A 57,671-nucleotide genomic window follows, 5' to 3' on the forward strand; every position below is an offset into this window, starting at 1 on the left:
AGGTGACCGAGCACTTCCGGCGACTGGTCGAGCGCGCCCATGGCCTTGATGACGCCGAGAACGGCGGCGACGATGCCCAGTGCCGGCAGGCCGTCGGCCATGTCCTGGAGCGCGTGCTTGGGCTTGAGCCGGTCCGAGGAGATCGTCTGGATCTCTTCTTCCATCAGCGCCTCGATCTCGTGCGGACGAGCGTTGCCGATGATGATGAGGCGGCAATAGTCGCAGATGAAGTGGACGAGCGACTCGTCCTTCATCAGCTCCGGATAGGCCTGGAAGATCGGCGACTCCTTCGGCTCGTCGATATGCGCCTCGACCTCGCCGCGCGACTTGGAGCGCATCTCGCGCATCAGCTGATGCAGGAGTGCCAGCACCTTCAGATAGTCGTTCTGCGTGGGCACCTTGTTGGCGAAGGCTTCCTTGACCGCCTTGCCGGTGTCCTTGACCACCTTGGTGGGGTTGGCGACCAGGAAGGTTCCGATCGAAGACCCGAGAATGATGACGTACTCGAACGGCTGCACGAGAACGCCGAGATGGCCACCCATGGCGACGAAGCCGCCGAGAAGGCAGCTCAAGGTGACGATCAGTCCGACTACAATGCCCATGCGGCCCCCGAATGCGAATGTTGCAGACCACCGGTAGGAAGTACCGCTTGTGCGAGCCTTGCCCCCGCAGCAATCCGGCGGCGCTGGCGGCCGGATCGGGCTTGAGCGGCGCGTGGCGACAGGCTGGCGCAAGGGTGAGCCCGGATTTTCACGGCATACATTCTTCTACCGGAGGCCCGTATGTCGGCCGCAACCAACCGATCGACCCTCAAGCGCCGCGATATGGCCGGTGCCATCGTCCGCATGGCCGGACGGGCCCGCATCGAGCGCGTTCTTGACCGGTCGGCCCTGTCCGCCGGTTCGGCCGCCACTTCCGGTCTCCTCCAAGACAGTCGGGATATCTGACGATGGAAACTGCTCTTCCAGTCGCCCTGTCGGCGCAGCTCGCCATGTCGAAGCGCCTCGACACCATTGCCCACAACGTCGCCAATTCGCGCACGACGGGCTTTCGCGCCGAGGAGATCAAGTTCGAGGAGCTGATCTCGCTCAGCGCGCCCGAGCCGGTCTCCTTCGCCTCCGAGGGCACCACCTATTTCTCCACCCGCTCCGGCGAGATGACCCAGACGGGCAACCCGCTGGACATGGCCGTGGACGGCGACGCCTTCTTCGCCTTCCAGGGGCCGAACGGGCCGGTCTACACCCGCGACGGCCGCATGCGGATCAATGCCCAGGGCATGGTCGAGACGATCAGCGGCTATCCGCTCGTCGATGTCGGCGGCGCGCCGCTGCAGGTCGATCCGAATGCCGGCCCGGTGACCATCACCCGCGACGGCATGATCACCCAGAACGGCGCCCAGGCTGGCGCCGTCGGCCTGTTCCAGCTGCCGGCCGGCGCCAAGCTGACGCGCTTCGAGAATTCCGGCCTGATCCCGGATCGCGCCGCCGTGCCGATCGTCGAATTCGCCGATGTCGGCGTGATTCAGGGCTTCCAGGAAGGCTCGAACGTCAATCCGATGCTCGAGATCAGCCGGCTGATCTCCCTGCAGCGCGCCTTCGAGAACGCGTCCAACCTCGTGCAGAGCTCGGAGCGCACGCTGGATGACGCGGTCAAGACGCTCGGGACGAACTCGTGACGGCTGCGCCGACCTCCGGTTCCGGCCAGACCCGGCTCGACGATCATTGCCTGTCGATCACCGGCCATATCATCGATGTCTCGCCACAGGCGTTTCGCGTCGCGGGCCTCTCGCCCTTCGTGCGGCTGGGCGACCGCATTGCCTGTCCGGGCGATGATGGCGACGCCATCGGCGAAGTGGTGCGCATCGAGCAGGGCAGCCTGACCGTCAAACCCTTCGCCAACCGCTTCGTGCGCGGCGTCAAGGCGCCGGCCCGTCAGATCGGGCCCTTCATGGTCTCCCCCTCGCGCAGCTGGAAAGGCCGCGTTCTCGACGCCTTCGGCCGACCGACCGACGGCAAGGGACCGGTAACCGAAGGCGACGATCCGCGCCGCGCCGACGCGCCGCCGCTTCCCGCCATGCAGCGTGGCCGCACCGGCAAGCCCGTCGCCACCGGCGTGCGCGCCCTCGACATCTTCACGCCGCTCGTCCGCGGCCAGCGCATCGGCATCTTCGCCGGTTCCGGCGTCGGCAAGTCGACGCTGATGAGCATGCTGGCGCGCGCCAAGGGCTTCGACACGGTGGTGGTCGCCCTGGTCGGCGAGCGTGGCCGCGAAGTGCGCGAATTCCTCGAAGAGACCATGGCCGGCAATCTGTCCAAGGTCGTCACCATCGTCGCCACCGGCGACGAGAGCCCGATGATGCGGCGCCTGGCGCCGCGCACCGCCACCAGCGTCGCCGAGTATTTCCGCGACCGGGGCGACAGCGTCCTCTTGATCGTCGACAGCGTCACCCGCCTCGCCCATGCCGCCCGCGACGTCGCCCTTGCCGCCGGCGAGCCGCCGGTTGCGCGCGGCTATCCGCCGAGCGTCTTCTCCGAACTGCCGCAGCTCCTGGAGCGCGCCGGACCGGGGCTCGAAGGCTCCGGCTCGATCACCGGCATCTTCTCGGTGCTGGTCGACGGCGACGATCACAACGATCCCATCGCCGACGCCATCCGCGGTACTCTGGACGGCCATATCGTGCTGGACCGCGCGATTGCCGAACAGGGCCGTTTCCCGGCGGTGGACGTCCTGAAATCGATCTCGCGCCTCGCCGACCGGGCCTGGAACCCGCAGGAGCGCGAGCTCGTCAGCCGCCTGCGCAGCATGATCTCGCGCTACGAGGACACGCGGGATCTGCGTCTTCTCGGCGGCTATCAGCGGGGCAGCGACCAGACGCTCGACCAGGCCGTCGATCTGGTGCCGCATGTCTACGAGCATCTCGTCCAGCATCCGGAGGAAGGGCCCTGCAAGCAGCCCTTCGAGGATCTGAGCGCGCGGCTGAAGAAGAGCTTCCAGCCGCCCGCTCCGGTCGTGCCCGCAGGGCCGGGCAAGCCCGCCGCCGGCTGATCGGCCCCTTTGTGTGACATTCAGCCATAGCTGAACGATTTGTCTTCGTTCAGTCTTGATTGAACGACCCGGCGCACGTATCTGCGCCGGATGAACATCGTCCTCGATCACCAGTCCGTCCCGGCCGGCGACGGCAGCGCCGTGCGCGCGCATTTCGTCGACCGCATGGGCCACCATCTTGAAGTGGAAGGGCTGCCGCGGATTGCGGGCCGTCTGTTTGGCTATCTGATCCTCGCGCCCGAACCGGTGAGCTTCGGCGCGCTGGCCGAGACGCTCGGCGTCAGCCGCGGTTCGATCTCGACCAATGCCCGGCTCCTCGAAAGCAAGGGGCTGATCGAGCGGATGGCCGTTCCGGGTGAGCGCCAGGACTTCTTCCGCCTCGCCGAGCGCCCTTATGCGAACATGATGCGCGGCATCATCGCGCGGATGCAGGACATGCTCGCCACCCTTGCCGAGACCGCCGATGCCCTGCCCGGCGACGCTGCCGTCGAGCGCGCCCGGCTCGACGAGGCACGCCAGTTCTTCGAAACGTCGGTCTCCGCCTTTGCCGACATCGCCGCGCGCCTCGCCGATCAGCCTGTGCCCGCGCAAACCCCGGACGACCGATGACCAGCACCGACGAAAACCGGACGCAGACACCGGCCGCCGACACCGCGCCCCCCGCCAGGGAACCAAGGTCCTATGCCGGCTGGCTGGCGACCCTCTTCGTTCTCGCCCTCGTGGCGTGGATGGGCTCGGGCTATCTCTACCCTGCCGAAGACACCGCCCCGGCCCCGCAGGCGCGCCAGCAGCAGCCCTTCACCGTCGAGGCCTTCGCCTCGACCGCCAAGGCGGTGACCCAGTTCGTCGCCGCCGAGGGTCAGGTCTCGCCCGACCGCATCACTCCGGTGCGAGCCAAGGTCGGCGGCACGGTGGAAGAGGTGCTCGTCGCCAAGGGCGATTTCCTCGAGGAAGGCACGCTGATCGCACGGATCGCGCTCGACGACCGCAGCGCCCAGGTCGCGCAGGCCGAGGCCGAGCTGTCGCGCCGCCAGGGCGAGTACGACCGGGTTTCGGGCCTGGCCGATCGCGGCTATTCGACCGCCGCCGAAGTCGAGGCCGCCCAAGCCGAACTCGCCAGCGCCAAGGCGGCACTGGCGGCGATCCGGCAGACCACCGGCGACACCGAGATCCGCGCGCCGATCACCGGCGTTCTCGACGCCTTCGACCTCGATCTCGGCGAATTCGTCGCCGCCAGCGCCGAGATCGGCCAGCAGATTGACATCGATCCCCTGACCGTCGACGTACAGATCGCCCAGCAGAATGTCGGCAAGGTCCGGGTCGGCCAGCCGGCCGCCGTCACCTTCATCACCGGCGAGGCGCGCGAAGGCACCGTGCGCTACATCGCGGCCAATGCCGATACCGCCACCCGGACCTTCCCGGTGGAGGTCGTGGTCAAAAATCCCGACCGCGACATCCCGGCCGGCATTTCGGCGCAGGTCCGCATCCCCACCGGCGAGACGCCGGCGCATTTCATCTCGGCGGCCCTTCTGGCGCTCGGCCCGGACGGCACGCTTGGCGTGAAGGCCGTCGGCGAAGACGACGTCGTCAGCTTCCACCCGATCGAACTGGTGCGCGCCGAGACCGACGGCATCTGGGTGAGCGGACTGCCCGAAGAGCTGCGCATCATTTCGGTGGGCCAGGGCTTCGTCGCGGCCGGCGAGACCGTGCGCGTGGTTGCGCCCGAACCGGGTAAGCCGGGCGAGCCGGAGACGGCAACGGATCCGCAGGTCGAGCTTCCCGAGCCGGCCCCCGACATCGTCGGCGAGACGGCCAGCGAACAGGAACAGGGCGACGGCGGGATCGTGGCGCAGGGCGATATCGACGCCGACATGCCGGAGGCCGCGACCACCGAAGAGAGCACGGAGACCGCTTCGATCGCCCCGCAGACCGCCGCCGAGATCGAAGCGTCGCTGGAGGCCCTGCCAGTGCGGGCGCTACAGCAGCGGCTGGAGACGCTCGGCTATTCGCCCGGCACCGTCGACGGCGTTCTCGGCGCATCGACCCGTGCGGCGATCCGCGCCTATCAGCGCGACAACGGCATGGAGGTCACCGGCGAAGTAACGCCGGCGCTGGCGGGCGCGCTGCTTCTCGACGACGCCGCGGAGACGGGCCAGTGAGAGCCCTCATCGACGCCGCCTTCGACCGGTCGCGCACGGTCCTTCTGTTCCTCATCCTGGTGCTGATCGCCGGCGTCGCCGGCTATCAGGCGATCCCGAAGGAATCCTCGCCCGACATCCCGATCCCGGTGATGTATGTGAGCGCGGTGCTGGAAGGCATCTCGCCGGAGGACAGCGAGCGTCTGCTGGTGCGGCCGCTGGAGACCGAACTGTCGTCCCTCTCCGGGCTCGACGAGATGGAGGCGCACGCTTCCGAGGGCTTCGCCTCGGTGCAGCTGAAATTCGAGGCGGGCTTCGACGCCGACGAGGCGCTGACTGACGTCAAGGACGCCGTCGACCGCGCCAAGCCGAACATGCCGGCCGAGGTCGACGAGCCGGTGGTCACCGAGGTGAACACCTCGCTGTTCCCCATCCTGACCGTCGTCCTGTCCGGGCCGATCCCCGAACGCTCGCTGGTCAACATCGCCAGCGACCTCAAGGACGATCTGGAAGCCCTGTCGGGTGTTCTGGAGATCGACATCGGCGGCGAGCGCGAAGAGCTGATGGAGGTCCTGATCGACCCCACGGTCTTCGAGACCTACAACCTGTCCTTCGACGAACTGGTCAGCCAGATCAGCCGCAACAACCGGCTGATCGCAGCCGGCGCGCTCGACACCGGGGCCGGACGCATCGTCCTCAAGGTGCCCGGCCTGATCGAGGATGCGCAGGACGTGCTCGACCTGCCGATCAAGGTCGACGGCTCGACGGTGCTGACCTTCAAGGACGTCGCCATTGCACGGCGCACCTTCGAGGACCCGGAGGGCTTTGCCCGCATCGACGGCGAACCGTCGCTGGCGCTGGAAGTGAAGAAGCGCTCGGGCGCCAACATCATCGAGACCGTGGACGCCGTCCGCGAGGTGGTCGCGCGCCAGAAGGAAGCCTGGCCCGAGACCGTCAGCGTGCGCTACCTGCAGGACGAGTCCGAGCAGGTGAAGACCATGCTCGGCGACCTGGAGAACAACGTCATCTCGGCCATCGTCCTGGTGATGATCGTCATCGTCGCGGCGCTCGGCTTCCGCACCTCGGTGCTGGTCGGCCTGTCGATCCCGGGCTCCTTCCTGGCCGGCATCGCGATACTCTGGCTCGCCGGCTACACGATGAACATCATCGTCCTGTTCTCGCTGATCCTCGTGGTCGGCATGCTGGTCGACGGCGCCATCGTCACCACCGAGCTCGCCGACCGGCGGCTTCTGGAAGGCGCCTCCCCGCGCGACGCCTATCGCCAGGCGGCCAAGCGCATGGCCTGGCCGATCATCGCCTCGACGGTCACGACGCTCGCTGTGTTCCTGCCGCTGCTGTTCTGGAGCGGGATCGTCGGCGAGTTCATGAAATTCCTGCCGATTACGGTGATGATCACCCTCACCGCGTCGCTGTTCATGGCGCTGGTCTTCATCCCCGTCCTCGGCGGCATGATCGGCAAGGCCCAGCCGATGCCGGCGCGCCAGCGCGCGGCCATCGAGGCCGCCGAGACCGGAGACATGTCGCAGATCGGCGGCTGGACCGGCACCTATCTGCGCGTCCTGCGCAGCGCCGTGAAGGCGCCCTTCGCCACGCTCGTCATCGCCACCGTCCTGCTCGTCGGCGCCTTCTACGGCTATTCGCAGCACGGCAAGGGCGTCGAGTTCTTCCCGTCGATCGAGCCGGAATTTGCCCAGGTACAGATCCGTGCCCGCGACAATTTCTCGATCTTCGAGCGCGACGCGCTGGTGCGCCGGGTCGAGAACCGGCTGCTCGGCATGGAGGAGGTGCAGACCGTCTATGCCCGCACGCTGAGCGAGGGCGGCGCCCGGCAGGTCGGCGCCGACGTCATCGGCACCGTCCAGCTCGAGCTCGACGAATGGGATCAGCGGCGCAAGGCGACCGCAATCTTCGACGACATCCGCGCCCGGGTCGCCGACATTCCCGGCATCACCGTCCAGGTGCAGCAGGAACAGAACGGCCCGGCCAGCGGCAAGCCGGTCAATCTCAAGCTGCTCGGCCCATCGCTGGACACGCTGGCCGACGGCATCGCCACGGCCCGCGGGCTGATGGAGGAGATCGGCGGCTTCACCAACGTCACCGACACGCGCCCCCTGCCCGGCGTCGAGTGGCAGCTGCAGGTCAACCGCGAGGAGGCCGCGCGCTACGGCGCCGACGTCTCGCTGCTCGGCCAGGCCGTCCGGCTGCTGACCGCCGGGATCGAGGTCTCCAACTATCGGCCCGAGGATGCCGGCGGCGACGGCGAGGTGCCGATCCGCGTTCGCTTCCCGGCCGGCGACCGGACGCTGGAGCGGTTGCAGGATCTGAGGATCCCCACCGCGCAGGGGCTCGTGCCGATCCGCAACTTCGTCTCCTTCAAGCCGGCGCCCAAGGTCGGCACGATCATCCGCATCGACCAGCGCCGGGTCATGGCGGTGGAGGCGGATGTCGCCGAGGGTCTGCTGGTCAACGACCAGATCGTCGCCCTGCGGCAGGCGCTGGAACAGGCCAGCCTGCCGCCCGGCGTCGATTTCCGCTTCGGCGGCGAGGCGGAGGACCAGGCGGAAGCGATGAGCTTCCTCGCCGGCGCCTTCGGTGCGGCGATCTTCCTGATGTTCCTGGTGCTGGTGACCCAGTTCAACTCGATCTACCAGGCCATCCTTGTGATGAGCGCCATCGTCTTCTCGACGGCCGGGGTGTTCTACGGCCTGCTCCTCACCGGACGCCCGTTCGGCGTGGTGATGGGCGGCATCGGCGTGATCGCGCTGGCCGGCATCGTGGTCAACAACAACATCGTCCTGATCGACACCTACAACGACCTGCGGCGCTCAGGCCAGCCGCCGCTGGAAGCGCTGCTGCGCACCGGCGCCCAGCGTCTGCGGCCGGTGTTCCTGACCTCGATCACCACCGTTCTCGGGCTGATGCCGATGGTGATCGGCGTCAATATCGACTTCATCCACCGCACCATGGCGTTCGGAGCGCCCTCGACCCAGTGGTGGACGGAGCTGTCGAGCGCCATCGCCGGCGGCCTGACCTTCGCGACGGTGCTGACGCTGGTGCTGACCCCGGCCATGCTGATGCTGGGCGAATGCCTGGTCGCCTGGTTCAAGCGCAAGCGTGGCGAGGACGTGCCGAGCCCGCTCATCGGCGATCCGCTGGCCAAGCACGCGCCGGCGCCGGCAAGCGCCGCGCCCGCCCCCGCCTGACGCCGCCGCAACCCGTGGCGTCGCCGCGGCTTCAACATGCAGAAAGGCCGGGGACATGCCCCGGCCTTTCGCTTGTCTGCACTGACCGGCAGGCGGTCACTCCATCTCGGCAGCCTTGTCGGTGACGACGCTGGTCCAGGCGCCCTCGGGCTCCTTGGTGATCACCGGGTCGGAGCCGCCCGACATCAGGACACCGACGGTGTTGTCGGCCGCCGCCGTCTCGAGCGCGCCGTCGTCACCGAGGAGCTTGGCGATCTCGCCCATCATGAAGGTCTGGTGCGCCATGGTCTGGGCGCCGGTCATGTCGTTGTCGAGAACAATCTCGGCCGCCTCTTCCGGGTTTTCGGCCGCATAGGACCACCCCTTCATCGACGCCTTCACGAAGCGGGCATAGGCATCCACCATCTCCGGCTTCTGCAGGTCCTCCTCGAGGACATAGAGGCCATCCTCGAGCGTCGCGACGCCCTGGTCGGTGTAGTTGAACACAACCAGTTCCTCGGCCGGAATGCCGGCGTCCAGAACCTGGCCGTATTCGTTGTAGGTCATGGTGGAGATGCAGTCGGCCTGCTTCTGGATCAGCGGGTCGACATTGAAGCCCTGCTTGATGACGGTGACGCCCTCGTCGCCGCCTTCGGTCGACAGGCCGAGCTGCGACATCCAGGACAGGAAGGGATATTCGTTGCCCGAGAACCAGACGCCGAGGGTCTTGCCCTTGAAGTCGGCAGGCTTCTCGATGCCGGTCTCCTTGCGACAGGTCAGCATCATGCCCGAGCGCTCGAAGGGCTGCGCGATGTTGACCAGCGCGACACCCTTTTCGCGGGCGGCCAGCGCCGACGGCATCCAGTCGACGACGATGTCGGCACCGCCACCGGCCAGCACCTGGACCGGAGCGATATCGGGCCCGCCCGGCTTGATGGTGACGTCGAGATCGGCCTCCTCGTAGAAACCCTTCTCCTTGGCGACGTAATAGCCGGCGAACTGCGCCTGGGTGACCCATTTGAGCTGCAGCGTCAGCGCATCCTGCGCCATTGCGGGCATCGCCAGACCAAGACCTGCCAACGCCACCGTGGCGCCTGCCAGTAGCTTCCTCATGCGCATTCTCCTTTGCTGCTGCGTTGCGTCGCCGCCTAGCCCTTGCGGTAGGACGGATGCCAGAAGGTCGTGATCCGCTCGATGACGGACAGAATGCCATAGGTCAGCGAGCCGGCGAGCGCGGCGACCGCGATCTCGGCCCAGACCATGTCGGTGTTCATCCGGCCGATCTCGGCCGAGATGCGAAAGCCCATGCCGACGATCGGCGTGCCGAAGAACTCCGCCACGATTGCACCGATCAGGGCGAGGGTCGAGTTGATCTTCAGCGCGTTGAAGACGAAGGGCATGGCCGCCGGCAGCCGCAGCTTCAGAAGGCTCTGCCAGGGTCCGGCGGCATAGGTGCGCATCAGGTCGCGTTCCATCGCCCCGGCCGCAGAGAGGCCGGCGACGGTGTTCACCAGCATGGGGAAGAAGGTCATCACCACGACCACGGCGGCCTTGGAGGGCCAGTCGAAGCCGAACCACATCACCATGATCGGCGCGACGCCGACGATGGGCAGCGCCGAGACGAGGTTGCCGACCGGCAGGAGGCCGCGCTTGAGGAAGGACGAGCGATCGACCAGCACCGCGACGGCGAAGCCGCTGGCACAGCCGATGACGTAACCCGCCACCACCGCCTTCAGGAAGGTCTGAACGAAGTCGACCCACAAGATCGGCAGCGAGTTGGCGATCCTGACACCGATGTCGGACGGGGCAGGCAGGAGCACGATCGGCACCTGCAGCGCCCGCACCACGAACTCCCAGAGGAACAGCAGCGAGACGCCGAAGACGACCGGGATGAGTACCTGGAGCGCGACGTGCCCTGCCCGCCCCCGCGGTTCGATCGCGGCGAGACTGACGGTCAGCCGCCAGGAGGCGGCCCAGAAGGCAAGGATCGCCAGGATCAGAAGCGGGCCGCGCTGGTCCACGCCGAGCAGCGCCAGAGCGGCGATCGCCGCCATCGCCGCAAGGCCACCGGTCAGGGCGATCGCGCCGGGACCGGGGCCGGCGCCGTTCCGCGCGGCGCTCATGGCCGGGCCCCCATGCGCTTGAGCGAGGCCTTCTCCCCGAGCCCGATCAGCCAGACGAGGACGCCCGCCATGATCGCGGCGGCGACGAGCGCCGACCAGATCTGGATGGTCTGGCCATAATAGGAGCCGGCCAGAAGCCGCGCGCCGAGACCGGCGACCGCGCCGGTCGGCAATTCGCCGACGATGGCGCCGACGAGAGCCGCCGCCACGGCGACTTTCATAGAGGTGAACAGGAACGGCATGGAGGCCGGCCAGCGCAGCTTGACCAGGGTCTGGCGCCGGGTTGCCGAATAGGTGTGCATCAGGTCGATCAACATCGCGTCGGGCGAGCGCAGCCCCTTCACCATGCCGACCGCGACCGGGAAGAAGGACAGATAGGTGGAGATGATCGCCTTGGGCAGAAGGCCGGTCACGCCGACGGAATTGAGGACAACGATCACCATCGGCGCGATGGCGAGGATCGGGATGGTCTGCGAGGCGATGATCCAGGGCATCAGGCTCTTGTCGAGCGTGCGCGAATTGAGGATGCCGACGGCCAAGAGCACGCCCAGGGCGGTGCCGATGAGGAAGCCGAGCAGCGTCGAGGAGAGCGTCACCCAGGCGTGGTAGAGCAGCGAACGCGGTGAGGAGGGTTTCACCCCGACCGTGGAGTTCCAGATTTCCACGACGATCTGATGCGGCGCCGGCAGCACCGGCCGCTCCGCCGACCAGGTGGCGGCGACTGTGTCGAGGGCGCCATAGGCCTCGCCGGCGCGCTCCAGCTTCACCGTCTCGGTCGCCCAGTTCATGCCGATCGCGGCGAGATACCAGATGGCGAGGATCGCCAGCACGACGGTCAGAACCGGCACGGTCCGTCCGTCACGCATGCGCCGCCCGAGCCGTCGCAGCGGACCGGCATAGCCGATAGCGGCGCCCGGCTCGGCGATGGGTGTCGACGGCGGCGTCATCGGTACCGCTCAGTCATAGCCGTGCCCTGCCCGCAGTCCCTCGCGCACCCTGTGGGCGATGGCGAGGAATTCCGGCGTGTCGCGAATGTCGAGGGGACGGTCCGGCCCGAGATCGCAGTCGATGATCTCATGAATACGGCCGGGGCGCGGGCTCATCACCACGATCCGTGTCGACAGGAACACCGCTTCGGGGATCGAATGGGTGACGAAGACGACGGTCTTCTGCGTCTTGGCCCAGAGCTTCAGCAGTTCCTCGTTGAGATGGTCGCGGACGATTTCGTCGAGCGCGCCGAAGGGTTCGTCCATCAGGAGGAGGTCCGGGTCGAAGCACAGGGCGCGGGCGATCGATGCCCGCTGCTGCATGCCGCCGGACAATTGCCAGGGATATTTGCGGCCGAAGCCGGCAAGGCCGACCAGTTCGAGATTGGCGTCGATCCGGCGTTTCCGCTCGGCCCGGTCGAAGCCCATGATCTCCAGTGGCAGCGCGACGTTCTTCTCGATGGTGCGCCACGGATAGAGCGCCGCGGCCTGGAAGACATAGCCATAGGCCCGCGCCTGACGCGCCTGATCGGGCGTCATGCCGTTGACCGAGATCGATCCGCCGGTCGGCTGCTCCAGATCGGCGATGACGCGCAAGAGCGTGGTCTTGCCGCAGCCGGACGGCCCGATGAAGGAGACGAACTCGCCGCTGTTCACGGTGAGGTCGATGCCCTTCAGCGCATGGACCGGCGTGTCGGCGGTCTCAAAGACGAGGTCGAGATTGCGGGCTTCGATGACGTTCACGTTGCGCCTTTACTCACCGCCACCTCGATTGGGTGGCCCACTTTCGCTTCGGCTAAAGACCGCAGTGCTTCAATGCCACCGACAGCGTGTTCGATGGCGGCGCGCAATCGCTGGTCATGTCCGGGCCGGAAACGGCCACCGCTCGTCGTTTCCTCACAACCACATATGCAACGTGGGCTGCTCGCCATAGTCAGACCCCGCTCGCCGGAATGCCGGTGCGCTCGATCTTGCGCGGCGCGGTGAGTTCCTTCCAGGTCGACAGCGCCTTGGCGGCGGGCGCGCTCGCGGGACGTTCGACGAAGCGGCCATTGCCCTTTTCGGCCCGCACGTCGCCCCCCTTGTAGGCGAGGCGGCCGCGCGAGAACGTCATCACCGGCAGGCCGGTCAGTTCGATGCCCTCGAAGACGTTGTACTCGATCACCGATTTCTGGGTCTTGGCCGAGATGGTCTTGGTCGCGGCCGGGTCGAAGATCACCAGATCGGCGTCGGCCCCGACGAGGATCGCGCCCTTCTTCGGATAGATGTTCAGGATCTTGGCGATGTTGGTGGAGGTGACGGCGACGAATTCGTTCATCGTCAGCCGGCCGGTGCCGACGCCCTTGGTCCACAGGACCGCCAGCCGGTCTTCGAGACCGCCGGTGCCGTTGGGGATCTTGGTGAAATCGCCGAGCCCCATGCGCTTCTGCTCGTCGGTGAAGGCGCAATGGTCGGTCGCAACGACCTGCAGCGAGCCGGCGGCAAGCCCCGCCCAAAGCGAATCCTGGTTCTTCTTGTCGCGGAAGGGCGGCGACATCACCCGGCGGGCGGCGTGCTGCCAGTCGGGATGGAAGTACTCGCTCTCGTCCAGCACCAGATGCTGGATCAGCGGCTCGCCATAGACCCGCATCCCCTTCTGGCGGGCCCGGCGGATCGCCTCGTGGGCCTGTTCGCAGGAGGTGTGGACCACGTAGAGCGGCACGCCCGCCTGATCGGCGATCATGATGGCGCGGTTGACCGCCTCGCCCTCGACCTCGGGCGGGCGGGAATAGGCATGGCCCTCCGGCCCATTGTTGCCCTCGGCCAGCAGCTTCTGCTGCAGGAAGGCGACGACGTCGCCGTTCTCGGCATGGACCAGCGGCATGGCGCCGAGCTCGGCGCAGCGGGTGAAGGACGCGAACATCTCGTCGTCATTCACCATCAGCGCGCCCTTGTAGGCCATGAAGTGCTTGAAGGTGTTGATGCCGGCCTCGACCACCTTGGGCATCTCGTCAAAATATTTCTGGCCCCACCAGGTCACGCCCATGTGGAAGGAATAGTCGGTGCGGGCCGGGCCGGCCTTCTGGAACCAGGTCTGCAGCGCGTCCAGCGGGCCCTGGCCGGGGGCCGGCAGGCAGAAATCGACGGTCATGGTGGTGCCGCCGGCCAGCGCCGCCGCCGAGCCGGAATCGAAATCGTCGGCCGAATGGGTGCCCATGAAGGGCATTTCCATATGGGTGTGCGGGTCGATGCCGCCGGGCATGACGTAGGTGCCGGAGGCGTCGATCACCTCGTCGCCGGACAGGTCTTGACCGATCGCCGCGATGGTATCGCCGTCGATCAGGATGTCGGCCTTGTAGGTGAGATCGGCGGTAACGATCGTGCCGCCCTTGATGACGATGGTCATGGTGACTCCTGGCTGGACGATGGAAGAATGGAAGGCGCAGCGCCGACGACGCCTGCCAGTTGCAGGAAGATCATCAGGGCGCGGTCGACCTCAAGCATGCGGTCCGGGTCGACACTGCCGATCGGCGCATAGACCTTTTCGCGCGGATAGGTCTGGAGCTTGTCGACCATCAACTGCGAGCGTTCCCGCAATCCGTTCGACGGCCCCGGCTCGACGGGAATGCGGATGGAGATATCCTTGCCAAGATCGGTGGTGAAGGGAACGACCGTGACACTGCCAAGATGTTCGGCGAAATGGTCGGCCTGCACGACAACAGCCGGCCTGGCCTTGCCGTAGTCTCCCTTTCCCGAGACGAGCACGACATCCCCTCTTCTCATTGAGGAAGATCGTCCCACAGATCGGCGACCTCGTCCGACAGGCGATCGATCTCTCCCGATCGGCGATCCGCCGCGTTGATCGCCCGGCAGTCCTTGTCCAACTGCGCCTGAAAGGCCGGATCGTTCCAGTTCGGCACCCAGACCTCCACGGGACGATATCCGCGAGCCAGAAGATCGGCCCGTTCCGCTTCGGTCAGTTCCTTCGGCCTGCCCATGACGACCTCCTGGCGTTGCGCGATCCCGGTCCAGCCTACTCCACGATCCCCGCGGTCTCCACGACTGCGCGCATCAGGACGTTGGCGCCGGCCGTCGCCCATTCCCTGGAAATCTCTTCCGCCTCGTTGTGGGACAGGCCGTCGACGCAGGGGCACATGACCATGGCGGTCGGCGCGACGCGGTTGATCCAGCAGGCGTCGTGGCCGGCGCCCGAGACGATGTTGCGGTGGGAATAGCCGAGTGCCTCGGAGGCGTCGCGGATCGCCGTCACGCAGGTCTCGTCGAAGGTCACCGGATCGAAATGGCCGACCTCGTCGACGGACACGTCGATGTCGAGCGCGTCGGCGATCAGGTCGATGCCGTCCTCGATGCGCTCGCGCATCGTGTCGAGGGTGTCCTTGGACGGCGAGCGGATGTCGACGGTGAAGACGCAGCGACCGGGAATGATGTTGCGCGAGTTCGGATGAACGTCGATCTGGCCGATCGTGCCGACGGCGTTCGGCTGGTAATCCATCGCCACCTCGTGGACGAGCTCGATCACCCGCGCCATGCCGAGGCCGGCATTGCGCCGCTTGTACATCGGGGTCGAACCGGTGTGGCTCTCCTTGCCGGTCAGGGTGACCTCGAGCCAGTAGAGCCCCTGCCCGTGGGTGACGACGCCGATGTCGATCCCCTCGTCCTCCAGGATCGGCCCCTGCTCGATATGCAGCTCGAAGAACGCCTTCATCTTGCGACTGCCGACCGGTTCGTCGCCCTGCCAGCCGATCCGCTGGAGTTCGGCGCCGAAGCTCTTGCCGGCGGCGTCCTCGCGGTCCTTGGCCCAGCTCTCTTCCAGAACGCCGGCGAAGACGCCCGAAGCCAGCATGGCCGGGGCAAAGCGGGTGCCCTCCTCGTTCGTCCAATTGGTGACGACGATCGGATGCCGGGTGCGGATATTGAGGTCGTTGAGGGTGCGCACCAGTTCGAGCCCGGCCAAGACGCCGAGGACGCCGTCATACTTGCCGCCGGTCGGCTGGGTATCGAGATGGCTGCCGACATAAACCGGCAGCGCATCGGGATCGGTGCCTTCGCGGCGAGCGAACATGTTGCCCATCGTGTCGAGGCCCATGGTCAGGCCGGCCGCCTCGCACCACGACTTGAAGAGCGACCGCCCCTCGGCGTCCTCGTCGGTCAGGGTCTGGCGGTTGTTGCCGCCGGCGACGCCCGGGCCGATCTTCGCCATCTCCATCAGCGAATCCCAGAGGCGGTCGCCGTCGATCTGGAGATTGGTGGCTGGGCTCATGGGGTCACTCTTTCGATCTGTTGCGGTGCCGTCAGGCGAGGGTCTTCAGAATGCCGCGCAGCGTCTCTACGATCTCGCCGATCTGGTCCTCGGAGATCATCAGCGGCGGCGACAGGGCGATGATATCGCCGGTCGTGCGGATCAGCAGCCCCTTTTCGTAGGCTTCCAGGAAGGCCGAGAAGGCGCGCTTGGTCGGCGCGCCGGCGATCGGCTCCAGTTCGATCGCGCCGATCATTCCAATGGTGCGGATATCGATCACATGGGGCTCGCCCTTCAGCGAATGGATCGCCTCGGCCCAGACCGGCTCCAGCGCCTTCGCCCGTTCGAACAGCCCGTCTTCCTTGTAGGTCTCCAGCGTCGCCAGGCCCGCCGCCGCGGCGATGGGATTGCCGGAATAGGTATAGCCGTGAGCGAATTCGATCAGATGCTCGGCACCGCCCATGAAGGCGTCGTAGATCTCGTCCTTCACATAGACCGCGCCCATCGGGATGACGCCGTTGGTCAGGCCCTTGGCGGTGACCATGATGTCCGGTGTCACGCCGAAATAATCGGCGGCGAAGGCCGTGCCCATGCGCCCGTAGCCGGTGATCACCTCGTCGAAGATGAGGAGGATACCGTGCTGGTCGCAGATCTCGCGCAGCCGCTTCAGATAGCCCTTGGGCGGCGGCAGGACGCCGGTCGAACCGGCCACCGGCTCGACGATCACCGCGGCGATGGTCGAGGGATCGTGCAGGGTGGCGATGCGCAGGAGGTCGTCGGCCAGTTCGGCGCCATGCTCCGTCTCGCCGCTGGAATAGCCGTTGCGGACCGGATCGTGGGTGTGGCGCATATGGTCGACGCCGGTCAGGAGCGTACCGAACATCTTGCGGTTGCCGACGATGCCACCGACCGAGATGCCGCCGAAATTGACGCCGTGATAGCCGCGCTCGCGCCCGATCAGGCGGAAGCGCGCGCCATCGCCCTTGGCCCGGTGATAGGCGAGCGCGATCTTCAGCGCGGTCTCGACCGACTCGGAGCCGGAATTGGTGAAGAACACGTGGTCGAGGCCGGACGGCGCGATCGCGGCAAGGCGCGAGGCCAGTTCGAAGGCCTTCGGATGCCCCATCTGGAAGGCCGGCGCATAGTCGAGCTCGGCCGCCTGCTTCTGGATCGCCTCGACGATCCGTGGCCGGCAATGGCCGGCATTTACGCACCACAGGCCGGCGGTGCCGTCCAGTACCTGGCGCCCGTCGGACGTGGTGTAGTGCATGTCCTTGGCCGCAACGAACATGCGCGGCGTCTGCTTGAACTGCCGGTTCGCGGTGAACGGCATCCAGAAGGCTTCGAGATTGTTGGGCGCGATCGGTGCGTTCTCGTTCATCGGCTGCCGCCTCAATGGGACGGTTCCGAAGCCCGGATCGTCCGAAATCTTGACTAAATGGTCAAAAGCGAGGCTAGAAGGTCGTCAGGAACCGGTCAAGCGTCCTGCTGAAGAACTGCGCAGAATATCGCAGTGCAAAATAGGCGGGCAGACTCCGGTTTGGAGAGGGCGGAACGCGTGGACCAGACAGTCGAGCATTCCGGCACGGAGTCGCCGCATGGCGACCGCCAGCCGACCCGCATCCAGGCGATCAACCGCGAGATCATCCTGGACGCTGCGCTCGAAGTGTTTTCGGTCAACGGCTTCCGGGGATCGACCGTCGACCAGATCGCCGTGCGGGCGAAGATGTCGAAGCCGAATCTCCTCTATTATTTCCGCCGCAAGCAGGACATCTACCGGGCGGTGCTGGAGCACACGCTGGACGACTGGCTGGCGCCGCTGGAAGCGATGAACGCCGACGGCGACCCGATCGAGGAGCTGCGCCGCTACATCACCGCCAAGCTGGCAATGTCGGAAGACAATCCGGCCGCCTCGCGCCTGTTCGCCAACGAGGTCCTGGCCGGCGCCCCGGTGGTCGGCGACTTTCTCGCCACCCGGCTCAAGCAGCTCGTCGACGTGAAGGCGCGGGTCATCCGCGACTGGGTCGATCGCGGCCAGCTCGCACCGGTCGATCCGTACCATCTGATCTTCATGATCTGGGCGACGACCCAGCACTATGCCGATTTCGACGTGCAGATCCGCGCGATCGTCGGTCGTCAGGTCGACGCGCCCGGCTTCCGCGAGCAGACCGCTCAGGCCGTGCTGTCGGTCGTCCTCAACGGCATCCGGCCACGGGACTGACGCTCATTCGCTTGTTGGACGGTCTGCGCTCGCCCGCCGCTCAGGCGGCAGTGGCGGCAGCGCCGCGCGGGTCGAGCGCGTCCTGGGTCAGCGCCTCGAATTCATGCGGCCAGCGGTCGGCGATCTCGACCAGCATCTTCGGCAGGTCCGAAGCCGGGCGCGGCCGCGAGAAATAATAGCCCTGCATCTCGCGGCATCCCTCGGCGTAGAGAATGCGCATCTGCTCCGGCGTCTCGATACCCTCGGCGATGACCCGCATGTCGAGGGCGTTGGACAGGCCGATGACCGAACGCACGATGGCGATGTTCTCCGGCCGCGACATGTCGCGCACGAAGGACTGGTCGATCTTGATCTTGTCGAATGGGAAGCGGTTCAGATAGCCGAGCGAGGAATAGCCGGTGCCGAAATCGTCCATCGAGATGGTCAGGCCCATCCGGCGGAACTCGGTCAGGATCGAGAGCACCTTGTCGCCCTCGTCGAGGAACAGGGATTCGGTGACCTCGATCTGCAGTCGCGACGGCTGCAGCCCGGACTTGGCCAGAACGCGCCGCACATCGGCGACGAGGGTCGGGCTCTTGAACTGCACCGCCGAGAGGTTGACCGAGATGGCGAGATCGCTGACCCAGCTCGACGCCTGCTCGCAGGCGGTTTCCAGCGCCCACAGGCCGATCTGGGTGATCAGCCCGGTTTCTTCGGCCAGCGGAATGAAGGTGGAGGGGCTGACGCGGCCGCGTTCCGGGTGGTTCCAGCGCAGCAGGGCCTCGAAGCCGCTGATCGCGCGACGCCCGGTATCGACGAAGGGTTGGTAGAACAGTTCGAACTGGCCCTCTTCGATCGCCTTCTGCAGGTCGATCTCCAGTTCGCGGCGCTGCTGCAGCTTCTGGCGCATGCTCGGCTGGAACATCCGGTAGCTGCTGCCGGCCGACTGCTTGGCCTGGTAGAGCGCGAGGTCGCAATTCTGCAGCGCGATCGCGGCGTCGAGATCCAGTGGACGCTTGCCGCCTGCAACATACAGGGCACCGACACTGCCGGAGGCGCTGATGTGGCGACCCTCGACCTCGAAGGGCTCATCGAAGCTGGCGACCATCGAACGGGCCAGATCCTCGGCATCGGCGGCGGAGCGGCCGCCGAGGAGGATGACGGCGAATTCGTTGCCGCCGAGGCGCGCGACCGTCGCCTTCGCGCCGGCCTTCTCGATCAGCCGCGCACCGCACTGGCGCAGGATGGCGTCGCCGACGGGATGACCATAGGTGTCGTTGATGGTCTTGAAGCCGCGAATGTCGATGACCGCGATGGTCAGCGCCTTGCGGCCCTTGCCGAGCGCCTCGTCGAGGATTTCGGCGAAGACGCCGCGATTGGGCAGTTCGGTTAGGGCGTCGTGGCCGGACAGGTGCTGCAGGCGCCGGGCGATCGCCTCGCGCTCGGTGATGTCCTCGAAGGTGATCAGAAGGCCGTCGCCGGACATGCCGCGACGCTTCACTTCCATGATCTGACCCTCGCCGACTTCCTGGACATGCGACGCCGTGTCGTTCGGGGCGACACGGCCGGTCAGCCGCGCATCGGTGAAGAAGTCGCGGGCGTTGGTGCCCGCCGGATGATCGCCGAAGAGTTCGGTGAAGGTCTCGTTGCACAGGATCATGCGCTTCTGGCCGTCCAGCATGCAGAGCGCCTGGGTCATGTTGTTCAGGGCCGCGGTCAGCTGGTCCTGCTGGGTGTTGAGCCGGCCGGCCATCAGGTCGACCTTGTCGAGCATCATCGTCTCGAGCTTCTCGCAATGCTCCTGCATCTGGCGCAGGGCATTCAGAACGTCGCGCACCTCGCTCGGGCCGCGGGCCTCGATCGTGTCGCACTCGATACCGCTGGCCAGGTTGCGGGCAAGACCCGACACCCGGCGCAGCGAGGCGCCGACGGAGCGCGACAGGAAGACGGCAAAGCCCGCCATGCCGATGAGGATCGCGGCCAGGCCGGCGAAATTGCGCAACCGCGCGCTCTCGATGGCGCCGACCGCTTCGGCCTTGGTCTGCACCAGGTCGGCGTTCATCGCCGTGACCGCGCGGTCGAGAACCAGTGCAGTGCTGGCGATCTCGCGAGCCGCCATGCGGGCTGACATGTTGCCGCCGGAGGCTTCCAGCCGGCTCAACGGATACAGGAGCTCGGACAGGATGGCCTGAACCTCGGCGGAGCCGGACTGGGCGAGGGCTGTCTGCACGTCGGCCTTGATCGACGAGATGGTGCGCATCGCCGGCTCCAGCCGGACCTGTGCGTCGTCGCCGCTGACTGTCTCCTGGGCGCCAAGGCTCTCGGCCAATGCGACCGTCTTGCCCTTGGCGACCTGGAGCCGCCCCAGCGGATCGATCCCGCCGTCGTAGAAATTTTGCGCGAAACCGAGGGACACGGACTGGGAATGATAGGAAAAGGCCGCGAACAGGAGCGCCAGCACCGCGAAGATCGAACTGCCGATAATGAGACGCAAATGGATCGACATACAGCTCATTTCCCAATCGACTGCCAGTTCAGGCAACCGCATTCTCGACGCGCACGCAGCAGTTCTGACAGAAGAATGCTTCGGCTAGGTTACTTCACGGTTACGTGACGACGGGTCGCGCGAATTATTTTCGCCGGTTTTTCAACCTGTGGCTTTGGCTGCATACCGGCCGGCCCGGCGTCCGGAGAACAGGCAGCCGCCAAGAAAGCCGCCCTCCAGTGCATTGTATCCGTGAACTCCGCCGCCGCCGAAGCCGGCGATCTCGCCGGCAGCATACAATCCCGGGATGGGGCGATCGTCCGCCGCGAGCACCCGGCCATCCAGATCCGTATGAAGACCGCCGAGCGTCTTGCGCGTCAGGACGTTCAGGCGGACAGCAATCAGCGGTCCATGGGCGGGATCGAGGATCGCATGGGGCCTGGCCGTCCGGATCAGCCGGTCACCGAGATACCGGCGGGCCCCGCGCAGCGCGATGATCTGCGCGTCCTTGGAGAAGGGGTTGGCGATCTCGCGATCGCGCGCGACGATCTGGGCTTCCAGATGTGCCCGGTCGAGCTTAGGCTCGCCGGCAATCGCGTTCATGCCGTCGACCAGTTCGCCCAATGTGTCGGCAACGACGAAATCCTCGCCATGCCGCTTGAACGCCTCGACCGGCGGCGGTGCGTTGCGGCCGCGCCGGTTGCGCAGCACCGCGCGCCAGTCCTTGCCGGTCATGTCCGGGTTCTGTTCGGACCCGGACAGCGCGAATTCCTTCTTGATGATCGACTGGGTCAGCACGAACCAGGAATGGCAATGGCCGGTCGACAGGATCCGCTTGAGGGTCGCCAGCGTGTCGAAGCCCGGCAGCGCCGGCGGCTCCATGCGATTGCCGAGCGCATCGAACCACAGGGACGACGGGCCGGGCAGGATGCGGATGCCGTGCATCGGCCAGATCGGATCGTGATTGGTGACACCCTCGGTATAGTGCCACATGCGGTCGCGGTTGATGACGCGGCCGCCGGCCGCCTCGGCGATCTCCAGCATGCGTCCGTCGACATGGGCCGGCACGCCCGAGATCATCTTCTGCGGCGCAGGTCCGAGCCGCGCGACCGGCCAGTTGCGCCGTACCAGCTTGTGATTGCCGCCGACCCCGCCGGCCGTCAGCAGGATCGCACCGGCCTCGATCTCGAAATCGCCGATCACCACGCGCGACGAGGTCTCTCCGCGGGCCGTCGTCGCCGGGGCGAGAATCTCGCCCGCCACGCCCGTCGCCGTGCCGTCGACGATCCGCAATTCGCTGACCCGGTGGCGGCCCTTCAGGATGATGCGCCCGGCGGCCATGTGCGCGCGCACGCGCCGCTCGAAGGGCGCAAGCACGCCGGGACCGGTGCCCCAGGTGATGTGAAAGCGCGGCACGGAATTGCCGTGGCCGGTGGCCAGGCTGCCGCCGCGCTCGGCCCAGCCGACGACCGGAAACCAGCGCAGGCCCATCGCATGCAGCCAGGGCCGCATCTCGCCGGCGGCGAACTCCACATAGGCCTCGGCCACGATGCGCGGCCAGTGGTCCTCCTCGCGGTCGAAACCGGCCGAGCCCAGCCAGTCCTGCAGCGCCAGTTCGCGGCTGTCGCGAATTCCGAGGCGGCGCTGTTCGGGGGTGTCCACCATGAACAGGCCACCGAGCGACCAGAAGGCCTGCCCGCCAAGATGATCGGCGCTCTCCTGATCGACGATGACGACACGGCGTCCGGCGTCGGCCAGTTCGCTCGCCGCCACCAGTCCGGCCAGACCGGCACCCACGACGACCGCATCGGTGCGTTCGCTCAAATCGGTCCCCTCCCCCCGATGCTTGTCCCGATGCCGCCCTCCGCCAGCCCGGACATGCCTACGGCCGTCGCCTCCACGCGACGCCGGGTTGCGTCACTCGGCGGCGTCGGGCAGCACCACCGGCTCGGCGGCGTGCTGCTGGCGCTCCTTCGCCATCGGATTGTTCGGATGGCTGGTCCAGTTGCCGTAGGTGTCGGGGATCGGCCGCTTGGTGCGCGGATCGAAGCCGGTGATCCGCTCCATGGTGATGCAGTCCTCGACCGGGCAGACATCGACGCACAGATTGCAGCCGACGCATTCCTCGTCGATCACCTCGAACTTGCGAATGCCATCGACCATGCTGGTGATCGCCTGGTGCGAGGTGTCCTCGCAGGCGATGTGGCAGCGCCCGCAGGAGATGCACTTGTCCTGGTCGATCCGCGCCTTGGTGACGTAGTTGAGGTTGAGATACTGCCAGTCGGTGACGTTGGGTGCGGCGCGGCCGCGGAAATCCTCGATCGAGGCATAGCCCTTCTCGTCCATCCAGTCGGACAGGCCGGAGCTCATCTCCTTCACCACCTTGAAGCCGTAGGTCATCGCCGCCGTGCAGACCTGCACCGTGCCGCAGCCGAGCGCGATGAACTCCGCCGCGTCGCGCCAGGTGGTGATGCCGCCAATGCCGGACATCGGCATTCCGGCCGTTTCGGGATCGCGGGCGATCTCCGCCACCATGTTGAGCGCGATCGGCTTGACCGCCGGCCCGCAATAGCCGCCATGGCTGCCCTTGCCGTCGATGGTCGGGGTCGGGGCGAAATTGTCGAGGTCGATGGAGACGATCGACGAGATGGTGTTGATCAGCGACACCGCGTCGGCGCCGCCCTTCCGGGCCGCCCGGGCCGGAAAGCGGATGTCGGTGATGTTCGGGGTCAGCTTGACGATGACCGGCAGCTTCGAGTGCTGCTTGCACCAGCGCGCGACCATCTCGATATATTCAGGCACCTGACCGACCGCCGCGCCCATGCCGCGCTCGCTCATGCCGTGTGGGCAGCCGAAATTCAGCTCCACGCCGTCGGCGCCGGTCTCCTCGACGAGGGCGAGGATCTTCTGCCAAGGCGCCTCCTCGCAGGGCACCATCAGCGACACGATCATCGCCCGGTCGGGCCAGTTGCGCTTGACCCGCGCGATTTCCTCGAGGTTCGTGTCGAGCGCCCGGTCGGTGATCAGCTCGATATTGTTCAGACCCAGCAGCCGCCGGTCGGGACCATAGATCGCGCCGTAGCGCGGGCCGTTGACGTTGACCACCGGCGGGTCCTCGCCAAGGGTCTTCCAGACGACCCCGCCCCAGCCCTGCTCGAAGGCGCGCTGGACGTTGTATTCCTTGTCGGTCGGCGGCGCCGAGGCGAGCCAGAACGGGTTCGGCGAGGAGATGCCGAGGAAATTCGTCGCGAGATTGGCCATGGCTCGTTCTCCCTAGATCCGACCGGGGGTCAGTGCTTCGACCGCATCGGACATGACACCAGCGATCCGGGCGCCGAGCCCCTTCTCAGCCGCCAGCTCCGCATGGATGCTTTCGGCTGCAACCTTGCCGTCCTCAACGGCCACGACGGTAAGGTCCTCGCCCTCGAAGATGCAGTCGCCGCCGGCCCAGACGCCCTTCAGCGAGGTGCGCCGCTCGGCATCGGCGTGGATGCGGCCGCGCTCCAGCGCGATGCCGTCGCTCTCGTCGTCGAGACCGTCGGGCAGGAAGCTCTGGCCGATCGCCTTGAAGATCTGGTCCGCCTCGATGGTCACCGTCTCGCCGGTGCCCGTCAGCCGCCCGTCCTCGATGGTCGTTCGCTCCAGTTCGATGCCGCGGACATGGCCGCCCTCGGCGAGAATGCGCTTTGGCTGCAGATGGCAGCGGATCTGCACGCCGCGGGTCTGGGCGATTTCCTGCTCGTAGGCCGAGGCGTTCATGGCGTCCTGGCCCCGGCGATAGGCAATGGTCACCTCCTCCGCGCCGAGCGCCTTGGCCTGCACCGCCGCGTCGACGGCGGTCATGCCGCCGCCGATGACGACGACGCGGCGGCCGACCGGCAAATTGGCGAGATCGGTGGTCTGGCGGAGATCGGCGATCCAGGCGACGGCGTCGGCCGAACCGCTGCTCGTCTCGCCCTCGGCGCCGAGGGCGTTGACGCCGGCCAGCCCGAGCCCGAGGAAGACCGCATCATAGTCGCGGCGCAGATCGGCGAGATGGATGTCGCGGCCGAGCGCCTTGCCGGTTTCCAGCGTGATGCCGCCGATGGACAAGATGAAGTCCACCTCGCGCTGGGCGAACTGTTCCGTCGCCTTGTAGGCGGCGATGCCATATTCGTTGAGGCCACCGGGCTTGGGCAGTGCGTCATAGAGCGTGACGTCGTGCCCGTGCAGGGCGAGCCGATGGGCGCAGGAGAGGCCCGCGGGGCCGGCGCCGACGACGGCGATCGTCTTGCCGGTCGGTTCGGCGCGGGTGAAGGGATGCTCGCCCGTCTCCATCAGATGGTCGGTCGCATAACGCTGCAGGAGGCCGATCTTCACCGGCTTGCCCTCGCCCACCTCGCGGACGCAGACCTCCTCGCACAGGGTCTCGGTCGGGCAGACCCGGGCGCACATACCACCGAGTATGTTCGACGAGAGGATGGTCTTGGCCGCACCGGTCGGGTTGCCGGCCTGGATCTCGCGGATGAACAGCGGGATGTCGATCGAGGTCGGACAGGCCGTCATGCACGGCGCGTCGTAGCAGAAATAGCAACGATCGGCCTCGACCAGCGCCTCGTGCTGTTCGAGCGGCGGATGGATATCAGAGAAATTGCCCGCCAGCTTGTCGGAAGCGAGGCGCCCTGCGCCGATATCGGGCCGGAACGGTCGGGTTTCGTTCATGCGTCGCATCCCCCTCGAAACCTTCCAGGGAGCCGGCGACGGCGATCTTCCGGCCTTCGACGGCTCGTGGAAGATTAGAATGATGCCAGTTTTTCAAAAGGTCAAATTTTTTATCGTCTGGTCAAAAATTGACCCGATTGCCTCTCGTACAACAGCGATTATTGCCGCCACTGCCTGGGCGATGACCGCGATCCGACGGGCGCGTGCCGAACGCGACGCCGGTCCCGACGCGCGCGGGCCGTGCGCCGTTAGATGCAGAAGAGGATTGAAGCCCGGCCTACTGGCCGGTGGCCGTCTGCAGGGTGCCGCCGAGATTGCGGCCCATATTGCCGACCTGTCGGCCGAACTCCTCGCGGCCGCGCTGGCTGATGAGCGCGCCGGGGGCGGTGACGACAGCACCGGCCGCCGAGCCGACGGTCTGGGCCGTGCCGAGGGCCGCTGCGCCCAGGGTCTCGCCAAGGGAGATGCCCTCTTCGCCGATCGCCTGCCCGGCAATCAGCCGCTGGCCGATCAGCCGCACGATCTGCGGGCTCTCGGCGAATTTCGAATGATTGAGGGCCGAGCCCGACTGCAGCGCCGACAGGTCGATCACGTCGACGCCCTTGGCCTCGATGCCGCTGCGATACGGTTCCTGCGACACGTCGATGGCGCCGAGGCGCTGGACGCCGCCGGCCAGCCGCCGCGACACCTGCAGGGCGCGGTCGTCGGTCGAGGCGAAGATGGTCAGCCGCGTGCGCTGCGTGTCGATCTCGTCGAGCTGGTGGGAGAAGACATCGACGTCGAGATCCGGCGAGGCGAGGATCACGTTGCGGACCTTGGCCGGCAGCTTGCCGCGGCGGATCGACAGCTGGCGCAGCGCCTCCATGGTCAGCCAGCTTCCCATCGAATGGGCCATCACCGTGACATTGCGCACGCGCGGATCGTCGGCGGCCTTCTCGATGATCTCTTCCAGCGCGTTGCGCGAGAAATTGGCGCTCTCGCGATCGTAGAGATAGTCGAAGACGCTGCCGTGCGACGGCCAGGAAAACAGGATCGGCGCCGCCGAGGCCGCCGTGTCATGGGCGATCTGGGCGAAGCGGAAGACCGATTCCTCGTAGGTCGTGTTGAAGCCGTGGACGAAGATCAGGACGTCGCCCTGCTTGGTGCCGGCCACCCGGTCGAACCAGCGCTGCGCCGCCGCATCGTCCATCGGCGCCAGCTTCAGCACCGCGAATTCGGTCTGCGGATTGGCCGCGTTGGCAGTGGGATAGGTCAGTTCACCGGCATTGCGATTGGCGGAGGGCGGGACCGAGACGACGATGTTGTCCACCGACAGGGTGTTGCCGCGATTGCCGGTATAGACGACGCCGGCGACCGGCGACGGCGCGCGCGTTGTGGCGACCAGCATGTCGACCGTGCTGGCGCCGGCGACGGTTCCGGCGATCGGCACCATCGTGCCCAGGGGCCGCCCCGCACAGCCCGCAACGGCGAGAAGCAGGCAGACAAGAAGCGACAGGCCGGGGCGAGGAAGGCTGCAGGTCAGGATCGAAGCCTCCGATGGGCGCGGAACGGGACAGGCCGGCGGGCAATCCGCCTCGCTGGACATCACGGCGGCACGGCGGCCGACGTCAGGCACCGAAAAGCCGACGTTGGTTGCCAGTGAACCGCGCCTTCGGCATAGCCGCTCCGGAGGCGAATCTCCAGACCGGGCGGTCGTCCAGCATGGCGCCGCACTGTCGCTCGCGGAGCCGGCAAGACCGCTGCAACCCGCACCGCCCCGTCAAACCCGCCGGAATTTCAGACAATTTTAACGATGCCGGCCGATAGGCCGCCGGGCGCCGCGTCATCTGAACGCCCGGTTAAGAAATTTCGGCGATTTGTCGGGTTTGGGCGCCGGCGATGCTGGCCGTGCCCCGACACCCTGCCGAGGCTTGCCGCATGGCATTTCGACCCACCATCACGCGCGCCCGGGCGACACTGGCGCTCCTTGCCCTGGTCACGGTGCTGGGCGCCTGCGCCGGCGGGCCGCGCCTGCGGCCGATGACGGCACATGAATGCATGACGCGGGTGATGTATTTCGAATCCAACCGCAGCAGCGAAGAGGGCATGATCGCGGTCGGCACCGTGGTGATGAACCGGCTGGAGAGCGGCCGCTACCCCAAGACCGTCTGCGGCGTCGTCGGCCAGAAGAACCAGTTCGCGCCGGGCGTCCTCACCCGCTCGATGGAAAAGGGCAAGGATCTCGCCTCGCGGACGGCCACAAAGGTGCTGAACGGCGCCCGCCACCGCAATGTCGAGAAGGCGATGTTCTTCCACACCGCCGGCATGACCTTCCCCTATACCAACATGCATTACCTCGTCGAAGCGGGCGGCAACGTCTTCTACGAGAAACGCAAGAATGCCCGCCGGCTGAGCGACCCGCCGTTCCGCAATCCCGAGCCCTACGATCCCCGGCGCCCCGCTGCCCAGCCGTCCGCCATGGCGACCATGGCCGCGTCCCGGTCGGCGGGTTCCACCAGCGCCGCGCTGGAGCCGATCAGCATCGACGATCTGATCCGCGCCGACCGCTACTGATCCCAGCCTCGCTCGCCTCACAATGGCGCGCCTTTTCCGCGACGGCCCCTTTGCGTACGGATCGCGCATGGGCCATAGCGGGGCCTTGCGTATCCACAGGGGATGCGCAGCGCCTTCTGGAGATCAGCCGTGCCGACGATCCGCTTTTCCGCCAATCTCGGATTCCTGTGGCAGGAGCTTGCCCTGCCCGACGCCATCCGGCGCGCCAGGGACGCCGGCTTCGACGCGGTCGAATGCCACTTCCCCTATGCGGTCGATCCGGCCGCGGTGAAGGCCGCGCTCGACGAGACCGGCCTGAAGATGCTCGGCCTCAACACCAGCCGTGGCGACCGCGAGGGTGATTTCGGCCTCGCCGCCCTGCCCGACCGGGTCGAGGAAGCCCGCGCTGCCATCGACCAAGCCGTTGACTATGCCAGGGCGATCGGCGCCGGCGCGGTGCATGTCATGGCCGGCAAGTCGCAAGGCGTGGACGGCGCGCAGGCGACGTTCGAGGCCAATCTCGCCTATGCCTGCGAGGCCGCCGGCGACATGACGATCCTCATCGAGCCGATCAACCAGCGCGATGCGCCGGGCTATTTCCTGTCCTATCAGGCGCAGGCCGCCGACATCGTCGCGCGGGTCGGCAAGCCCAATCTGAAGATCATGTTCGACTGCTATCACGCGCAAATCATGGAGGGTGATCTCCTCAAGCGCTTCGAGCAGCATCTGCCGATGATCGGCCATCTGCAGATCGCCGCCGTTCCCTCGCGCGGTGAGCCCGACGAGGGCGAAATTGCCTATGATCGCCTGCTGCCGGCCATGGCCGACCTCGGCTGGGACGGCCATGTCGGCGCGGAATACCGCCCGCGCACGACGACCGACGCGGGCCTCGGCTGGATGAGCGCCTACAAGTCGCACGCGCGCAGCTGACACCCAGCACCAAATCACCCGGCTGCCGATTCATACACCGCGTGACACCGCGTCACGGGTTGGAACCGGCGCCGAGTTAATGTATACATTGCGTCAGAGGCTGCCCGCGCTGCGGATGCAACCAGAGATCGACGTTCCGGAGACCCCATGACCAACGACATCAAAGCCGGCCCGCTGCGCTCGCGCGCGTGGTTCGACAATCCTTCCAATCCGGACATGACCGCGCTGTATCTCGAGCGCTATCTGAATTTCGGCCTCAGCCAGGAAGAGCTGCAGTCGGGCAAGCCGATCATCGGCATCGCCCAGACCGGCTCCGATCTCAGCCCCTGCAACCGCCATCATCTCGAACTCGCCAAGCGGGTCCGCGAGGGCATTCGCGAGGCTGGCGGCATCGCGCTGGAGTTCCCGGTCCATCCGATCCAGGAGACCGGCAAGCGCCCGACCGCGGGCCTCGACCGCAACCTTGCCTATCTCGGCCTCGTCGAGGTGCTCTACGGCTACCCGCTCGACGGCGTCGTGCTGACCATCGGCTGCGACAAGACCACCCCCGCCATGCTGATGGGCGCGGCCACCGTCAACCTGCCGTCGATCGCGCTGTCGGTCGGCCCGATGCTGAACGGCTGGTTCCGCGGCGAGCGCACCGGTTCGGGCACCATCGTCTGGAAGGCCCGCGAGATGATGGCCGCCGGCGAGATCGACTATGCCGGCTTCGTCAAGCTGGTCGCCTCCTCGGCGCCGTCGACGGGCTATTGCAACACCATGGGCACGGCCTCGACGATGAACTCGCTGGCCGAGGCGCTGGGCATGCAGCTGCCGGGCTCGGCGGCAATCCCCGCGCCTTACCGCGATCGCCAGGAGGTCGCCTATCTGACCGGCAAGCGCATCGTCGAGATGGTCCACGAAGACCTGAAGCCGACCGACATCATGACCAAGGACGCGTTCATCAACGCGATCCGCGTCAATTCGGCCATCGGCGGCTCGACCAACGCGCCGATCCATCTCAACGGCCTTGCCCGTCACCTCGGCGTCGAGCTGACCATCGACGACTGGCAGACCTATGGCGAGGAAGTGCCGCTGCTGGTCAATCTGCAGCCGGCCGGCGAGTATCTCGCGGAAGACTATTACCATGCCGGCGGCGTGCCGGCGGTGGTAAACCAGCTGATGGAAAGGGACCTGATCCACGAGGACGCCCCGACCGCCAACGGCAAGACCATCGGCGACAATTGCCGCGGCGCGATCATCGAGGACGAGAACGTCATCCGGCCGATCGACCGGCCGCTGATCGACCATGCCGGCTTCCGCGTCCTGAAGGGCAATCTCTTCGATTCCGCCATCATGAAGCTGTCGGTGATCTCCAAGGAGTTCCGCGACCGCTACCTCTCCAATGCCGACGACCCGATGGCCTTCGAGGGCAAGGCGATCGTCTTCGACGGCCCGGAGGACTACCACCACCGGATCGACGATCCGGCGACGGCGGTCGACGAGCGCTCGGTCCTGTTCATGCGCGGCGCCGGCCCGATCGGCTATCCGGGCGCGGCGGAAGTCGTGAACATGCGGGCTCCCGACTATCTCCTGAAGCGCGGTATCCACTCCCTGCCCTGCATCGGCGACGGCCGGCAGTCGGGCACGTCGGGCAGCCCATCGATCCTCAACGCCTCGCCCGAGGCGGCAGCCGGCGGCGGTCTCGCCATCCTGAAGACCGGCGACATGGTGCGCATCGATCTGGGCCGCGGCACGGCCAACATCCTGATCTCCGACGAGGAGCTCGCCGCGCGTCACAAGGCGCTCGAGGAAGCCGGCGGTTACGCCTATCCGGCGCACCAGACGCCCTGGCAGGAGATCCAGCGCGGCATCGTCTCGCAGCTCTCCACCGGTGCGGTGCTGGAGCCGGCGATCTCGTATCAGCGCCTCGCCCAGGGCGGCATCGACGGCAAGTCCGCCCCGGTGCCGCGCGACAACCACTGATCTGACGGGGCGGACCGCGCATGACGCGGCCCGCCCTTTTCACACCATCGCCGCGCATCGCTTCGCGCACCGAGAGGAACGGGACAGAGCCATGACGAAACGCCTGGACGGCAAGACCGCCGTCTGCACCGCGGCCGGCCAGGGGATCGGCCGCCAGGTGGTCGAGACCTTCCTGAAGGAAGGCGCCACCGTCTATGCAAGCGATCGCGACGCGGAGAAGCTGGAAGGCCTCGACGCCTTCGGCCCGGTCCATACTGCCGCGCTGGACGTGACCGACGGCGAGGCAGTGAAGGCGTATCTTGCCGGCGTGCCGACCCCGGACATCCTGTTCAACTGCGCCGGCTACGTTCACCACGGCACCATCCTCGACTGCGACGACGCGGCCTGGGACTTCTCCTTCGACCTCAATGTGCGCTCGATGCACCGGATGATCGCCGGCCTGCTGCCGCGCATGCTCGAGGCGGGCGGCGGCTCGATCGTCAACATCTGCTCGGCTGCCGGTCCGGTCAAAGCCGCCCAGAACCGCTATGTCTACATGGCGACCAAGGCCGCGGTGGCGGGCCTCACGCGATCGGTCGCGGTCGATTTCGTCGGTAAGGGCATCCGCTGCAACGCCATCTGCCCCGGCACGATCGAATCCCCCTCGCTGGAGGAGCGGATCGCCGATCTCGGCAAGACGATCGGCGGCACCGACAAGGCCAAGGCGATGTTCATCGAGCGCCAGCCCATGGGCCGCCTCGGCAAGCCGTCGGAGATCGCCATGCTGGCGGTTTATCTCGCCTCGGACGAGAGCGCCTTCACGACAGGAACAATGCAGGTGATCGACGGCGGCTGGACGCTCTAGGAGCGCAGCACACGCGACGCCACCGAACGACAACAGGGAAGAGGACACGATGCGGATTCTGGTACTGGGCGCCGCCGGCATGGTTGGCCGGCAGCTGATCGAGGCAATCATCGCCGACGACACGCGCCTCGGCGACAAGGTCACGGAGATCGACGCCTTCGACGTCGTCAAGCCGGCCTTCGACAGCCAGGCCGGCGGCATCACCATCGAGTGCAGCGCCGGCAACATCGCCGACGAGGCGACGGTGCGCGCCCTGGTCGACAAGCGGCCGGACATGATCTTCCATCTCGCCGCGATCGTTTCCGGCGAGGCCGAGGCCGAGTTCGAGAAGGGCTACGCCATCAATCTCGACGGCACGCGCTATCTGCTGGAAGCAATCCGCCAGCAGGACGGCGTCTACCGGCCGCGCCTCGTCTTCACCTCCTCCATCGCCGTCTTCGGCGCGCCGTTCGAGGACCCGATCACCGACACCTTCCTGTCGGCGCCGCTGACCAGCTACGGCGCCCAGAAGGCAATCGGCGAGCTGCTGCTGTCGGATTACAGCCGCAAGGGCTTCGTCGACGGCGTCGGCATTCGCCTGCCGACCATCGTCGTGCGCCCGGGCAAGCCGAACAAGGCCGCGTCGGGCTTCTTCTCGGGCATCATCCGCGAGCCGCTGGCCGGCCACGAGGCGATCCTGCCGGTCGACGACAGCGTGCGCCACTGGGTCGCCAGCCCCGCCGCCGCGGTCGGCTTCCTGCTTCATGCCGCGACGATGGACACCGAGACGCTGGGTGCCCGCCGCTGCCTGACCATGCCGGGCCTGTCGATCACCATCGGCGAGATGATCGAGGCGCTGCGCGAGGTCGCCGGCGACGAGGCCGTCGCCCTGATCCGCCGCGAGCCGGACGCCACCATCGAGAAGATCGTCGCCGGCTGGCCGCGTGATTTCGACGCCTCGCGGGCATCCGAGGTCGGCTTCGTCGCCGACGACAATTTCGCGGACATCATCCGCGCCCATATCGCCGACGAAGCGGCACGCAACGCCGCGGCCTGACCGCCGCGCAGCGTCCCCGGCATTCGACCAGGAGTGTACATGACGAACCGTCCCAGCATTGGCTTCATCGGCGTCGGCCTGATGGGCCACGGCATGGCCAAGAACATCGTCGAGGCCGGCTACACGCTGACCGTCCTCGCCCATCGCAACCGCGAGCCGATCGAGGATCTGAAGTCCCGCGGCGCCAGTGAGGCCGACAGCGTCGTCGGCGTCGCGAAGGCAGCCGAGATCGTCTTCCTCTGCCTGCCGGGCAGCCCGCAGGTGGAAGCCGTCGTCGGCGAGATCCTCGCCGCGAACGGCGCCTGCAGGACGATCATCGATTGCTCGACCGCCAATCCGGTCTCGACGCGGGCGCTGGCCGAACGCTGCAGCAAGGCCGGCGTGACGCTCATCGACGCGCCGCTGTCGCGCACGCCGAAGGAAGCCTGGGAGGGCACGCTCGACACCATGGTCGGCGCGTCCGAGGCGGATTTCGAGCGGGTGAAGCCGCTTCTGGAGACCTGGGCCGGCAAGATCGTGCGGGTCGGCGACATCGGCGCCGGGCACACGATGAAGCTCCTCAACAACTTCGTCTCGCTCGGCTATGCGGCGCTCTATTCCGAAGCGCTGGCGATCGGCGCCAAGAACGGCATCGACGCCAAGACCTTCCACGGCGTGATCAGCGGCGGCCGCATGGATTCGGGCTTCTACCAGACCTTCATGAAATACGTGGTCGACCGCGACCGCGACGCCCACAAGTTCACGATCCGCAACGCCCACAAGGACATGCGCTACGTGGTGTCGATGGCCGACCAAAGCGGTATTGCCACCCATGTTTCGGCGTCGGTAAAGAACGGCCTCGCCACGGCCGAGGCGATCGGACGCGGCAGCGACTATCTGCCGATGCTGTCCGACATCGTCTTCGAGCTGAACGGGGTCGCAACGCCCGACGGCTCGAAGAGCTGACGAAGACGACCGGGAGAAGGATCCCCGGCAGATGAACAAGGGAGGCCGGCACTGACGAAACAGGATGCGACGAATGCACCCCATCGCCGTCCTCCCGCCAGCGGCTCGCGGCCCCGACCGAGCATGCAGGGCGTCGCCAAGATGGCGGCACGCGAGCGGGCCTATCACGAGCTGAAGTACCGGATTCTGGAGGGTCGCCTGCCGCCCGGCACGACACTCCTGGAGACGGAGGTCGCCAATCTCCTGTCGCTCAGCCGCACGCCGATCCGCGAGGCACTGATCCGCCTGGAGGAGGAAGGGCTGGTCGAGGTGAAGCCCCGGCACGGGGTCACCGTGCGTGCGCAGTCGCTCGACGATCTGGCGGAAATCTATGAAGTCTTTTCGGCGCTGGAGGTGCAGGCCGCGCGCCTTGCCGCCGTGCGCGGGCTGGAGCCGAGCGAGAGCGAACGGCTGAAATCGCTGATGGACCAGATGGAGAAGGCGACGCGCAGCGACGACATCGAGCGCTGGTCGCAGTTCGACGACGCCTTCCATTCGGACATCGTCTCGCTGTGCGGCAATTCCCGCCTGCAGGCGACCCTGCGGCAATATTGGGAGCAGCAGTACCGGGCCCGCATGGCGATCATTCCGCTGCGCATCAAGCCGGTCCAGTCCGACCAGGAACACCGGCAGATCGTCCAGGCGATTCTCGACCGCGACAGCGAGGAAGCCGGGCGCCTGCACCAGCTGCACCGCGACCGCACCGACCGGCAGGCGCTGGAACTGCTGCGCCGGCAGGCCGGCAAGCTCTAGCCCGCCGGGGCCCGCCCCGCAGCGCTTGCACTCGACGCTGGGGAAACCTTCAGGGCCCGGGACCCGGTTTGACGGCCGGAAGGCTTGACCTTGCGCGGCCTTGCCGCTAGTCACAAATCGCAATTCTGGGCGTGGCACTGCCGCGCCTGTTTGTTTTCGCCCATTCAGTAACCGACTGACAAGAAGACGGTCCGGGTCCTGCGGGACACGAGAACCGATCGAACGAACGGAGCTAAAATGTTCGCAGTCATTAAGACCGGTGGCAAGCAGTACCGCGTTGTCCCCAACGACAAGTTCACCATCGAGCGTCTCCCGGGCGCCGCCGGTGATCTCGTGACCTTCAACGAGGTCCTGATGGTCGGTTCGACCATCGGTGCGCCGTTCGTTCAGGGCGCTGCCGTCACGGCCGAGATCGTCGAGCAGACCCGCGGCAAGAAGGTGATCTCCTTCAAGAAGCGTCGTCGCCAGAACTCCAAGCGTACCCGTGGCCACCGTCAGGACCTGACGATGATCCGCATCGCCGAGATCCTGACCGACGGCAAGGCCCCGTCGCAGACCGCCGCCGCGCCGAAGCCGGCCAAGGTCGCTGCGCCCAAGCCGTCCGCCGAGACGACCGACGCCACGCCGGACGTGCCGATGTTCACCGCCCCGACCGGCGGCGAGCAGGACAAGCTGACCAAGATCAAGGGCATCGGCCCGGTCGCCGAGAAGCAGCTCAACGAGCAGGGCATCACCACCTATGCCCAGATCGCGGCGCTGTCCGACGAGGACGTTGCCCGTATCGACGCGAACATGCCGTTCAGCGCCGCGCAGATCGAAGACTGGCGCGCCCAGGCCGGCGAACTGGCGAAGCAGTAATTCCGGGGCCATATCCCCCGCGAGCCCTGACAGGCAAGGAGACCTACGATGGCACATAAAAAAGCAGGCGGCTCTTCGCGCAACGGTCGCGATTCGGAGTCCAAGCGCCTTGGCGTGAAGAAGTTCGGTGGCGAGTCCGTCATTCCGGGCAACATCCTGATCCGTCAGCGCGGCACGCGCTGGCATCCGGGTGCCAATGTCGGCATGGGCAAGGACCATACCCTCTTCGCGAAGGCCGAAGGCAACGTGGCGTTCCAGCACAAGGCGAACGGTCGCACCTACGTGGCCGTCATGCCGAAAGCCGAAGCCGCCGAGTGACCGGAGCTTCAGAGCGCCGGCGTTCCACCGACCCGGCACTCTGAACCCTCCGAACGATCGGACCTTCAGAGCACGACAGGGGAGATGGACCGCCATCTCCCCTTTTCGCGTCTGGAAGGAACGATGCGATGCTTGAGGACACGACCGTCGAACGGGACGGCGAGACGATCGAGACCCGCAGGCTGCTGTTGCGGCCGCTGACGATGGACGATGCCGGCGCGCTGGCGAAGCTGATCAACGACCGCGAGATCGCCCGGATGCTGGCCCGTGTGCCGCATCCCTACGGTCTGGCCGACGCCCGCGCCTTCATCAGCGACCATGCACCGGAAACGGTCTTCGCGCTCTGCCTGAAGGACGGCGGCGACCTCGTCGGCTGCTGCAGCCTGAAGCCGGAAAGCGTGCCGGGCCGGTTCGACATCGGCTACTGGGTCGGCCGCCGTTTCTGGGGCAAGGGTCTTGCCACCGAGGCAGCGCAGGCCGTGATCGATTTCGGATTCGTCGCGCTGAAGGCCGACGCCATCGCCGTCGATTGCCGCGTCGTCAACGAGGCGTCGCGCCGGGTGATCCGCAAATGCGGCTTCCACTTCACCGGCAGCGGCCTCATCGACACGATCAGTTCCGGGCGCGTGGCCAGCGAGCATTTCGTCATGGACCGGCGGTGCTGGACGTCGCTCAAGGCATGGGGTCGGGCATGAGTTGCCGGAAGATCGTCGCGCGCAGGAGCGGCGGCGCCCTCGCCGGGGCGCTGCTGCTGGCCGGACTTGCGGCCTGCGGCGACGATCCTGCCGACGTACCGCCCGCCTCCGTCGCCGACGGCCTGGCGCTGGAGGAGTTCTTCGCGGGGCCGTCCTATTCGAAGGGGTCGGTCACCACGGCGCTGTTCTTTACCGAGGACTTCACCGCGCGCTTTTCCGGCACGCGCCGGGATGGGCGGCTACTGCTCGACGAGCAGTTCAGCTTTCCCGACGGCGACCGGCTGCAGCGCTGGGACCTCGGCATGACCGGCCCCGGCCTCTACACCGGCACGGTGCGGACCGAAGGCGGCGACGGCGCATTGTCACCGCCGGTGGCCGTTGCCGGCAGGCTGTCGCCGAACGGTGTCGTTCTCGACTATGACGGCTACGCGCCGGGCGGCGGCGACACGCTGCTGCACTTTCGCCACCGCATGACGCGACAGTCGGACGGGACGGTCGCCAACCATGTCAGCGTGTCGAAATTCGGCGTGCCGCTGGCCACGTCCGACGTGGTCTTCGCCAAGGACAAGGCTGCGCTCGACGCCTACTGACGCCGCGGGCCGACCGGGTCCGCGCATATGATCCTCTGGATCGCCCGCCTCTTGGCCGGCGATCCGTTCACAAGTCCCGACCGGCCCGCTAGAAGGGGCCGTCCGCCATACCGACCGCATGCTCAGGAGAGCACAGAGATGAAATTCCTCGACCAGGCCAAGGTCTATGTCCGATCCGGTGACGGTGGTGCCGGCTCGGTGTCGTTCCGCCGCGAGAAATACATCGAGTTCGGCGGGCCGGACGGCGGCGACGGCGGCCGCGGCGGCGATGTGTGGGTGGAGGCGGTTGCCGGCCTCAACACGCTGATCGACTATCGCTACCAGCAGCATTTCAAGGCCAAGACCGGCGGCCACGGCATGGGCCGCAACCGTAATGGCGGCAAGGGCTCGGACATCACGCTGAAGGTGCCGGCCGGCACCCAGATCTTCGCCGAGGACAACGAGACGCTGCTGTTCGACCTGACCGATATCGGCGAGCGTCACTGCATCGCCGCCGGCGGCAATGGCGGCTTCGGCAACGCCTATTTCAAGACCTCGGTGAACCAGGCGCCGCGGCGCGCCAATCCGGGCCAGGAGGGCGAGGAGCTGACGATCTGGCTGCGGCTGAAGCTGATCGCCGATGTCGGCCTCGTCGGCCTGCCCAATGCCGGCAAGTCGACCTTCCTTGCTTCGGTGACGCGCGCCCGGCCGAAGATCGCCGACTACCCCTTCACCACGCTGCATCCCGGTCTCGGCGTCGCCAAGGTCGACGAGGCGGAATTCGTCATCGCCGACATTCCGGGCCTGATCGAGGGCGCCCATGAGGGCGTCGGCATCGGCGATCGCTTCCTCGGCCATGTCGAGCGCACCAGCGTGCTCCTGCATCTGGTCTCGTCCAGCGAGGACGACGTCGCCGGCGCCTACCGCACCGTGCGGCGCGAGCTCGAAGCCTATGAGCACGGCCTCGCGGACAAGCCCGAGCTCGTCGCCCTGTCGAAGGTCGACACGCTGACGCCGGAGGCCCGCGAGGAGAAGCTGGCGGAGCTGCAGGAGGCCGTCGGCTACGCGCCGCTCGCCCTGTCGGCGGTGAGCCGCGAGGGCATGACCGAGGCATTGCGCGAGCTGAAGAGCCGCATCAGCCGCCTCGCCCCCACGGAAGAGGAAGAGCCCGACCGCTTCGCCGTGGCCGCGGCCGAACGCGCCGAGGCGGAAGAGGCCGAGGCCGGGAAGGACGCGGAGTGATGAGCAATCCCCTCCACGGCTACCGGCGGATCGTCATCAAGATCGGTTCGTCGCTGCTCGTGGACCGCGAACGCGGACTGAAGCGGACCTGGCTGGAATCGCTGGGCGAGGACATTGCGCGTCTCGTCGGCGAGGGCCGGGAGATTCTCGTCGTGTCGTCGGGCGCCATCGCGCTCGGCCGCAAGATCCTGAAGATGCCGCGCGGTCCGCTGCGGCTGGAGGAGAGCCAGGCGGCCGCCTCGGTGGGCCAGATCGCCCTGTCGCGCACCTATCTGGAGATCCTCGGCCGCCACGGCATCGAGACCGGGCAGATCCTGCTCACCCTCGGGGACACCGAAGAGCGCCGGCGCTATCTGAATGCCCGCGCCACCATCGCGACGCTGCTGGCCCTCAAGGCCGTGCCGGTCATCAACGAGAACGACACCGTCGCCACCTCCGAGATCCGCTACGGCGACAATGACCGGCTGGCCGCCCGGGTCGCCACGATGATCGACGCCGACATGCTGGTTCTCCTCTCGGATGTCGACGGGCTCTACACGGCGCCGCCGCATCTCGACCCGAACGCCGAGCACATTCCGCTGGTCGATCAGATCACGCCGCAGATCGAGGCGATGGCGGGCTCCGCCGGTTCGGAACTGTCGCGCGGCGGCATGAAGACCAAGATCGACGCCGCGCGGATCGCGACCGGCTCCGGCACCGCCATGATCATCACGGCGGGCAACCGGCTCTATCCCCTGTCGGCCATCGAGACCGGCGAGCGCGCCACGCTGTTTCGCCCCGTCGATACGCCGGTCGGCGCCCGCAAGCGCTGGATCGCCGGGCAGCTCCATGCCACCGGTCGCCTGTTCGTCGATGCTGGCGCCGTCAAGGCGCTGGTCGCCGGCCGCAGCCTGCTGCCGGCTGGCGTCAGCAAGGTCGAGGGCGAGTTTCGCAGGGGCGACACGGTGGCGGTGTACGACAATGCCCGCCGCGAGATTGCCCGTGGCCTGATCGCCTATGATTCCGACGAGGCGCGGCTGGTCGCCGGCCTGCGCTCCTCCGAGATCGGCGCGGCGCTGGGCTATGAAGGCCGCGCGGCGATGATCCATCGCGACGACCTCGCCGTCGATCCAGGTGCGGCGGAGACGCCGGGCCAGCAGCTCACCTCGGCCTGAGACAGACGGCGTGAAGGCACGGCGAGAGGGCCTGCCCGTTGCCGCGACGCAGTACAGATTTCGGAGACCACACCCATGCGTGACAGCACCGAGACCGGATCGATCGACACGCTGATGGACGCCATCGGCAAGCGGGCCCGCGCAGCGGCGCGCCGCCTCGCCCTGGCGCCGACGGAGACGAAGAACGCAGCGCTTCTGGCGATGGCCGATGCGCTGGTCGCCTCCACCGACACCATCCTCGCCGAGAATGCCGCCGATCTCGACCGCGCGGCAGTGGCCGGCATGGCCGCCTCCTTCGTCGACCGGCTGACGCTGACGCCCGACCGCATCGCTGCGATGGCCGAGGGCCTGCGCGCCATCGCTGCCCTCCCCGACCCGGTCGGCGCGACGGTCGCTGCCTGGGACCGGCCGAACGGTCTGGCGATCGAGCGCGTGCGCACGCCGCTCGGCGTCATCGGCGTCATCTATGAGAGCCGGCCGAACGTGACCGCCGATGCCGGGGCGCTCTGCCTGAAATCCGGCAATGCGGTGATCCTGCGCGGTGGCTCGGATTCGGTCCGATCCTCGGCCGCGATCCACGCCGCGATGGTCGCCGGGCTCACCGCGGCCGGCCTGCCCGAGGACGCGATCCAGATCGTGCCGTCGACCGACCGCGCCGCCGTCGGCGCCATGCTGCGCGGCCTCGACGGGGCGATCGACGTCATCGTGCCGCGCGGCGGCCGTTCGCTGGTCGCCCGCGTGCAGGACGAGGCGCGGGTGCCCGTCTTCGCGCATCTCGAAGGGCTCTGCCACGTCTATGTCGACCGGGCGGCCAATCTCGACATGGCGCGGGACATCGTCGTCAATTCCAAGATGCGCCGCACCGGTATCTGCGGGTCTGCCGAGACGCTGCTGATCGACCGCGCCGCCGCCGACACGCATCTGCTGCCGCTGATGGAAGCGCTGCGCGAGGCCGGCTGCGAGATCCGCGCGACCGACGAGGTGCGCCAGCGCTACCCGACCGCAGAGCCGGCCAGCGACGCGGACTTCGTCACCGAATATCTCGACGCGATCATCTCCGTCGCACTGGTCGACGGCGTCGCTGGCGCGATCGACCATATCGAGAGCCATTCCTCGCACCACACCGAAGCGATCGTGACCGACGACGCGGCCACGGCGGAGACCTTCTTCGCCGGCATCGATTCGGCGATCCTCCTCCACAACGCCTCGACCCAGTTCGCCGACGGCGGCGAATTCGGCATGGGCGCGGAGATCGGCATCGCCACCGGCAAGATGCATGCGCGCGGTCCGGTCGGCGTCGAGCAGTTGACCAGCTTCAACTATCGCGTCCGCGGCAACGGCCAGACGCGCCCGTGAGGCTGGGCGATACCGCCGCCGCCGCCCTCAAGGGCGTCGATGCGGCGGCGCTGGCCATGCCACCGGCGCAGCCCGGCATGCGGATCGGCCTGTTCGGCGGCTCGTTCAACCCGCCGCATGAAGGCCATCTGCTGGTCGCCGAGACGGCCCGCCGGCGGCTTGGCCTCGATAAGGTCTGGTGGATGGTGACGCCGGGCAATCCGCTGAAGGATCACGGCAAGCTGCGGCCGATCGGCGAACGCCTCGCCGCAGTCCGGGCGCTGGCGCCGGGCCCGCATTCGGTGCCCACCGCCTTCGAGGCGCGCCATCGCATCCGCTATTCGGCCGATACGGTCGCCTTGCTGCGGCGGCGCCACCCGGGCGTGCATTTCGTCTGGATCATGGGCGCCGACAGCCTCGCCAGCTTCCATCGCTGGCAGGACTGGCAGGAGATCGCGGCCAGCCTGCCGATCGCCGTGGTCGACCGGCCCGGCTCGACCCTCTCCGTCCTCTCCGCTGTCACGCCGCAGGTGCTGGCGCGCTTCCGCCTGCCGGAGACGGCGGCCAGGGCCCTGCCCCTGCGCCGGCCGCCCGCCTGGGTGTTCCTGCACGGGCCGCGCTCGACCGTCTCCTCCACCTTGCTGCGGCGGCAGAACGGCGACTGAGCCGCCGTTGGCGCGTCCGGTCAGGCGTCGAGCAGGCCGTAGCGCTCGCGCAGCAGGAAGCGGGCATTGAGCAGCAGCGCCGCGGTGGACAGGCCGAAGGCCAGCCCCCACCACAGGCCGACGCCGCCCCACCCCACCATGAAGGCGAGGACATAGGCGACCGGCATGCCGACCAGCCAATAGCTGAACAGCGCGATCAGCATCGGCGTGCGGGTATCCTTCACGCCGCGCAGGATGCCGGCGGCCACGACCTGCAGCGCATCGGCGATCTGGAAGAGCGCGGCGACCACCAGCAGCGGCACGCCATAGGCCAGCACCGCCTCGGCATTGGCGTTGCCCCGATCGAGATAGAGCCCGATCAGTTCCTGCGGCCAGAACCAGAACAGGCATGCGCCGCCGATCGAGATCAGCGTGCCGATGCCCAGCGCCACTGCCGATGCCCGGTCGAGATCGCGGCGGTCGCCGCGCCCGAAGGCGAGCCCGACCCGCACCGTTGCGGCGCTCGACAGGCCGAGGGGCACCATGAAGGCGATGGAGGCGATCTGCAGCGCGATGCCATGGGCGGCCAGCGGAATGGTGCCGAGCCAGCCCATCATGATCGAGGAGGCGACGAACAGCCCGACCTCGGCGATGATCGTCGCGCCGATCGGCCAGCCGAGCCGCAGCACCTCGAAAAAGTCCGGCCAGTCCGCCCGCCAGAAGCGGGCGTAGAGCTCGTAGCGGCGCAGGCTCGGCGCCAGCGCCGTATAGGCGACCAGCAGGCCGGTCATCAGGAGATTGCTGCCGAGCGTCGCCACCGCCGCCCCGACGATGCCGAGCGCCGGCGCGCCGAAATGGCCGAAGATCAGGAGATAGTTCAGCCCGGCATTGACCACGGCGCCGACCAGGATCACCGCCAGGACGAGATAGGCGCGGTTGACGACGGTCAGGTAGGAGCGCAGTCCCAGGACCAGCAGCGCCGGGAACATCGACCATTGAGCGACGCGCATATAGGCCCCGGCGAGGGCCGAGATTTCCGGGTCCTGGCCGAGCGCCACCAGGATCGCCTCGGTGTACCAGAGCGGCAGCATGACGAGCGCGCTGTAGAGCATCAGCACCCACAGGCCCATGCGGATCGAGCGGCGCACGTCGCGCACGTCGCCGCGGCCCTCGGCGCCGGCCGCCAGCGGCAGCACGGCCTGGGCAAAGCCGGCCCCGAAGATGAAGACGATGAAGAAGGTCTGGGTGGCCAGGACGCCGGCCGCCAGTTCGGTGGCGCCGAGCCAGCCGATCATCACCGTGTCGGTGACGTTCATGGTCATCTGCGCCAGCTGCGCGCCGATCAGCGGCACCGACAGGACGAGGGTCGCGACGGCGTGGTGCAGCCACGACTGCACCGGTCCACGGGCCCCCGCGCCGGGCAGCGGCAGCATTTCCGCGCCGGACCGTTCTGAAACATTCGTCTGCATGACATCACCGCCTGATGCCGGTGGCCTAGAAGGGTGCGACAGGGAAGTCCAGCAATGCCGTGGCCGCTTGTCGTACCTCAGCAACATCGCGGCCAGGAAGGTCTCGACGGACCGAGCCGATTATCCCGGATGACGACGCCCGAGCCGGGCACGCCGGCTTTTCAGCGCCGTGGCTTTCCAGTAAGCAACACTTAGCAAAGGCGTCGATCCCGTGAAATCCTTCAGTTCCCTCCTGACCGGCATCCTGTTGACGGTCCTTGCCGGCAGCGTGTTCGCCAGCATGGATTCGCTCGGCAAGCATCTGACGACGCTGGTGCCGGTGCTGCAGGTGATCTGGGGGCGCTACTTCTTCCAGACGTTGATCCTCGGCAGCTATCTCGGCGCCACCACCGGCACCCGCTTCTTGAAGACCCGCCACCCCTACCTGCAACTGGTGCGCGGCATGCTGCTCCTGGCGGCCACGATCTGCATGTACAACGCCCTCGCCCGTGTGCCGCTGGCCGACGCGACGGCCGTCCTTTTCTTCACGCCGATCGTCGTCACCATCCTGTCGGTCATCGTCTTGAAGGAAACGATCGGCATCCACCGGATCGGCGCGATCATCGCCGGCTTCTGCGGCATGCTGCTGATCCTGCGTCCGGGCTTTGCGGGCATCGAGCCGGCGCTGGGTTTCGCCCTGGCGGCATCAGGCTTCAACGCCTGCTATCTCATGATGACGCGGCGGCTCGCCGGTACCGAAGATGCCGCCTCGACCCAGTTCAACACGACGGCGGCCGGCGCGGTCATCCTGACCCTCGTCATCATTCCGTTCTGGGAGACGCCCGCCCCGGCTACGCTGGCCCTCCTCGTCCTCAGCGGTGTTGCCGGTTCGATCGGCCATTTCACCCTGGTCACGGCCTTCTCCCACGCCCCGGCCTCGCTGCTGTCGCCCTTCCTCTATTCGCAGGTGCTGGTCGCCAGCATCCTCAGCGTGGTTCTGTTCGGCGACCCGTTGCAACCGCCGATGATCCTCGGCACCGTGATCCTGGTCGCCAGCGGCCTGTACATCTGGTGGCGCGAGAACCGCTGAACCGGCACGGTTCCGACGCCCGTCGGGGCCGCGTGCGATCGGCAGTTGCTTTCCGCAACCCGTTTCGATTGTATCCAATCACGCCCATGGAGCCTCGGGACCGGCCATGACCGGAAGTCGCCATCGCAATGCCAAGCAGCGGACCGTCGACCGTGTCTATGAGGACGTGCGGGCTGACATCATCCGCGGCCAGCATCCGCCCGGATCGCGGCTGACCGAGGAAATGCTGGCCGAGCGCTACGAGGTGAGCCGCACCCCGGTCCGCGCCGCCCTGCACAAGCTCGCCAGCGACGGCTTCGTCGACATGATCCCGCGGATCGGGGCGCTGATCAAAACCCGCTCGCAGGCCGAACTCGCCGAGATCTACGGCGTCCGCGCCCTGCTCGAAGGCACGGCCGCAGGCCTTGCAGCGACCCGGCGCAGCGAAGCCGACCTTGTCCGGCTGACGCATCTGGCCGAGGAAATGGAGCGAATCGTCGCCGATCGCGGCCAGATCGAGCGGCTTTCCCGGCTCAACCAGGAGTTCCACCAGGTGATCGCCGCGGCAAGCGGTAACAGCACGCTGGAGGAAGCGGCCCTCCGCCTGATGGGGATCGGCCTCCTGATCCACACCTATGGCAGTTTCCGCAGCCCGGACATCCGGCGTTCCCTCGCCGAGCACCGCGTCCTCATCGACGCGCTGACCGCCGGCGACAGCGACTGGGCCACCGCGGTGATGCGCTCGCACATGCTGGCAACCCGCACGGCCCTGACGACAGCACGCGATACGGCCATGGGAGCCCCCGAAACATCGCCACCGGCGCGCTAGCCGGTCCCCGGCCGAACGCGCCGCTTTCCGGCTCGTAGGGCCGCGCCGGCCGCGTCCTGGGTGCAGTGCAAGATTGACGCATTGGATACAATAGCGATAGCGTGCCGGCGCAAGCTCGGTTCGGGCTGGCGACGGTCGCGGTGGGACGCGGCCGTGGAGGACATGCACGGGAGGATCGATGAAAGCGCTAGACGGAATCCGTGTGCTCGAAATGGGCCAGCTCATCGCCGGTCCCTTCTGCGGGCAGCTGCTGGCGGATTTCGGCGCCGAGGTCGTGAAGATCGAGCCGCCGCGCGTCGGCGACGCCATGCGCCAGTGGGGCCGCACCGATGCCGAGGGCCATCCGCTGTGGTGGCCGGTGATCGCACGCAACAAGAAGTCGTTGACGCTGGACCTGCGCAAGCCGGAAGCGCAGGAGCTGGTCCGCGAGCTCGTCGCGTCGACCGACATCATCGTCGAGAATTTCCGCGCCGGACGCATGGAGGCCTGGGGCCTCGACTACGAGACGCTGAAGGCGATCAATCCGCGCCTGATCATGGTCCGCATCACCGGCTTCGGCCAGACCGGCCCCTACAGCAACCGCGCGGGCTTTGCCGCGGTCTGCGAGGCGATGGGCGGCATGCGCTACATCGGCGGCTATCCCGACCGCCCGCCGGTGCGCATCGGCCTGTCGATCGGTGACACGCTGGCCGGCCAGAGCGGCTTCCAGGGCGCGCTCCTGGCGCTGCAGCACCGCCATGTCACCGGTGAAGGCCAGATGGTCGACGCCTCGATCTACGAGGCCGTCCTGTCGGTGATGGAAAGCGTCGTCACCGAATACGACCGCGGCGGCCATGTGCGCGAGCGCTCCGGCAGCTTCCTGCCGGGCATCGCGCCGTCCAACGCCTATCCCACCAAGGACGGCGACACGATCATCATCGGCGCCAATCAGGACAGCCTGTTCCGGCGGCTGACGGCCCTGATGGGCCAGCCGGAGCTCGCCGACGACGCGCGTTTCGCCAATCACCAGGCGCGCGGCCGCAACCAGGCGGAGATCGACGCGATCATCGGCGAATGGACGCAGACGCAGGAAGCGCATCCGCTGGTCGAGCTGCTCGCCGAGGCCGGCGTCCCGGCCGGTCTGACCTATCGCGCCCACGACATGCTGGAGGACCCGCACTTCATCGCGCGGGAATCGATCGTGCGGGTCGAGGACGAGACGCTGGGGGCGACCGCCATGCAGAACGTCTTCCCGCGCCTTTCCGCCTCGCCCGGCGCCGTCGAGCGGACCGGGCCGAAGCTCGGCGAACATACCCGGCCCGTGCTGCGCGAATGGCTGGACTACGACGACGCGCGGATCGATGCGCTGGAAGCTGCCGAAATCATCTAGGGAACGCGACCGGACGCGCGACGCGGCAGGGAGCCGGGCGTCGCGCGAACCGGCCAGTGGGAGGAATGTCATTGCCACTCGAAATGCGGATGCGCGCGACGAAGGCTGATGCCGGCCGCCGGTCGGCCCCTGGTGCAGAGCGCACGCGGCGGCACGCCGCGCATGGCATGGTGGCGCCGCGATGATCGAGCCCATCATCGTCGTCGTCATCCTTCTGGCGATGATCGCCATCGGGGCGCCGATCTTTCTCGCGCTGGGCGCTGCCGGCCTCACTGGCCTCTACATGGCGCGCGGGTCGATGGCCTTCTTCTTCGGCCCGACCTCGCTGTTCGGCCAGCTCAACAGCTTCGAATTGCTGGCGCTGCCGCTCTTCGTGCTGATGGGCAATTTCCTTGCGGCGACGCCCGTCGGCAAGAACCTCTTCCACGCCGCCGTGGTCTGGCTGCAATGGCTGCGCGGCGGACTGGCGATTGCCACCGTCGGCGCCTCGGCGGTCTTCGGTGCGGTCTCCGGCGTCTCCATCGCCGGCGTCGCGGCGGTCGGCTCCATCGCCGTGCCGGAAATGCTGGCGCGCGGCTACAGCCGCTCGATCGCCGCCGGCAGCGTCGTCAGCGCCGGGGCGCTGGCCATGCTGATCCCGCCCAGCGTGCCGCTGATCATCTACGGCGCGGTCTCAGGCGTCTCGGTGGCCGACCTGTTCATCGGCGGCATCGTGCCAGGCGTGGCCCTCGCCCTGGCGTTGTCGGTCTATCTCTACTTCCGGGTGCTGCTCAATCCGGCGGAAGCGCCGCGCCAGGCCCATGTCGAATACAGCTGGGGCGACCGCCTGCGCGCCATCGGCGGCATCTGGCACGCCATCCTGCTGATCGCCGTCGTCCTCGGCACGATCTACACGGGTGTCGCCACTCCCTCGGAGGCCGCGGCCTTCGGTGCCGTCGGCGCCTTCCTGATCGCCGCCGTCATCTTCCGCAGTGTCGATGTCCGCGGCACGATGAGGGTGCTGGGCTCCAGCGCCCGCATCTCCGGCGCGATCCTGCTGATCATGGGCTGCGCCCGGATCTTCGGCGACTATCTCAATCTCGTGCGGGTGCCCGACGCGATCACCGGTCTTCTGATCGGCACCGAGCTGCCGCCGGAGGTCATCCTCGTCCTGATCATGCTGGCCCTTGTCGGCCTCGGCATGCTGGTCGATGCGGTATCGCTGATCGTCGTCACCACGCCTATCCTGCTGCCACTGATCACCACCCTCGGCTACGACCCGCTGTGGTTCGGCATCATCCTGGTGATGAATTTGGAGATCGCGGTCGTCACGCCGCCGGTCGGCCTCAACCTCTACACGCTCAAGGCGGTGGCCCCGATGCTGAAGATCGAGGAGATCGTCCGCAGCGTGGTGCCCTTCGTCATGGTGCAGTTCGTGATGCTCATCATCTTCGTGCTGTTCCCCGCCATCAGCCTCTGGCTGCCCAATCTCATGCGTTGAGTTTCATCAAGGGAGGAAAAGACATGACCATTGACAGACGCAGGCTCATCACCACCACGGGCGCCGTCGCGCTGGCTTCGGCACTGGGCCTTGGCACCACAAGGCAGGCCGCCGCGGCCCAGAAGCTGACGGGCGTCACCTACCTGCCGCCGTCCTACGCGGATCTCGCCTATGGCTCGCAGGGCCTGGTCGACCGGATCAACGAGAAGGCCGGCGAGACCGTCGCCATCGACTTCTACGATTCCGGCCGCCTGCTGTCGGCCGACGAGCAGCTGCCGGCGCTGCGGTCGGGCACCATCGACTTCATGTTCCACACCACGTCCTACGTCACCCGTTCGCTGCCGATCCTCGGCATCACCGGGCTGCCGGGCGTCGTCGGCGATCTCGCCCGCAATCCCGACCGGCTGAAGCGCGGCTCGCCGCTGTTCCAGCTCATCCAGGACGAGCTGAAGAAGAACGGCCTCACCGTCCTCAGCCTCGGCGGCGGCATCATGGAGCCGGAATACATCTGGAGCACCAAGGACGCGCCGATCCGCAATCTCGACGACATCGAAGGCAAGAAGATCCGCGTCGTCTCCTTCGAGGCGACCAAGGCGATCGAGGATCTGGGCGGCGCTTCGGTGCGCATCCCCTCCTCCGAGCTCTATCTCGCCCTGCAGCGCGGCACGGTCGACGCGGCTGTCGCCAACATCTCGACGATCAACGGCCGCAGCATCCAGGAGCAGGTCGGCCACGTCTACCGCATGCCGCTCACCGGCTTCGCCATCGGCGTGTTCGTCCAGACCGATCGCTGGGAAGCGATGGACCAGGCGGTGCGCGACGCCTTCATGGACGGCGTCGAATGGTTCGACACCCACAGTGCCAAGGTCGCCAACACCGACTATTTCGAGCAGAAGTACTGGCCGGCCTTCCGCGAGCTCGGCATCGAGGAAATCGAGCCCGACGAGGCAGCCGTGGAGCGCTTCAACGAGATCAGCGCCAATGTCCGCGAGAGCTGGGTCTCCGAGGTCGGTGAAGAGGTCGGCCGCCGCGCCATTGCGCTCGCCCACGGCGAAGACGCGTAAGGGGAACCATCATGCTCGCCGTTCCGGTCAGGCTGTTCGAACATTTCGCCAGGCTTCTGCAGGTCCTGGGCCAGGTCGTGCTCGCCTTCATGGCGCTGACGATCACCTATGACGCAACGATGCGCTACATCTTCGCGGCGCCGACCTCCTGGAGCCTGGAGATCAACGCCTTCCTGGTCGTCTATCTGGCGGTCATGACGGCGGCGGACGTGCAGCGGCGCGGCGAGCATATCGGCATCACGCTCCTGCCTGACAGTATGGGCGACAACGGGCGGCGCGTGCTGTCCGCCATCGTCGGCATCGTCGGTTGCGTGTTCTGCGCGATCATCACCTGGCGCGGCGGCCTCATGGCCTACGACGCCTGGGCCTATGGCGAACGCGTCTCGAGCGGCTTCGGCACGCCGATGTGGCTGCCCTACGGCATGCTGCCGATCGGCTTCGGCGCGCTCGGCCTGCAGTTCCTGATCAACACCCTGCAGGGCCCGCCGCCCCGCTCGGACGTGATCCACCACGTCTGAGCCCGAGTTTCCTGAGCGGCGGCGGTCTCCGGATCGTCGCCGCTCAGGCCATCATGCCACGCGCGGCGACCGGCCAGACGGCCTCCACCCAGCCGTCCCGCACCCCGACATACCAGTCGTAGCGATCGACCGTCGGGTCGCAATGCCCCGGCACCAGCCGCAGGCGCTCGCCCACCGACAGTTTCGTGCCCGCCGCACAGGCCAGTTGGCCATGCTCGTCCGACGCGCCGGCATAGGTCACGCCGGGCCGTTCGTGGACCAGCGGCAGCCCGCTTTCGATGGCGATGCCCTTGTGGCCGCAATCCACCACCGCGACACCGTCGCGCGCCGCGCTCATCACGGTCGCCGCGACGAACAGCGACTGGCGAAAGTCCGGCGCCGGGCGGTTGCGGCCGTAATCAGCATCCATGAAGGCGTAGGAGCCGGCCTGCAATTCGGTGAAGACGCCGCTTGCCGCCTCCAGCTCGAAGGTGCCGGTGCCAGCCCCGGTCACCGCCGGGCAGGCGATCCCCTTCGCGGCAAGACCGTCGACGACCGCCCGGGCGGTATCGGCCACCGAAGCGATGGCGGCGCGGCGCGCATCGAGGTCGCGCAGATGCTGGGCGCCGCCGTGATAGGCCTGCAACCCGCCGAAGATCAGTGCGTGACTGCCTGCGATACGCTCGGCCAGGGCGATGGCGGCGGCCGGCGAGCCGACCCCGGCGCGGTTGGCGCCGACATGGATCTCGACCAGAACGGTCAGCCGGCAACTCGCCGCTTCGGCGGCGGCCTCGATGAGGTCCACCACGCCCGCATCGTCGGCGCAGAGCGCGATGTTCGTCATCTTCGACAGCGCCGCGACGCGCGCCAGCTTGCGCGGCGCGACGATCTCGTTGGTGATGAGAATGTCGGGAACGCCCGCCCAGGCGAGGATCTCGGCCTCGCCGACCTTCTGCACGCATTGCCCGACGGCGCCGCGCTGGGCCTGCCAATGCGCGATGACCGGTGATTTATGGGTCTTGGCGTGGGGCCGCAGGCGGATGCCGGCCCTGGCAGCGAAGGCCGCCATGCGGTCGAGATTGTGTTCCAGCGCGTCGAGGTCGACGAGGAGCGCCGGGGTGTCGACCTCCTCCTCGGCCATGCCCGGCTCGGCCGGCGGATTCTGCAGCATGCGCGGCGGTCCGTTCCTGTCATCGTCAGACGCCGGAAAGGCCGGCGTGCCTTTCCGGTATTGTCGACGCTCAGGTCGCGGCGGTCCAGTCCGTCAGGTCGAGCTGCACCTTCATCGCCCGGCTGCGGTCGCTGGCCAGATCGAAAGCCTCCACCGCCCGGCCCGCCGGCATCCGGTGGCTGATCAGGGGCGCCAGATCGACGAGCTGGCGCGAGACGAGATCCGCGGCCAGCGCGAATTCCGTGTCGAAACGGAAGGAGCCGACCATCTCGATCTCCTTGGCCACCAGCGAGGCGAGCGGGAACTCGACCGGGCCGCCATTGCCGACCGCGACCAGCCGGCCGCGCGGCCGGACGCATTCGACGGCGGTCGTGACGGCGGCCGGGTTGCCCGAACATTCGAAGACCACGTCGATGCGGCCCTTGTCCGCCTTCAGCGCGTCGAGCCCGCCGCGGTCGCCGCCGAGATCGATCACCGTGTCGGCGCCGAGCTTGCGGGCGGTCTCCAGCGGTTCGCCGACGACGTCGCATGCGGTGATGTGCGCCGCCCCGGCGCGGCGCGCCGCGGCCACCGCGAGGCAGCCGATCGGGCCGCAGCCGGAGACCAGCACGCTGGCGCCGAGCAGCGGACCGGCCTGACGCGCGGCGTGCAGGCAGACGGCGAAGGGCTCGGCCAGCGCGGCCAGCCCCGTATCGGTCGCCGCGCCCACCGGCACGGCCTGTGCCGCCGGCACCACCAGCACTTCGCGGAACATGCCCTCGACATGCGGGAAGCGCATGGCGCTGCCGCTGAACACCATGTCGAGACAGTGATTGCGCATGTCCCGGCGGCAGTATTCGCAGTTCTCGCAGGGCCGCGACGGATTGATCGCGACCCGGTCGCCGATGGCGAGGCCGGAGACGCCGGCGCCCAGTTCCTCAACGATGCCCGAGGCTTCGTGCCCGAGGATCATCGGCTCCTTGATGCGGATCGTGCCGAAGCCGCCGTGGTGGTAGTAATGCAGGTCGGAACCGCAGATGCCGCCCGACTGGACGCGCAGCCGCACCTCGCCCGCCCCCGGCGCGCCCGGATCGGGGCGCTCCTCGATGCGGAGGTCGTGGGGGCCGTGTGCAACGATCGCTTTCATGGTGTCTCCAGCTTTCGCGGTCTTAGAGGACCGACAGCATGCCGCCGTCGACATAGATGATCTGGCCGTTGACGTAGTCGGAGGCCGAGGACGCCAGGAAGATCGCCGTGCCGACGAGTTCCTCCGGCTGGCCCCAGCGCCCGGCCGGCGTGCGGCTCTTCACCCAGTTGTCGAAATCCTTGTTGGCGACCAGCGCCTCGTTCATGTCGGTCAGCATGTAGCCGGGTCCGATGGCATTGGCCTGGATGCCGGACGCGGCCCATTCGGCGGCCATGCCCTGGGTCAGGAGCTTGATGCCGCCCTTGGCGACCGTATACGGGATCACCGTCGCGCGGGCGAGCGCGCTGGTCAGCGAGCCGATATTGATGATCTTGCCGCGGCCGCGCGGGACCATGCGACGGGCGGCCTCGCGGCCGATCAGGAAGGCGCTGGTGAGATTGGTGTCGATCACCCGCTGCCAGTCGGCCAGGGCCAGTTCGAGCATCGGCTGGCGATGCTGGATGCCGGCATTGTTGATGACGATGTCGATCTCCAGGCCCTCGGCGTCGAACTTCTCGAAGGCGGCGACCACGGCGGCTTCGCCGGTGACGTCGAAGATCGCCTCGTGGACGGTGTGGCCGGCGTCGCGCAGTTCCTTGGCGGCGGCAGCAACCGTCTCAGCATTGCGCCCGTTGAGGATCACGACCGCGCCGGCCTCGGCCAGCCCCTGCGCCATCGCCTTGCCGAGGCCCCGCGAGGAGCCGGTGATCAGCGCCGTGCGGCCGGTCAGGTCGAAGGATGCGGTTTCGGTCATGGTGTCTTCCCCTCTAGATTTCACTGATGCGGCGCATGAGATCGGTGCGCTCGAACACGTCGGATTTCAGCTCGACGCCGAGGCCCGGCCCCTCCATCGGGTAGACGTAGCCACCCTCGATTCTCGGCACCGCGGTCACGAGTTGCGTATACCAGCCGCGATAGAAGGCCCTAACGGATTCCTGGATCAGCGTGTTGGGCTGGCTGAATGACATGTGGACGGCGGCGGCGAAGCCGACCGGCCCGATGCAGTCATGCGGCGCGAAAGGCCGGTGCCAGGTCTCGGCGAGCGCCGCGATCTTGCGGCCCTCGGTGAGGCCGCCGGACCAGCACAGATCGACCATCGCCACCGAGAGGGCATCGCGGTCGAGCATGTCCTTGTAGGGCCAGCGCGAGCCGAGGGTCTCGGAGGCGCAGACCCAGACGTCGGTCGAGCGGGCATATTCGGCGAGCGCCTGCGGCGAGTTCATGCGGATCGGGTCCTCGTACCACATCGGCTTGTAGGGCTCGAGTTCCTTGGCGATCATCTTGGCGGCCGGCAGGTTCCACAGCGAGTGGAACTCGACCATGATGTCGATCCTGTCGCCGACGGCCTTGCGGATCTTCTCGAAGGGTTCGAGGCCGCGCCGCATCTGCTCGGCGGTGAGGTAAAGGCCGCCGGTCTCGTTGGCGATCGGGTCGAAGGGCCAGATCTTCATGGCGTCGATGCCGTTGTCGAGGAGGTCCTCGGCCAGCGCGCCGGCATCGGTCATGAAGGCGTCGAGGTCCTCGTAGGGACCGGAGGTCTCGCCGAGATTCCAGTTCGACACGGGTCGGATGTTGCTCGAGCTGACATAGCGGGTGCCGGCGCAGGTGTTGTAGATGCGCAGACGGTCGCGGCACAGGCCGCCCAGCATCTGGTGGACCGGCTGGTCGCAGAGCTTACCGAAGATGTCCCACAGCGCGATGTCGATCGCCGAGGCGGCGCGGTACTCGACGCCGGTCGAGGATTGCGCCATCGGCAGATTGACCATCTCCTTCGACAGCGCCTCGATATGCAGCGGATTGCGGCCGATCAGGCGCCCGGCCAGCGTGTCGTGGATATGGGCCGCGACGGCACCGGCGCCGTAGAAGGTCTCGCCGAGCCCGATGATCCCCGCATCGGTGTGGACGCGCACCCAGAGGACATTGGCGAATTCCTCGGTCCGCAGCGTCTCGATGGCGGTGATCTTCATGCCGGCAGGTTCCCCCTTTGCGATTCCCCTCGCAAATCCCCGGCTCTTCTTCGTCGGGATGGACGGCCGCGGTCAAGGCATGCGCCTGTTGCGAAGCGTGTCACGCCGAGCGGATCGCGACGGTGCCGTCACCGGCATCGGCGCTGGCGTCGATCGCCACCTCATCGCCGTCGCTAATGCCGGCGATGTCGCAGACCACGATGGGGCAGTCCCGGCCGTAGAGCGAAGCGGCGACCATCGCGCCGACGGTGAGGATCGGATCGGCGCGCGCCAGAAGCACGCCAAGCGGCCCGGTGCCGCGCCGGATGGATTCGGCGAAGACGGAAGCGGAGGACGACGAGCCGCGACCGCTCGGCATGACCAGGATGCGCCCGGTGACGCTGGCACCGAGCGAAGGGTGCGAATGATCGATGATGGTGCCGGTCTCCACGTCGATCCCGCCCCAGAAGCTCAGCGGTTCGGCGAGAACCAGTGCCGTCCCTTCCGCGCGGCCGGCGACGACGATCGTCCCCGTGCGCGTCATGTCCGCGTCCTCACGACCTTGCCACTGGCGGCGGAGAGGATGCAGTCCTCCAGCGAGCCGAAGCCGACCGAGACGCCTATATTGCCGGGTGCGTAATGCGCCCATTTGCCGGAATTGGTCATCACCGCCCCGTCCATGTCGCGCAGGATCGCGGTGACATAGGTGCAGGTGTCGACGACCGGAACGAGGCCGGAGCCCTCTAGTCCCGCCAGCGCCGCGTCGCGGCGCAGCCCGTCCAGGGTCGCGCGGCTGGTATTGACGTAGATCGGCAGGCCGCGGTCCGGCCGGATTTCGCGCAAGAGCGGCAGCAGCCGGTTCCATTCGCCGCGCGAGAAATGCGGCGTGCCGAGACAGACCGCGTCGATCGGCGCGCCCTCCGGCACGGTGGAGAGGCGGGCGAGAACGGCATCGACGGAGGCCGGCGTGATCGCAACGATGCGGTCCGGCTCGTGGCCACCGAAGGCGTCCGACAGCGTCGGGGCTTCCGGCGTGATGCCGACCGCGTGGAACAGGCCGACCGCACCGGCGGAGGCGGCGGCGGCACCAAGAGCCTTCAGCTGATCCTCGTCACGCGGCGGCGGCAGGCCCTCGACCACCGGCACCTGCTCGCCGGAGGCTGCGCCGATGATCAGCCCGACCGCCACATAGAGGGCATCGTCGGGCGTGAGCGACGGCGCGAATCCCTCCAGGCGAAACAGCACCCGTCCGCGGCGGTGCTCGTCCAGATGCAGGCCATAGGCCGGGGCCCGGCCGGTGATCGCGCAGCACAGATCGATGAAGTCGCCATAGCGGTTGGTGCGCGCGCCGATCACCGAATTGGCGAAGACGATGGCGTTGGATTCACCCCAGGCCACCTGCTCGCCGAAGCGCGGCCGGAACAACGTCTGGTAGGGCGCGCAGGTGAAGGAGGCCTGGCAGCCGAGCGCCTCGTGGGCCTGCATGAGCCGGCGCCGGGGCTGCCGCTCGCCGGCGTCGAGGCGCACGAGATCGGGATGGATGAGGTCGAGCGAGCCGACATTGAGGGTGGTCGGAACTCTCACGCGGCCGCCCCCGGCCAGCAGCCGCTCGACGAAATCGAGGCTGACGGCGCCGTGATAGAGGCAGCCATCGACATGGGCGCCGGCGATGTCGAGCAATACCTCGGCGCCCACCGACCGGGCGAAGCCGGTCAAGATCTGCATGGCGAAAGCCGCGGCGACGCCCGCCTCGCCATTCAGCAGTGCGCGGTCATGGTCGGTGAGGTGCAGAGTCATCGCGCACCGCCTTGCAAAACATGAACCGTGGGGGCGGCGCATCCGACCCGCCGGCCCTTGCCAACACAGCGCTTCGCCCGTCGTCCACAGCTCAGTCGCGCGGGATCGCCAGAGTTAAGGATCCGGTTACCGACCCCGTCGATATTGCGGCTCCGGATTCGCGAAGGAGAAACCATGAGTGACACGGCCATGATTGCGGGCGGACAGATCCGTTCGTTCGTCGAGCGCATCGAGCAGATCGAGAGCGAGATCCAGGATCTCAACGACGGCAAGAAGGAAGTCTTCGCCGAGGCCAAGGGCGAGGGTTTCGACGTCAAGGTGATCCGCGAGATCATCAAGCTGCGCAAGCAGGACAAGGACGAGCGGGACGAGCACGAGACGCTGCTCGACCTCTACATGCGGGCGATGGAAGAAGCCCCGTCCGCCGTCGCCGCCTGAGCCGGCCAGACCCGATCATCGCAGACGGCGCCACATCTGGGGCGCCGTTTTGCGTTCCAGGGCCGGCGCGCGGCACCGGCGCCGCCCTCACGCGGCGGCATAGTCCAGGTCGCTGACATGCTCCAGCCAGTCGATGGCGACGCCGTCGAGCGCCTCCTGGATCGAGACATGGGTCATCATCGTGTCGGGACCGGCGCCGTGCCAGTGCTTCTCGCCCGGCGGGATCCAGATCACGTCGCCGGCGCGGATCGTCTCGATCGGCCCGCCCTCGGTCTGGAACCGCCCGGCCCCCGCCGTCACATAGAGCGTCTGACCCAGCGGATGGGTGTGCCAGGCGGTGCGGGCGCCCGGCTCGAAGGTTACGAGGTTGGAGCGCACGCGTGCCGGCTCCGGCGCCTCGATGATGGGGTCCTGCCAGACCGTGCCGGTGAAATAGCTGGCCGGCCCGCGCCGTGTCGGGACCGATCCCCCGCGCCTGATGTCCATGGTCGTCTCCTCCTCGCAGGATCGTCCGGTGCCCCGCGCCGGCCGCACCATGACACCGCCCGCGGCCCGATGCCAGCCGTCCCGCGCGCCGCGAAGGCACGGCGCCGGCACGCGGCGAAACCCCATCGCAGCACGGCAATCCCGGACGCTGCATATGCGAACGATACCGGCAACCTTATCGCAACTGTATGTCCCTACGCTGGGTGTTTTCGTCGTGGCGACGCATGGGAGAGCCGGTGCAGATATTTACGAGGATCATCCGGTTTCGTCGCGAGGAGACCGGCAATGTCGCCGTCGTCTTCGGACTGACGCTGCCGGTCCTCGCGCTCTGCTTTGCAACCGCCGTGGACCTGTCGGGAATCTACGGCGCCAATCGCAGCCTGCAGCAGGCCGCCGACGTCGCCGCCCTCGCCGCGGGCCGGGAGTACGGCCGAACCCAGGACGCGGACTATCTCAAGAGCGTCTCGGAAGCCTTCTTCTTCCACAATGCCGGCGAGGAGACGCGCGGCACCACCCAGTTCAGCTATGACGGCGTGTTTCGCGAGGACGGCCTGACGATCCTCAAGGTCACCGCCCGGCGGCAATTGCCGACCTTCTTCGGCGATGCGCTGATGTGGGTCACCGGCGGCACGCTCGACTGGCGGCAGTTCCCGCTCTACGCCAAGAGCGAGATCGTCGTGCAGAACCGCTCGATCGAGCTGGCGCTGGTGCTCGACAATTCCGGCTCGATGCAGGACCGGCCACGCTCGGGCGGCAGCAAGAGCAAGATCGACATCATCAAGGACGCCGCCGAGGACCTCGCCGAGCAGTTCCTGTCGGCCGACAAGGGCTCGACCGAAGAGTTTCCCGTCCAGTTCGCGGTGGTCCCGTTCTCCAGTTCGGTGAATGTCGGCCCGCAATACAAGAATGCCGACTGGATGGACACGCAGGGCCGCTCGCCGATCCATCACGAGAATCTCGACTGGGGCGGCTGGCTGTCCGGCGCGACCAGCGGCGGCTGGGAGTGGATACGGGACAGGGGCTGGGTCTACACCTCGCCCTCCAGTGGCACGCCCCTGGCGCGGTACAACGGGTCCTACTGGACGCGGATCACCACCGGCGAGCCGCTGACCCGGTTCTATGTCTACGACAATGCGCGCTACAAGAGCCAGTTCGGCACCTGGCGGGGCTGCGTCGAGGCGCGGCCAAACGGGCTGGCCGCCACCGACACCGAGCCGGTCAGTTCCAGGCCGGAGACGCTGTTCGTGCCGACCTTCGCGCCGGACGAATACGACGATTCCGCCTATGGCTGGAACGACTATCTCGACAGCGGCAGCGGATCGCCCGACTCCGCCAAGGAGGCGATGGCCGAGCAGGCCAAGGTCGCCAAGTATTTCGACAGCGGCTACTCCATCACGACGCCGAGCAGCAATCGCAGCGACTGGGGCCCGAATTCCACCTGCGCGACGACGCCGATCACGCCGCTGACCAAGACGCTCAAGACGGTGACGGACGCCATCGACGTGATGGACGCCCAGGGCGCCACCAACATTCCGCACGGCCTGGCATGGGGCTGGCGGCTGCTGACGGCGCGGCCGCCCTTCACCGAGGGCCGCAGCCACGACGAGCCCGACAATCTGAAGGTGCTGGTGCTGATGACCGACGGCAACAACACCTACAATCTGAACTCCGGTGGGCGGCCGCTGGAAATCCGCGACTACAACCGCTCCACCTACGGCTCCTACGGCTATGGCGCGGCCTATTCCCATGGCAGCAGCACCCGCAAGCCGGGCCGCATCTACGACGGCACCACCGGCAATGCGAAGGACTACAGCGTCGACAGCTATGTCGCCGCCATGGACCAGAACGTCGCCAAGGTCTGCGAGAACGTGAAGGCTGATGGCCGCAAGCCGGGCGGTACGGACGGCATCCTGATCTTCACCATCGCCTTCG

At 67.5% G+C, this 57,671-nt stretch carries 52 protein-coding genes and 1 pseudogene (2 of these 53 running past the window's edge); 30 read left to right on the forward strand and 23 right to left on the reverse strand.

The genetic code is table 11. The features are described from left to right. Positions 1–602 carry the 5' portion of a flagellar motor stator protein MotA gene (gene motA, locus N7I30_RS01410; protein WP_024350303.1) on the reverse strand. It extends 256 nt beyond the left edge of the window, so the window shows 602 of its 858 coding nt (coding positions 1–602); the start codon lies at positions 600–602; its stop codon lies beyond the left edge, outside the window. Between the two features lie 180 nt (positions 603–782). Between motA and N7I30_RS01415 the strand changes: the two genes are divergently transcribed. The 6 genes from N7I30_RS01415 (at position 783) to N7I30_RS01440 (ending at position 8,407) form a co-directional block, all read left to right on the forward strand. Beyond that, the gene (locus tag N7I30_RS01415) at positions 783–947 is read left to right on the forward strand and encodes a hypothetical protein (RefSeq protein WP_498636173.1); all 165 of its coding nucleotides are present in this window, start codon (positions 783–785) and stop codon (positions 945–947) included. A gap of 2 nt (positions 948–949) precedes the next feature. Continuing rightward, positions 950–1,675: a flagellar basal-body rod protein FlgF gene (gene flgF, locus N7I30_RS01420; protein WP_009210361.1), complete on the forward strand. Its 726-nt coding sequence runs from the start codon at positions 950–952 to the stop codon at positions 1,673–1,675. Continuing rightward, a complete protein-coding gene (gene fliI / locus N7I30_RS01425) occupies positions 1,672–3,045 on the forward strand; it encodes a flagellar protein export ATPase FliI (RefSeq protein ID WP_024350302.1) in 1,374 nt (457 codons plus the stop codon). Before flgF ends, fliI begins: the two co-directional genes overlap by 4 nt. 90 nt (positions 3,046–3,135) lie before the next feature. Next, positions 3,136–3,654 carry a GbsR/MarR family transcriptional regulator gene (locus N7I30_RS01430; RefSeq protein ID WP_498636176.1) on the forward strand — a complete coding sequence of 173 codons (519 nt, stop codon included), beginning with the start codon at positions 3,136–3,138 and terminating at the stop codon, positions 3,652–3,654. Next, positions 3,651–5,204: an efflux RND transporter periplasmic adaptor subunit gene (locus N7I30_RS01435; RefSeq protein ID WP_498636179.1), complete on the forward strand. Its 1,554-nt coding sequence runs from the start codon at positions 3,651–3,653 to the stop codon at positions 5,202–5,204. Before N7I30_RS01430 ends, N7I30_RS01435 begins: the two co-directional genes overlap by 4 nt. After that, positions 5,201–8,407 carry an efflux RND transporter permease subunit gene (locus N7I30_RS01440; RefSeq protein ID WP_498636181.1) on the forward strand — a complete coding sequence of 1,069 codons (3,207 nt, stop codon included), beginning with the start codon at positions 5,201–5,203 and terminating at the stop codon, positions 8,405–8,407. Before N7I30_RS01435 ends, N7I30_RS01440 begins: the two co-directional genes overlap by 4 nt. A 96-nt stretch (positions 8,408–8,503) precedes the next feature. Here the strand turns inward: N7I30_RS01440 and N7I30_RS01445 are convergent, their stop codons facing one another. The 9 genes from N7I30_RS01445 to aptA all read right to left on the reverse strand — a co-directional run bounded on the left by N7I30_RS01445 (position 8,504) and on the right by aptA (position 17,116). Continuing rightward, a complete protein-coding gene (locus tag N7I30_RS01445) occupies positions 8,504–9,499 on the reverse strand; it encodes an ABC transporter substrate-binding protein (RefSeq protein ID WP_498636183.1) in 996 nt (331 codons plus the stop codon). A 35-nt stretch (positions 9,500–9,534) separates the two neighbouring features. Next, positions 9,535–10,440, reverse strand: a complete 906-nt coding sequence (locus tag N7I30_RS01450) for an ABC transporter permease (protein WP_498637091.1) — start codon at positions 10,438–10,440, stop codon at positions 9,535–9,537. A 65-nt stretch (positions 10,441–10,505) separates the two neighbouring features. Then, on the reverse strand, positions 10,506–11,456 hold the full coding sequence (locus tag N7I30_RS01455; RefSeq protein WP_187390831.1) for an ABC transporter permease: 951 nt from the start codon (positions 11,454–11,456) through the stop codon (positions 10,506–10,508). A 9-nt stretch (positions 11,457–11,465) separates the two neighbouring features. Next, positions 11,466–12,239 carry an ABC transporter ATP-binding protein gene (locus N7I30_RS01460; protein WP_009210368.1) on the reverse strand — a complete coding sequence of 258 codons (774 nt, stop codon included), beginning with the start codon at positions 12,237–12,239 and terminating at the stop codon, positions 11,466–11,468. Positions 12,240–12,429: 190 nt separating this feature from the next. Further along, complete coding sequence (gene hydA / locus N7I30_RS01465; RefSeq protein WP_498636185.1) at positions 12,430–13,881, reverse strand: dihydropyrimidinase; 1,452 nt, start codon at positions 13,879–13,881, stop codon at positions 12,430–12,432. Next, complete coding sequence (locus N7I30_RS01470; protein ID WP_483213573.1) at positions 13,878–14,258, reverse strand: type II toxin-antitoxin system PemK/MazF family toxin; 381 nt, start codon at positions 14,256–14,258, stop codon at positions 13,878–13,880. Before N7I30_RS01470 ends, hydA begins: the two co-directional genes overlap by 4 nt. Beyond that, positions 14,255–14,473 (reverse strand): antitoxin MazE-like protein, encoded by a 219-nt coding sequence (locus N7I30_RS01475; RefSeq protein WP_370194110.1) that lies wholly within the window; start codon positions 14,471–14,473, stop codon positions 14,255–14,257. The genes N7I30_RS01470 and N7I30_RS01475 overlap by 4 nt, the downstream gene beginning before the upstream one ends. Positions 14,474–14,508: 35 nt before the next feature. Continuing rightward, on the reverse strand, positions 14,509–15,756 hold the full coding sequence (locus N7I30_RS01480; protein ID WP_498636188.1) for a Zn-dependent hydrolase: 1,248 nt from the start codon (positions 15,754–15,756) through the stop codon (positions 14,509–14,511). Between the two features lie 31 nt (positions 15,757–15,787). After that, positions 15,788–17,116 (reverse strand): omega-aminotransferase AptA, encoded by a 1,329-nt coding sequence (aptA, locus tag N7I30_RS01485; protein WP_498636190.1) that lies wholly within the window; start codon positions 17,114–17,116, stop codon positions 15,788–15,790. Positions 17,117–17,293: 177 nt separating this feature from the next. On the opposite strand from aptA, the gene N7I30_RS01490 reads away from it, so the two are divergent. Next, complete coding sequence (locus N7I30_RS01490) at positions 17,294–17,956, forward strand: TetR family transcriptional regulator C-terminal domain-containing protein (RefSeq protein ID WP_498636192.1); 663 nt, start codon at positions 17,294–17,296, stop codon at positions 17,954–17,956. 40 nt (positions 17,957–17,996) lie between these two features. Here the strand turns inward: N7I30_RS01490 and N7I30_RS01495 are convergent, their stop codons facing one another. The 5 genes from N7I30_RS01495 to N7I30_RS01515 all read right to left on the reverse strand — a co-directional run bounded on the left by N7I30_RS01495 (position 17,997) and on the right by N7I30_RS01515 (position 26,553). Then, positions 17,997–20,441, reverse strand: coding sequence for a putative bifunctional diguanylate cyclase/phosphodiesterase (locus N7I30_RS01495; RefSeq protein ID WP_498636194.1), 2,445 nt, complete (start codon positions 20,439–20,441; stop codon positions 17,997–17,999). A 141-nt stretch (positions 20,442–20,582) separates the two neighbouring features. Further along, positions 20,583–22,244 carry an FAD-binding dehydrogenase gene (locus tag N7I30_RS01500; RefSeq protein WP_498636196.1) on the reverse strand — a complete coding sequence of 554 codons (1,662 nt, stop codon included), beginning with the start codon at positions 22,242–22,244 and terminating at the stop codon, positions 20,583–20,585. Positions 22,245–22,337: 93 nt separating this feature from the next. Next, positions 22,338–23,681 (reverse strand): NAD-dependent dihydropyrimidine dehydrogenase subunit PreA, encoded by a 1,344-nt coding sequence (gene preA, locus N7I30_RS01505; RefSeq protein WP_228239709.1) that lies wholly within the window; start codon positions 23,679–23,681, stop codon positions 22,338–22,340. A 12-nt stretch (positions 23,682–23,693) separates the two neighbouring features. After that, positions 23,694–25,130 (reverse strand): NAD(P)-dependent oxidoreductase, encoded by a 1,437-nt coding sequence (locus N7I30_RS01510; protein ID WP_498636198.1) that lies wholly within the window; start codon positions 25,128–25,130, stop codon positions 23,694–23,696. 268 nt (positions 25,131–25,398) lie between these two features. Next, positions 25,399–26,553 (reverse strand): alpha/beta hydrolase, encoded by a 1,155-nt coding sequence (locus tag N7I30_RS01515; RefSeq protein ID WP_498636200.1) that lies wholly within the window; start codon positions 26,551–26,553, stop codon positions 25,399–25,401. Positions 26,554–27,140: 587 nt separating this feature from the next. Between N7I30_RS01515 and N7I30_RS01520 the strand changes: the two are divergent. The 15 genes and pseudogenes from N7I30_RS01520 to N7I30_RS01590 all read left to right on the forward strand — a co-directional run. Next, a pseudogene (locus tag N7I30_RS01520) lies at positions 27,141–27,563 on the forward strand (cell wall hydrolase); the annotation flags it as partial. Positions 27,564–27,803: 240 nt separating this feature from the next. After that, a complete protein-coding gene (locus N7I30_RS01525) occupies positions 27,804–28,583 on the forward strand; it encodes a hydroxypyruvate isomerase family protein (protein WP_498636202.1) in 780 nt (259 codons plus the stop codon). A gap of 147 nt (positions 28,584–28,730) precedes the next feature. Beyond that, complete coding sequence (locus N7I30_RS01530; RefSeq protein ID WP_498636204.1) at positions 28,731–30,548, forward strand: IlvD/Edd family dehydratase; 1,818 nt, start codon at positions 28,731–28,733, stop codon at positions 30,546–30,548. A gap of 91 nt (positions 30,549–30,639) precedes the next feature. Further along, a complete protein-coding gene (locus tag N7I30_RS01535) occupies positions 30,640–31,392 on the forward strand; it encodes an SDR family oxidoreductase (RefSeq protein WP_475361477.1) in 753 nt (250 codons plus the stop codon). A 49-nt stretch (positions 31,393–31,441) separates the two neighbouring features. After that, positions 31,442–32,428, forward strand: coding sequence for a D-erythronate dehydrogenase (denD, locus tag N7I30_RS01540; protein ID WP_024350279.1), 987 nt, complete (start codon positions 31,442–31,444; stop codon positions 32,426–32,428). A 39-nt stretch (positions 32,429–32,467) separates the two neighbouring features. Further along, positions 32,468–33,373, forward strand: coding sequence for an NAD(P)-dependent oxidoreductase (locus N7I30_RS01545; protein WP_491373781.1), 906 nt, complete (start codon positions 32,468–32,470; stop codon positions 33,371–33,373). A gap of 123 nt (positions 33,374–33,496) precedes the next feature. Then, positions 33,497–34,165: a GntR family transcriptional regulator gene (locus N7I30_RS01550; protein WP_009210385.1), complete on the forward strand. Its 669-nt coding sequence runs from the start codon at positions 33,497–33,499 to the stop codon at positions 34,163–34,165. Positions 34,166–34,402: 237 nt separating this feature from the next. Next, positions 34,403–35,023, forward strand: a complete 621-nt coding sequence (locus N7I30_RS01555; RefSeq protein ID WP_009210386.1) for a 50S ribosomal protein L21 — start codon at positions 34,403–34,405, stop codon at positions 35,021–35,023. Between the two features lie 48 nt (positions 35,024–35,071). Then, positions 35,072–35,341 carry a 50S ribosomal protein L27 gene (gene rpmA, locus N7I30_RS01560; RefSeq protein ID WP_024350276.1) on the forward strand — a complete coding sequence of 90 codons (270 nt, stop codon included), beginning with the start codon at positions 35,072–35,074 and terminating at the stop codon, positions 35,339–35,341. Positions 35,342–35,469: 128 nt separating this feature from the next. Beyond that, positions 35,470–36,036 (forward strand): GNAT family N-acetyltransferase, encoded by a 567-nt coding sequence (locus N7I30_RS01565; RefSeq protein ID WP_370193449.1) that lies wholly within the window; start codon positions 35,470–35,472, stop codon positions 36,034–36,036. Beyond that, entirely contained in the window at positions 36,033–36,626 is a 594-nt protein-coding gene (locus tag N7I30_RS01570) for a DUF3833 family protein (RefSeq protein WP_498636208.1), read from the forward strand. The genes N7I30_RS01565 and N7I30_RS01570 overlap by 4 nt, the downstream gene beginning before the upstream one ends. Before the next feature lie 138 nt (positions 36,627–36,764). Then, positions 36,765–37,847: a GTPase ObgE gene (obgE, locus tag N7I30_RS01575; protein ID WP_498636210.1), complete on the forward strand. Its 1,083-nt coding sequence runs from the start codon at positions 36,765–36,767 to the stop codon at positions 37,845–37,847. Beyond that, on the forward strand, positions 37,847–39,001 hold the full coding sequence (proB, locus tag N7I30_RS01580) for a glutamate 5-kinase (protein WP_498636212.1): 1,155 nt from the start codon (positions 37,847–37,849) through the stop codon (positions 38,999–39,001). Before obgE ends, proB begins: the two co-directional genes overlap by 1 nt. Positions 39,002–39,076: 75 nt before the next feature. Further along, positions 39,077–40,357: a glutamate-5-semialdehyde dehydrogenase gene (locus N7I30_RS01585; protein WP_498636214.1), complete on the forward strand. Its 1,281-nt coding sequence runs from the start codon at positions 39,077–39,079 to the stop codon at positions 40,355–40,357. Between the two features lie 56 nt (positions 40,358–40,413). Beyond that, entirely contained in the window at positions 40,414–41,001 is a 588-nt protein-coding gene (locus N7I30_RS01590) for a nicotinate-nucleotide adenylyltransferase (protein WP_498637093.1), read from the forward strand. A gap of 20 nt (positions 41,002–41,021) precedes the next feature. Here N7I30_RS01590 and N7I30_RS01595 read toward each other — a convergent pair whose 3' ends face one another. After that, the gene (locus tag N7I30_RS01595) at positions 41,022–42,413 is read right to left on the reverse strand and encodes an MATE family efflux transporter (RefSeq protein ID WP_498637095.1); all 1,392 of its coding nucleotides are present in this window, start codon (positions 42,411–42,413) and stop codon (positions 41,022–41,024) included. 247 nt (positions 42,414–42,660) lie between these two features. Here N7I30_RS01595 and N7I30_RS01600 point away from each other — a divergent pair, with 247 nt between their 5' ends. The 6 genes from N7I30_RS01600 to N7I30_RS01625 all read left to right on the forward strand — a co-directional run bounded on the left by N7I30_RS01600 (position 42,661) and on the right by N7I30_RS01625 (position 48,757). Continuing rightward, the gene (locus N7I30_RS01600; protein WP_498636216.1) at positions 42,661–43,518 is read left to right on the forward strand and encodes a DMT family transporter; all 858 of its coding nucleotides are present in this window, start codon (positions 42,661–42,663) and stop codon (positions 43,516–43,518) included. 106 nt (positions 43,519–43,624) lie between these two features. After that, positions 43,625–44,326: a GntR family transcriptional regulator gene (locus N7I30_RS01605; protein WP_498636218.1), complete on the forward strand. Its 702-nt coding sequence runs from the start codon at positions 43,625–43,627 to the stop codon at positions 44,324–44,326. 178 nt (positions 44,327–44,504) lie between these two features. Next, on the forward strand, positions 44,505–45,695 hold the full coding sequence (locus N7I30_RS01610; RefSeq protein WP_188075651.1) for a CaiB/BaiF CoA transferase family protein: 1,191 nt from the start codon (positions 44,505–44,507) through the stop codon (positions 45,693–45,695). A 181-nt stretch (positions 45,696–45,876) separates the two neighbouring features. Continuing rightward, on the forward strand, positions 45,877–47,175 hold the full coding sequence (locus tag N7I30_RS01615) for a TRAP transporter large permease (protein WP_498636220.1): 1,299 nt from the start codon (positions 45,877–45,879) through the stop codon (positions 47,173–47,175). A gap of 23 nt (positions 47,176–47,198) precedes the next feature. Beyond that, positions 47,199–48,239, forward strand: coding sequence for a TRAP transporter substrate-binding protein (locus N7I30_RS01620; RefSeq protein WP_187390810.1), 1,041 nt, complete (start codon positions 47,199–47,201; stop codon positions 48,237–48,239). 11 nt (positions 48,240–48,250) lie between these two features. Next, positions 48,251–48,757, forward strand: a complete 507-nt coding sequence (locus N7I30_RS01625; RefSeq protein WP_187390876.1) for a TRAP transporter small permease — start codon at positions 48,251–48,253, stop codon at positions 48,755–48,757. 43 nt (positions 48,758–48,800) lie between these two features. Here the strand turns inward: N7I30_RS01625 and N7I30_RS01630 are convergent, their stop codons facing one another. From N7I30_RS01630 to N7I30_RS01655, 6 genes are all read right to left on the reverse strand, one after another. Next, the gene (locus N7I30_RS01630) at positions 48,801–49,907 is read right to left on the reverse strand and encodes a DSD1 family PLP-dependent enzyme (protein WP_498636223.1); all 1,107 of its coding nucleotides are present in this window, start codon (positions 49,905–49,907) and stop codon (positions 48,801–48,803) included. Between the two features lie 70 nt (positions 49,908–49,977). Beyond that, complete coding sequence (locus N7I30_RS01635) at positions 49,978–51,033, reverse strand: L-idonate 5-dehydrogenase (protein WP_498636225.1); 1,056 nt, start codon at positions 51,031–51,033, stop codon at positions 49,978–49,980. A gap of 22 nt (positions 51,034–51,055) precedes the next feature. Beyond that, positions 51,056–51,826: an SDR family oxidoreductase gene (locus N7I30_RS01640; RefSeq protein WP_024350260.1), complete on the reverse strand. Its 771-nt coding sequence runs from the start codon at positions 51,824–51,826 to the stop codon at positions 51,056–51,058. A 13-nt stretch (positions 51,827–51,839) separates the two neighbouring features. After that, on the reverse strand, positions 51,840–53,039 hold the full coding sequence (locus tag N7I30_RS01645; protein WP_498636227.1) for a mandelate racemase/muconate lactonizing enzyme family protein: 1,200 nt from the start codon (positions 53,037–53,039) through the stop codon (positions 51,840–51,842). Positions 53,040–53,139: 100 nt separating this feature from the next. Further along, positions 53,140–53,562: an aconitase X swivel domain-containing protein gene (locus N7I30_RS01650; protein WP_498636229.1), complete on the reverse strand. Its 423-nt coding sequence runs from the start codon at positions 53,560–53,562 to the stop codon at positions 53,140–53,142. Continuing rightward, positions 53,559–54,815, reverse strand: coding sequence for an aconitase X (locus N7I30_RS01655; RefSeq protein ID WP_498636231.1), 1,257 nt, complete (start codon positions 54,813–54,815; stop codon positions 53,559–53,561). The genes N7I30_RS01650 and N7I30_RS01655 overlap by 4 nt, the downstream gene beginning before the upstream one ends. Positions 54,816–54,989: 174 nt before the next feature. Between N7I30_RS01655 and N7I30_RS01660 the strand changes: the two genes are divergently transcribed. Beyond that, on the forward strand, positions 54,990–55,253 hold the full coding sequence (locus tag N7I30_RS01660; protein WP_024350256.1) for a DUF2312 domain-containing protein: 264 nt from the start codon (positions 54,990–54,992) through the stop codon (positions 55,251–55,253). Between the two features lie 87 nt (positions 55,254–55,340). Here N7I30_RS01660 and N7I30_RS01665 read toward each other — a convergent pair whose 3' ends face one another. After that, a complete protein-coding gene (locus tag N7I30_RS01665) occupies positions 55,341–55,739 on the reverse strand; it encodes a (R)-mandelonitrile lyase (RefSeq protein ID WP_370193465.1) in 399 nt (132 codons plus the stop codon). A gap of 236 nt (positions 55,740–55,975) precedes the next feature. On the opposite strand from N7I30_RS01665, the gene N7I30_RS01670 reads away from it, so the two are divergent. Continuing rightward, a protein-coding gene (locus N7I30_RS01670) for a vWA domain-containing protein (protein WP_498636234.1) crosses the window boundary here: on the forward strand, positions 55,976–57,671 show its 5' portion. It continues 167 nt past the right edge of the window; 1,696 of the gene's 1,863 nt are visible here — the first part of the coding sequence; its start codon is at positions 55,976–55,978; its stop codon lies beyond the right edge, outside the window.

The organism is Aurantimonas litoralis, from assembly GCF_026153195.1.
Lineage (GTDB): Bacteria > Pseudomonadota > Alphaproteobacteria > Rhizobiales > Rhizobiaceae > Aurantimonas > Aurantimonas coralicida.

Coding starts and splice junctions, on each gene's coding strand:
- preA (WP_228239709.1), bottom strand. CDS start 23,681: ATGGCCAATCTCGCGACGAATTTCCTCGGCATCTCCTCGCCGAACCCG.
- N7I30_RS01650 (WP_498636229.1), bottom strand. CDS start 53,562: ATGACGCGCACGGGGACGATCGTCGTCGCCGGCCGCGCGGAAGGGACG.
- N7I30_RS01565 (WP_370193449.1), top strand. CDS start 35,470: ATGCTTGAGGACACGACCGTCGAACGGGACGGCGAGACGATCGAGACC.
- N7I30_RS01535 (WP_475361477.1), top strand. CDS start 30,640: ATGACGAAACGCCTGGACGGCAAGACCGCCGTCTGCACCGCGGCCGGC.
- aptA (WP_498636190.1), bottom strand. CDS start 17,116: ATGAACGAGAACGCACCGATCGCGCCCAACAATCTCGAAGCCTTCTGG.
- proB (WP_498636212.1), top strand. CDS start 37,847: ATGAGCAATCCCCTCCACGGCTACCGGCGGATCGTCATCAAGATCGGT.
- N7I30_RS01515 (WP_498636200.1), bottom strand. CDS start 26,553: ATGGTGCCGATCGCCGGAACCGTCGCCGGCGCCAGCACGGTCGACATG.
- N7I30_RS01510 (WP_498636198.1), bottom strand. CDS start 25,130: ATGCGACGCATGAACGAAACCCGACCGTTCCGGCCCGATATCGGCGCA.
- N7I30_RS01615 (WP_498636220.1), top strand. CDS start 45,877: ATGATCGAGCCCATCATCGTCGTCGTCATCCTTCTGGCGATGATCGCC.
- N7I30_RS01475 (WP_370194110.1), bottom strand. CDS start 14,473: ATGGGCAGGCCGAAGGAACTGACCGAAGCGGAACGGGCCGATCTTCTG.
- N7I30_RS01605 (WP_498636218.1), top strand. CDS start 43,625: ATGACCGGAAGTCGCCATCGCAATGCCAAGCAGCGGACCGTCGACCGT.
- N7I30_RS01435 (WP_498636179.1), top strand. CDS start 3,651: ATGACCAGCACCGACGAAAACCGGACGCAGACACCGGCCGCCGACACC.
- N7I30_RS01555 (WP_009210386.1), top strand. CDS start 34,403: ATGTTCGCAGTCATTAAGACCGGTGGCAAGCAGTACCGCGTTGTCCCC.
- hydA (WP_498636185.1), bottom strand. CDS start 13,881: ATGACCATCGTCATCAAGGGCGGCACGATCGTTACCGCCGATCTCACC.
- rpmA (WP_024350276.1), top strand. CDS start 35,072: ATGGCACATAAAAAAGCAGGCGGCTCTTCGCGCAACGGTCGCGATTCG.
- N7I30_RS01550 (WP_009210385.1), top strand. CDS start 33,497: ATGCAGGGCGTCGCCAAGATGGCGGCACGCGAGCGGGCCTATCACGAG.
- N7I30_RS01415 (WP_498636173.1), top strand. CDS start 783: ATGTCGGCCGCAACCAACCGATCGACCCTCAAGCGCCGCGATATGGCC.
- N7I30_RS01660 (WP_024350256.1), top strand. CDS start 54,990: ATGAGTGACACGGCCATGATTGCGGGCGGACAGATCCGTTCGTTCGTC.
- N7I30_RS01630 (WP_498636223.1), bottom strand. CDS start 49,907: ATGCTGCAGAATCCGCCGGCCGAGCCGGGCATGGCCGAGGAGGAGGTC.
- N7I30_RS01430 (WP_498636176.1), top strand. CDS start 3,136: ATGAACATCGTCCTCGATCACCAGTCCGTCCCGGCCGGCGACGGCAGC.
- N7I30_RS01530 (WP_498636204.1), top strand. CDS start 28,731: ATGACCAACGACATCAAAGCCGGCCCGCTGCGCTCGCGCGCGTGGTTC.
- N7I30_RS01470 (WP_483213573.1), bottom strand. CDS start 14,258: ATGAGAAGAGGGGATGTCGTGCTCGTCTCGGGAAAGGGAGACTACGGC.
- obgE (WP_498636210.1), top strand. CDS start 36,765: ATGAAATTCCTCGACCAGGCCAAGGTCTATGTCCGATCCGGTGACGGT.
- N7I30_RS01545 (WP_491373781.1), top strand. CDS start 32,468: ATGACGAACCGTCCCAGCATTGGCTTCATCGGCGTCGGCCTGATGGGC.
- N7I30_RS01570 (WP_498636208.1), top strand. CDS start 36,033: ATGAGTTGCCGGAAGATCGTCGCGCGCAGGAGCGGCGGCGCCCTCGCC.
- N7I30_RS01640 (WP_024350260.1), bottom strand. CDS start 51,826: ATGACCGAAACCGCATCCTTCGACCTGACCGGCCGCACGGCGCTGATC.
- N7I30_RS01635 (WP_498636225.1), bottom strand. CDS start 51,033: ATGAAAGCGATCGTTGCACACGGCCCCCACGACCTCCGCATCGAGGAG.
- N7I30_RS01495 (WP_498636194.1), bottom strand. CDS start 20,441: ATGTCGATCCATTTGCGTCTCATTATCGGCAGTTCGATCTTCGCGGTG.
- N7I30_RS01665 (WP_370193465.1), bottom strand. CDS start 55,739: ATGGACATCAGGCGCGGGGGATCGGTCCCGACACGGCGCGGGCCGGCC.
- N7I30_RS01590 (WP_498637093.1), top strand. CDS start 40,414: ATGCCACCGGCGCAGCCCGGCATGCGGATCGGCCTGTTCGGCGGCTCG.
- N7I30_RS01455 (WP_187390831.1), bottom strand. CDS start 11,456: ATGACGCCGCCGTCGACACCCATCGCCGAGCCGGGCGCCGCTATCGGC.
- flgF (WP_009210361.1), top strand. CDS start 950: ATGGAAACTGCTCTTCCAGTCGCCCTGTCGGCGCAGCTCGCCATGTCG.
- N7I30_RS01610 (WP_188075651.1), top strand. CDS start 44,505: ATGAAAGCGCTAGACGGAATCCGTGTGCTCGAAATGGGCCAGCTCATC.
- N7I30_RS01595 (WP_498637095.1), bottom strand. CDS start 42,413: ATGCTGCCGCTGCCCGGCGCGGGGGCCCGTGGACCGGTGCAGTCGTGG.
- N7I30_RS01645 (WP_498636227.1), bottom strand. CDS start 53,039: ATGAAGATCACCGCCATCGAGACGCTGCGGACCGAGGAATTCGCCAAT.
- N7I30_RS01480 (WP_498636188.1), bottom strand. CDS start 15,756: ATGAGCCCAGCCACCAATCTCCAGATCGACGGCGACCGCCTCTGGGAT.
- N7I30_RS01625 (WP_187390876.1), top strand. CDS start 48,251: ATGCTCGCCGTTCCGGTCAGGCTGTTCGAACATTTCGCCAGGCTTCTG.
- N7I30_RS01585 (WP_498636214.1), top strand. CDS start 39,077: ATGCGTGACAGCACCGAGACCGGATCGATCGACACGCTGATGGACGCC.
- N7I30_RS01445 (WP_498636183.1), bottom strand. CDS start 9,499: ATGAGGAAGCTACTGGCAGGCGCCACGGTGGCGTTGGCAGGTCTTGGT.
- N7I30_RS01450 (WP_498637091.1), bottom strand. CDS start 10,440: ATGGCGGCGATCGCCGCTCTGGCGCTGCTCGGCGTGGACCAGCGCGGC.
- N7I30_RS01655 (WP_498636231.1), bottom strand. CDS start 54,815: ATGACTCTGCACCTCACCGACCATGACCGCGCACTGCTGAATGGCGAG.
- denD (WP_024350279.1), top strand. CDS start 31,442: ATGCGGATTCTGGTACTGGGCGCCGCCGGCATGGTTGGCCGGCAGCTG.
- N7I30_RS01620 (WP_187390810.1), top strand. CDS start 47,199: ATGACCATTGACAGACGCAGGCTCATCACCACCACGGGCGCCGTCGCG.